Genomic DNA, 57,671 nt, shown 5'->3' on the forward strand with positions numbered 1-57,671 from the left:
CGATCAGAGTGGCCTTTTTTATAAAAATATGTTTGATAATGATTTTTACATTTCACTGGTGATCCGTTCCAGCACCAGGTCTATCAGGCTATTGATAGATTGATGATAATCTTTTGAATAAGTGCTGTTGGCGCGGTTGGCGATGATAGCACAAACTGTTAACGCCTGATGGCCGAGAAGTTTGCTCAGACCATAGAGTGCTGAAGTTTCCATTTCGAAATTGATAATCCGGTGGCCTTTATAACGCAGTGCTGCCATTTTATCCATGAGCTGCGGATGTTGCAGCGGGATACGGATGACGCGTCCCTGCGGACCATAAAATCCCGGTGCTGTAGCTGTGATGCCGCTATTCATGCCACCGGCGAGTTTTGCAAAAAGTGAAGGCGAACATTCGACGGCATAGGGATAAGGCAAATCTTTATGCCAGCCTGTTTGCTCAATAAAAGCATCCGAAAGATCCTGATCAGTCACATGGCTGCTGTCGTAAAACTTGAGCAGGCCGTCGAGGCCGATGCCATGCGTGGAAGCAGCAAACGAATCCACGGGAATATCGGGTTGCACAGCGCCACTGGTTCCCAGCCGCACGATGTTGAGCGAGGTATGCTTTGGTTTGATGGTGCGCGTGGCAAAATCAACATTTACTAAAGCATCCAGCTCGTTGATGACGATGTCGATGTTGTCGGTGCCCATGCCGGTAGAAAGCACCGTGAGGAATTTATTATTAAAAAAACCAGTATGACAAACCATCTCACGGTTACGGCTTCGGTTGACAATCTTATCGAAACGCGCCGATATCTTTTCTACCCGGTCGGGGTCGCCAACGAGAATTATATTTTCGGCTACATCTTCCGGATGGATATTCAAATGATAAACTGTTCCCGAAGGATTTATAATCAATTCGGATTCGGCAATGCGAGGATTAGGTTTTGTCATGATCAATAAAATTCTGAAAGCGTTTAGTTTCCTACTTTTGCGAAAAAAAAGCACAAAGTTAATTAAATCAAAATATGAAAGCAGAGATCATTACTATAGGCGACGAGCTGCTCATCGGGCAGGTTGTCGATACCAATTCGGCCTGGATGGCTGAGCATTTCAATCTTGTTGGTTTGGAAATACATCAGATCACCAGCATCAGCGACGAGCGCAACCACATACTCTCAGCGCTCGCGCTGGCAGCGCAAAGAGCCACAGTAATTCTTATTACCGGTGGCCTGGGTCCTACCAACGATGATCTTACAAAACCTACGCTATGCGAATATTTCAACACACCATTGGTTTTTCATCAGCCTACTTACGATCATATCGAGCGACTTTTCCGGCAGCGTGGCTATCCCATGACGGAAGTTAACCGCCACCAGGCCGATGTTCCACAGTCGTGCACCGTCATCCCAAATGCTAACGGAACTGCGCCGGGGATGTGGTTTGAGCACGAGGGGATTATATACATTTCGATGCCAGGCGTTCCTTTTGAGATGAAGCCAATGATGCTGAACGAGATTTTACCCCGGCTGCTCAAACGATTCGAAGGCTCATTTATACTTCACCGAACGATATTGACACAGGGCATCGGTGAATCGGCTCTGGCGGAAACCATCGAAACCTGGGAAAATGCGCTTCCCGCGAATATCAAACTGGCTTATCTGCCTCAGCCTGGCATTGTGCGACTTCGTCTCACAGCTACCGGCGAGAATAAACAGGAGCTTACCGCGATAATTCAAGACCAGATCGAACAGTTATTACAAATCATTCCTGATCTGGTTTTTGGTTTTAATGACGATTCTTTAGAAGCTGTGGTAGGCAATCTGCTGCATAAAAAACACCGCACTGTTTCCACAGCCGAAAGCTGTACGGGAGGATATTTGGCGCACCTGATCACCTCAGTGGCGGGAAGTTCAAACTGGTATCAGGGTTCCGTAGTGGCCTATCAAAATCGTATAAAAACACAGACACTGGCGGTTTCCGAAAAAATATTGAAAGAACATGGCGCTGTGAGCCAACAAGTAGCGGAGGCAATGGCCGATGGCATGCGCAAATCGTTCGGCACCGACTATGCATTGGCTGTTTCAGGAATTGCAGGTCCAGACGGCGGCAGCGACGAAAAGCCCGTTGGCACCACCTGGATCGCCCTATCTACAGCGCAAGGTGTTACTTCTAAAAAGTTTCTCTTTGGCGAGCATCGTCAACGCAACATTCGGAAGGCAGCATTGACCGCACTCAATATGCTGCGCATGGAGCTGCTCAGAGAATAAGGTGTTGGTTTTTTAATCTTTAAAAAAGAAGTATACAACCGGAAAATAATGTCACTCCTTCGGAGTTTCTGATGGGATCGTTTGCCAACCATTCGGGCTATAACCCTGTCACTCCTTCGGAGTTAAGGTAAGGTCATTTGTCAACCAGTCATAGTATTATCCTGTAAATACTTCCAGGTCTCATTTTTATTTACAGACCCGTTTTTATTCAAATCCATCATATGCAACTATTCTGATGCAACCCCAAAGGGGTGATATTTTTATAGCAATGATGAATTTAACGCCAATTAGAACCCCGAAGGGGTGATAGGTTAATTCATGACGAATTTATTACTCCAATCCATCGGAATTTAAAAAACCTCTCTTTTAATATGACAATAAGGCGTTCCACCTCTTTTGTCGTAATAACCCTGGTGATACTTCTCAGCGGGGAAAAACTCCTGCACTTTCTCCAGCTTAGTGGCTACCTTATAACCTTTGGCAGTGAGCTGATCAATCAGTTTTTGGGCAGTTTTCTTTTGCTGGTCGTCGGTATAAAAAATTACTGAGCGATACTGGTCGCCAATATCAGGACCCTGCCCGCCAATCTGCGTAAAGTCGTGCGTCTCGAAGTAGAGTTTCGTCAACTCCTCATAAGAAATTTTTGAAGGATCAAATTCAACTTTTACCGTTTCGGCGTGCCCCGTGCGGCCTGTGCATACCTGCTCATAGGATGGGTTTTTTACGTGACCACCTGTGTAACCTGAGGTGGCCGACTTCACCCCCTTGGCTTTGGCCAGATAATATTCGGTGCCCCAGAAGCATCCGGAGGCAAAATAGGCCACGCCTTTCTCGATAGCTTTTTGTGCCGGAATAAATTCCATGGAAATAGAGTTGACGCAATGACGCGTGTCTTTGGGAGTGTAGTCTTCGCCCATAAAGACATGCCCCAGGTGTCCGCCGCAGTTGGCGCAAATGATTTCGGTACGGCGGCCGTCGGCATCGCGAACGTGTTTTACGGCACCGTCGATCTCATCGTCGAAACTCGGCCAGCCACAATTCGACTCAAACTTGTCCTGTGAGCGATAAAGCGCTGCACCGCATTGACGGCATACGTATTTACCTTCGGCGGTATTTTTATACAACTCGCCGGTGTAGGGCATTTCGGTTCCTTTGTTCAATATCACCCGCGCTTCTTCGGGCGTCAGTTGTTTGTATTTCATCGTTTCCTGTGCATTGGTTTGTAAAAATAATATGGATGTCAACAAAAATAATAATGTGCTTAAATGTAGTGGTTTCATTTTTGGTAGTTTTGATTAATAACTACCAAACCCGCCAAAATGTTCTGGATGTAAGATCAAGAAATGACGCAGGGTTGCAATCATTTACTCCTCGTTATTCAAAGGGAGAACTCTTTTTATAATTAATACCTGCTATGCCCGTCAATAGGACGCAAAGTAGTAAATAGGAGAGTTTTGATATAGCTCGATGAACACACTGCCAGCAAGAAAATGCAGACACTATTTACTCACGCAGATTATTTTAGACCAAAAAAAGAATGAAATGACGATCTGAAATCCTACTTTTCATCATACAACTTATCCTTGCTAACTACCTGCACGTCCTGCCCGTTTTCGAGCGTTCGCGAAACGGCACGATAAGGACCCGTAATCACCTCCTGATCTTCTTCGAGGCCTTCCACTATCTGGATGTTGGTGTTATCCTGAACACCGGATTTCACAGCAGCTATGCGTGCTTTTCCATCTTCAATCAAAAAAACGTATTCAGTTATCTTCTCTTCGGAGGATTTTTGACTGACGCTTTTTATTTCGCCATCACCGCCCTGGGTTTGTGCCTGCCGACTGCCCGACAGCGTTTTACCGGTAGTGTCGGCGCGGGTAGTAACCGCCTGAATGGGAACGGTGAGCACATTGCCCTCACGCTTGGTTTGTATATCGACAGTAGTAGACATGCCTGGCCGGAAAGGCGAGTAAAATGGATTATTGTCGGGAATGAGGTCGTCGTACGATTCCTTTAGCAACCTGATCTTTACCTGAAAATTAGTTACCTGATCGGCACTTACTCCCGTTACATCAGCCGAAGTAGCTATTTCGGTAACGAGACCTTTAAATTTTCGGTTGAGATAAGCGTCAACTTCTATCAAAGCAGTATCGTTGAGATGCACACGAACAATGTCGTTTTCGTTCACCTGCACCACGGCCTCCATGCTGTTGAGGTTGGCAATGCGCATCAACTCGGTACCGGCCGAAAACTGGGAGGCTCCCGAAACACGTTCGCCTTTTTCTACAATTAATTTACTAATGGTGCCATCGGAAGGTGCATAGATAGCTGTTTTGGTGAGATTTTCGCGCGACTCGCGCAAGGAGGCTTCTGCGCTGGCCACCTGAAATTCGGCAGATTTTACATTTTCTTTAGCGGCCTGTACTTCGGCTTTTGCCACTTCGTATTGCGAAAGTGCCGTTTCGTATTCGGCATTGGAGATCACTTTTTCTTCCCATAGCTTCTTGTTGCGATCGAAGGAGAGCTGTGCTGAAGTGAACTGCGCTTCGCTTTGCACCAGCCGCGCCCGGGAGTTGGCCACAGCAGCACGCTGCGACTGTAATCCGGCCTCGCTGCGCTCGTAATTGCTGCGGTAAATCTCCGGGTCGATTTTGGCCAACAGATCACCTTCGCTCACTTCGTCGCCTTCGCGCACTTTCAGTTCTACCACCTCGCCCGAGATGTAAGGCGTTATTTTCACCTCTTTCTCCGGCTGTATTTTGCCGTTGGCCGAAACCGTTTCTACGATGGTGCGTCGTGTCACCTTTTCGGTGGTCACCTTAACGCCACTTTTTGCTCCAATGGCGCCTTTATTTTTTAATACAGCAAGAACAATCAGTACTGCAACTACTGCTATCGCAATGATGATCCATGTCTTTTTTTTCATTTGATCGAATATGGGTGTAAATTTTGAAGTCCAAAAATAAAAAAATTCATTTGTTAAAGACTGGTTGCCCTCACTTCCGAAAGTTATCGCGGCATCGTGAGGGGCAGCCCCATGTAAAAATCGAGGATTATTTCTTTAAAAACATAATCATATCGGGCACGTATCAGCTCCGACTCGGCTGATGCCAATTGTGTTTTGGCAATATTATAATCCAACGAATTCGATAATCCTACATTAAACTTCTGCTCGGTGTACCGGAACGATTCCTGAAATGAAGTGACCGATTTCCTGGTGGCAATGAAGCTTTTGTAAGCTGCCTTTGCATCGCTGTAGGCCTGTTCGATGCTTTTGCGAAGCGTATTGAGCGTAAGCTCGTAATTATACTCAGCATTGGTGGCGTTTATCTTGGCCAGGCTAACATTAGAAGACGCCTGGTACCCGTTAAAAATCGGAATATTGAGGCTGAGTCCCAGGTAGCGTGATTGGTTGTTGCGCAACTGATCGCCAAAAGTCATCACACCACCAAAGTTAGCAGAAGTAGTATCAAAGTCAGGGAAGTTGCTCGAGTAGTTGGTTCCCCATCCTGTCGCGAGGCTCAGGGTAGGACTCAACCGTCCTTTGGCAATAGCCACATCTTTGTAGGCGCTTTCCACGTCGAGCTCTGCTTTTTTAATCTGCGGCAGCCGTTCCGAAGCCAGCGTATAAATGGTGCCCAGAGTTGGCAATTCGCCTGTAATCTCGAATTCTATCACCGGAACATCTATCTCAAAATCGGTGTCAGCAGGCAAATCGAGGATTTGGAGCAAATCGAGGTAGGCCAGATCCAGGGAGTTTTCGTAGTTGATAACCGAGAGCTCCTCACCAGCGTTTTGCGCCTGAATCTCCAGCAGGCTTCCGCGTGCCAAAGTTCCGGCTGCCACCAGTTTTTCGGTGCGTGCTATTTGCGCATCAGAAATAACCACCTGTTCGCGTGCTACTTTCAGCAGCTCACGGTTGAAAAGTATCGAAAGATAAGCCTGCGTAAGCATCAGCGAGATGTCATCCTTCATCTTATCGGTGGCATATTTGCTCGACTGAAATTCAATCTTTTGTTTCTTGATGGTGTTTTGCTTCTGCAATCCGGCAAAGAGCACCAGATTGGCGTTGAGCCCAAGGTTTCCCTGGCGCGTCTCACGATCGACATATAAGTTGAGCGCCTGGTCGAGGTAACGCCCCCAGTTGTAGCTAAAACCAGCACTCGAATTGAGGCTGGGCAACAGGCTTAGCTTGCTCTCGAGCAGCGTTACCCCGCTCGCCTCAATATTGAGCTCGCTCTGCTTTATCTGAATGTTGTTTTGAATCGCATACTCAATGCAGCTTTCAAGCGTCCAGATGCGGTTTTGCCCATGCAGAGAGCTGTGCATCCAAAAAGCAATAAATAAAAATAGCAATGGGAGAAAGTGTTTTTTCATCGTCTCGGTATTCTTATGGTAATGACGTTTATCAAAATTTTTATCTATAATGTGATTTGACAGCGACATCCTAAACTAAAAACATGCCATGCCACCAAGTGCTTTGTAATGAGCAAATAAGCTATTTTTGTAGTTTTTAACTGTAAACTTTTTATTCGCTGGTTTACAAATCAGGTTCACCTTCATACAACTTGTTAAACCGCGAAAGTAGTTTTTTTGATTTGGATGATCATTTTTCAGCACGAAATTATAATTTTACCGATCAATACAAAAACAAAATCATGAGACATCTCACCTTCCTAATCTTTACTGCAGTGATCTTTTTTTCGGGTATGACGCCACAAACCATTGTAGCACAGACAAACTCTCCCCGCAAAGGACTGCCTGCAACCTCACAACTCAGCGACACCCTCGATGCGCTTCATTACACTATTTTTCTTGATGAAGTAAACACTCAGGCCAAAACAATTACCGCACGCTGCAAGGTGCAATTGCAAAGCAAAGTAAATAACCTTCAGACGATTACGCTGCAGCTGCGCAGCCTCACCGTAGATCAGGTGCTAGTAAACAATGCAGCTGTAACAAATTATTCTCATACCACCGACTTGCTCCGTATTCCGCTGACGCAGCCCATGCAAAGCGGCCAACAGGCAGAGGTGGAAGTACATTATCACGGTGCGCCATTCTACAGCAACTGGGGCGGCTACCATTTCAACGGCACTTACTCTTTTAATCTTGGTGTGGGCATTTCCACCGACCCGCACAACCTGGGCAAAACCTGGTTTCCGTGCATCGACGATTTTCACGACCGCGCCACCTACGAAATTTTCGCAACGGTTCCTAACGATGAAATGGCTGTAGCCGGTGGGCTGCTGCTCGAAGTTACCGACAACGGAAACGGAACTCATACGTATCATTGGAGCCTCAGCAACACCATTCCCACCTACCTGGCCTCGGTAGCTACCGGTAATTACAGCAAAGTAACGTACACTTTTAACTCAATAAGTGGCGATGAAATTCCCGTAGAGATTTATGTAAAGCCTGCTGACACGGCAAAGGTAGCGGGCACTTTTTCGACACTGCTGCAGGTGCTTGATGCTTACGAATATTATTTTGGCCCCTACCGCTGGGAACGCGTGGGCTATGTAGGAACAGCCATAGGAGCTATGGAACACACCACCAACATCGCCCTTCCGCATTTTTGTATTAATGGCAATCTCAACTACGAATCGCTGATCGCGCACGAGCTTTCGCATCATTGGTTTGGCGATCTGGTAACGTGCGCCTCTGCCGAAGATATGTGGATCAACGAGGGCTGGGCAGTGTTTTGTGAGTCGATGTACCGCGAAGCACTTTATGGTGTAGCAGCTTACCGTTCCGATATGTTTGCACGCCACAAAGATGTGTTGCACACCGCACACATTGACGATGGCGGCTTTCTGGCACTTTACGGAATCCCAACGGAACAAACTTATGGCACAACTGTCTATCAAAAAGGCGCGCTGGTGATACACACGCTGCGCAACTACATGGGCGACAGCTTGTTTTTTCCGGCAGTTCAGGATTATCTCGAAACGTATGCCTATGATTATATCGACTCGTGGGAAATACGCGATTTCCTTTCTGCAAGCAGTGGGATGAATTTAACCGACTTTTTCGACACCTGGATTTTTAGTCCCGGTTTCCCGGAATATTCTATCGACTCATTTCAGGTGGTGCCTTTTGGCAATGAGCATGAGGTAACGGTTTTTGCAAAGCAGAAATACAGAGGTCCCGGCACTATTGGTAATTCCGTTCGGGTAGAAGTCACTTTCTTGGATGCTCAGCGTAGAATGGAAACACGCCTGATGGAATTTTCAGGCGAAACCGGTGAGCAAACTTTTGTGGTGCCACTGCTGCCAGTAACGGTGCTGGCCGACTTTTACGATAAAATAGGCGATGCCACCACCGACAAGTCGCTCACCGCCAGTGCACCTTTCTCGCAAAGTTATTCCGATTTGATGTGTAAAATAGGAATCACCGAAATAGCTCCCGGCGACACTGCTTTTATTCGTATGACCCATCGTTGGGTGGCGCCCGATGAACCCAAAAATCCCGTCAACGGCATCACCCTTTCCAATGCACATCACTGGCGCATCGATGCCGTGACCGCCGAAAGCACCGAGCTGAAAGGTAGTTTTATGTACAGCAAATTCAACCATCTGGATCATGAACTGATGAGCGACCCCAACGATTCTATCGGCGTAATGTACCGCGCCGACCGAGCTGCCGACTGGGAGCCAGTATTTGCCGAAAAAACCGGCTCGAATAATATTGGCTATTTCGATCTGCCCGTGCTACTGCCCGGAGAATATACGCTGGCAGCCTGGGACGATCTTTACGTTGGCATGGAAGATAGTCCTGCCGAAGGTCCCGACACAGAAATCTCCATCTTCCCCAATCCCGCCGATGATATTGTTTTTATCACCCTCGGAAAACGCAATGCTACTACTGTTGAGATTTTTAATACCAAAGGCCAGCTTACCGACACCATTAATAACTTCCAGCGGCTCAAAAACCTGCAGTACGATTCGCGCAGGCTACGCCCGGGAAGCTATATCCTGAAGTTTCTGGATCACAATGGACGTGAGATTGAAAACCACAAACTTATTGTCAAGGAAAGATAAATGATCATTAATCAAAAGGTTACACTATTTTAAATCCAGTAATACCCAATGTCGAATTGCTGAGGACTAAGCTGGACATGAGGACAGATCAAAATAAGTTGCCAATGCATCACTATCTTGGCGAAAAGTACGAAGCGATTAATTTGTTTAATAATTAATTAAAACCATTAAACAATTATTTATGCCACTTGTTATTCGGCTGATTTAATTGAAAACGTTTGCAACGACATGCCCATAAATTGACATTTTACAAAAAACTATTTTTGCAGAAAATTCTTGAAAATGTACTCAAAACAGATTATAAGCGGTTTCTCAAAATACAACAAGCAGGCAAAGCTGGAGCTGATCGCCAGTCGTTTCGACAACCCCGATCTGATCATCGACGAACTGAAGAGTTACTGGCATGAAGATGCTGCGCTGCAAAAGCTTTTTGATGAGTTTAGTGAGAACACCATCACCAACTTTTTCTTTCCGATGGGCGTAGTTCCCAACGTCAACATCAACGGGCATCATCATGTCGTTCCGATGGTCATCGAAGAAAGTTCGGTGGTGGCAGCAGCGTCCAACAGCGCCAAATTCTGGGCTGACAAAGGTGGCTTCCATGCGCAGGTGCTTTCGACGACTAAAATCGGGCAGGTACATTTTATCTGGCAGGGCGATACAGAAAAGCTGCAGGCATTGTTTCCACAACTAAAACAGGAACTACTGCTGGGCACCCAACATCTCACCGAAAGCATGGAACAACGCGGCGGCGGCATCAGCAACATCGAGCTGATCGACAAAACTGCGGAGCTCGAAAACTATTACCAACTAAAAGCATCTTTTGAAACTGTGGATGCGATGGGCGCCAATTTTATCAATTCGGTGCTTGAGGAATTTGCCTCCATCCTTGAAATTCATTTTGATGAAAACGAACACTATCAAGGCCGTGAGAAAGAATGCCGCGTAATCATGTCGATATTGAGCAACTACACGCCTGAATGTCTTGTGAAAGTGGAAGTTGCTTGTGACATAGCCAGCCTGCGCAACGCCGACATTGACGACCCGGAAAATTTTGCCTGGAAATTTGAAAAAGCGGTGCAGATTGCGCACATCGATGTTCATCGGGCTGTAACCCACAACAAAGGGATTTACAACGGAATAGACTCCGTGGCGCTGGCCACCGGCAACGACTTCAGAGCCATCGAAGCGGCTGGCCACGCTTTTGCGGCACGCTCAGGGCACTATCGCTCACTCACCGAAATAGATGTCTCCAACGGCAAATTTCATTATAGCCTCACCGTGCCGCTGTCGCTTGGTACCGTAGGCGGCCTCACCGCCCTACATCCCATGGCCAACTTTTCGCTGCGGCTGCTACACAACCCTACTGCTCCACAACTCATGATGATAGCAGCCTCGATGGGTTTGGCTAATAATTTCGGCGCCATCAAATCGCTGGTGACCAAAGGCATCCAGGTTGGCCACATGAAGATGCATCTGATGAATATTCTAAACAGCATAGAAATGTCGGAACATGAGAAAAAGCTCGCCACCGCTCATTTTGCCATTCACAAAGTATCATTTACCGCTGTCAGGAAATTCATCATTGGATTGCGAAAAGAAGAGAAAATCGAAAAATTCTAATGTCGGAAACAAAAACTTTTTCTGCTCACGGCAAATTTTTGCTCACCGCCGAATACCTGGTCCTCAACGGAGCAACAGCGCTTGCCATTCCGCTGCGAATGGGACAGGATTTACAGGTGATCATCAGTCAGGAGCCGTCTGCAGGTAAAATTTACTGGACAGCCCGCGATCAGGAAAAAATCTGGTTTGAGGCAGTTTTTGATATTAATAAACATAAAGTAATACAAAGCAGTGACGCTGACAAGGCGGCCTATCTCGAAAAGCTGTTGAATGCAGCAGCCCATCTGAATCCAAAGGCTTTAGATATTAATAATAATTATAAAGTTGAAACCCGCCTTGGATTTCGCCCCCAATGGGGATTGGGAAGCAGCAGTACGTTGATCAGCAATGTTGCCCGTTGGTTCGATGTGGATTCCTATGCACTTCATTTTGCGATAAGCAATGGCTCCGGATATGATATTGCCTGCGCCACTGCCGCCACACCTATATTTTATACGCTTGCGCAAAAAAATATTCCACAGGTTGAAAAGGTGAATTTTTATCCACATTTTTCCGACCAGATATTCTTTGTTTATTCCGGTCGCAAGCAACAATCGGAAGGAAGCGTGCGGCAACATCAGCCAAATATCGCTATGTCGGGCGATAAAATTATTCAGGCCAGCCGTTTGTCAATAGCAATGGCACAGGCAGCCACGCTCGAAGAATTTGAAGACATCATACACGAACACAACCAAATGATGTCGCGCGTGTTGCAGAACCCTTCGGCGGCAGAAACACTTCTTCCCGGCTTTCCGGGAGCTGTAAAATGGCTGGGCGCCTGGGGCGGCGACTTTGTGATGGTTACCTGGCAACATGGCCTGGAGGAATTGAAAAGCTATTTAAAAAATAAAGGATTTGATACCCTGTTTGCTTTTCAGCAAATGGTGGCCTTCGATAATATTTTTACAAAAAGCTGAACTGAAAAAAATGAATTATTTTAAAGAGAGAAAAATCGAACCCAAATCGGGCGAAGTCTCCTGGCAAAGCCCCAGCAACATTGCGCTGATAAAATATTGGGGGAAAAAAGGATTTCAACTGCCGGCCAACCCATCACTTAGTTTTACGCTTAGCGAGTCGGTAACGCGAACTTTCATGTCCTACAAACCCGCCGCCGACCCGGAGCATTTTAAAGTAGAGCTGATGTTCGAAGGAAAGATCAATCGACAGTTTAGCAATAAGGTAAAGGCCTATTTTAATCTTTTGCAGGAGCAGATTCCATTTTTAAAATTTTTTGATTACGAAATCAATACCACCAACACCTTTCCTCATTCTGCGGGCATTGCTTCGTCGGCCTCAGCCATGAGTTCGCTGGCTTTGTGCCTGTGCGACATGGAACAAATTATAGGGAATGTTCCCGATTCAGAAAAAATGAAGTTTTACGAAAAGGCCTCTTTTTGTGCACGCATCGGCTCGGGCAGTGCTGCGCGAAGTGTGTATGGCGGTGTGGTGAGCTGGGGCGAGATTAAAACGGCTCCCGGCACATCCGACCTCTTCGCTACCCCGGTTACACAAAACATTCATCCGGTTTTTGAAAACTATCACGATTCCATACTTATCGTTAATCGTGGTGAGAAAAAAGTATCGAGCACCCAGGGACACCAATTGATGAACAATCACCCGTTTGCTTCGGCGCGTTACACACAGGCCGCCAACAATCTGGAGAAACTGCTGGAGGTGCTTTCAGCCGGCGATCTCGAAACATTTATCAGCATCACCGAGCAGGAGGCACTTACGCTGCACGGCATGATGATGTCGTCGATGCCCGGATACATTTTGATGGAACCCAACACACTGAATGTCATCAATGCCATCCGCAGCTATCGCGCTGAAAGTGGCGTGCCGGTAAGTTTTACGCTCGACGCCGGTCCCAATGTACATGTGCTTTATCCGCAACAATATGCATCGCAGGTACAGGATTTTATCAAACAGGAACTTTTACAATGGTGTGTTGACGGCGCAATAATCAACGACCACATGGGCACCGGCCCGGAAAGGATATCCCGCAAATGATTATTAAAGAAGGCGTTTTCTACGCAAAAATTCTCCTTTTTGGCGAGTACAGCATCATGTGCGACTCGATGGCGCTTACGGTGCCATACACACATTTCAAGGGAGAGCTGAGTTTTATTAATGAAGATAAATACACCAATCTGACTTTCGCTGAAGAGTCGAATAGTTCGTTGCGCGAGTTTTTGACCTGGTTGCAAAGCATGCACGACAAAGGCGAACTATTGGTAAATCTCGATCTGGAAACTCTGGCTGCGGATGTGGATGCTGGCATGTATTTCGAGTCGTCGATACCGCAAGGTTATGGTGTGGGGAGTTCGGGAGCTTTGGTGGCTGCTATTTATGAACGTTACGCGCTGCAACGCATCAGGCCCTCCGACCAAATCAGCACAGAAGAGTTTGCGCAACTCAAGAAAATCTTCGCCAGAATGGAATCGTTTTTTCATGGTGTGAGCTCCGGCATGGACCCACTCAACTCTTACGTGCGCAATCCTTTGCTCATCAAACCCAATCACCACATTGAGCCGGTGGGCATCCCCCGCGACTTCTCCACAAATGGAGGCATCTTTCTTATCAATACCGGCATATCGGGCAAGACAGGTCCGTTGGTAAGTTTGTTTTTTGATAATTGCAAACAGGCTGCTTTTATGAAGTTGGTGAAGGAAGAGATGATACCGTTGACCAATAAAAGTATCGAAGCAATCCTCAGTGGCGACATCCGTGAGTTTTTCAAAAACCTGAAGTCGCTGTCGCATTTCCTCCTTTCGCACCTCAAACCCATGATTCCGTCGGCTTTCATCGACGTATGGAAAAGAGGCATGGACACTGGAACCTATTATCTCAAATTGTGTGGCTCGGGCGGCGGTGGCTTTTTGTTAGGTTTTGCCGAAGACCTCGACAAGGCGCAGAAGATGTTGCTTTCGCAAAATGTGGAGATCATACCCGTTTCGAGGTTTCAATAAGAAAAAAAACTCTTCGAATTTGCCGGTTAAGATCAAAACTTCAACCCAAAACTTGCCAGCAGCATGGCTTGTTCTTTTGCAGAATAATACCTGCCATTCACGGCAATCGTAAAATGCTGCAGCGGTTCATACTGGATTCCTCCCAACAAATAATCGATGTTGTTTGTAGCTGCAGAATGATACCGATCCCACCGAGCTAAAAGCGTGAATTTTGGCGCAAACAGCACCGATCCAAACACAGAAAAGGCATCTACATCTTTGGTGTTTTCAAAATCTAAATTGTTGATGTGGCTATATTCAGCGCCAAGCATAAATTGTTTTTGGCGAAAGCCTGAAAAAAAGCTGATCACCGATTTGTCGTCTTTTGTTGCCGTTGGTGCCGGAGCATAATCGGCATATAGTTTCAAAATCAATCCTTCCACCGGCGTGGCCTGCACATTGGCAGCATACAGCATTTTGCCCTGCTGATCCTGATATCTGAAAGGCCCTTCGCCATTGGTTACCGATAGTTGCACGAGCACATTTTCGTGCGGCTGCACGTCGAGCTGCGCGCCAAAGTCAGCCGGCGCACCCATCCTAAACTTTTCCTGCAACGTAACCTCCACATACCTGAAACCCCAAAAAACATCCTGCACCGTGAGGTATTGCGTGTTGAGCAACTGACCGAAACGAAGCGTAAAATGCGGACTCATCTGCCATTTTATCTCAGCCATCTTCAGATAAGCCGTGTATTTGCTGCCTTCAAAATATTCCACGCCAAGTGCATCGGGCAAATGTGTGAAATGGGTGGTGCGCGTTACATCGAGCATTATCTTGCCGCTAACGTGTTGGTTGAGATCGTGCTTGTAGCCGAGGATCCCCTGATTGAAACGAAAAGCAGCGCGAGGCTCTTCTTCGATCGCCTTTAGATTGTATTTAAAATCGGCAAATATTTGTCCGAATACGGTGCCGCGCGAAACAGGCGGAACCAAAGTGTCGGCAGCAGTTTGCGCACTTACTCTCTGAAAGCTGGAGCAAAACAGATAGATAAAAATAACAAAAATGATTTTTTTCATATGCTCATCATCGCAAAGCAAAAAAGCAGTGAGTTGCTTCTTCCTTGCGTACCGGCAAAAATAGTGAATTGTTGGGTTTGTAAAGAAGTCGGGTTTGGACAAGGCTACGGTGGCTGAGCCTGTCGAAGCCAGAGTCCGCTGTTGAACATCGATTGGTGAGCATAGTCGAACCAAGTCGAAGCCCTCGTCCACTTTATTTATACAGGCTCTTCCTGTTCTTATCCCAAAACGGTGTCATAAAAAGCAGGCTTAGCCTGCAAGAATAAATACAGCTTAGGTTGAGGTGGTTGAGCGTTGGTGGCTGAGCCTGTCGAAGCCAGCGAACCAGCTTTAAACATTTTAATTTAGATAAACAGAACCATCGCCACTGGTGCTTGTTAACTTTAAAATAAGAAACAAAATGATGCTTTTTGAAAAATATAATCTGGCCGGAACCACTCTGGCCAATCGTATTGTGATGGCGCCACTCACCCGTCGTCGTGCTGAAGAACCTGAGCTGGCGGCCAATGAATTGATTGCTGAATATTACCGACAGCGCGCCACTGCCGGATTGATCATAAGCGAGGGCAGCCAGGTTTCGCCGCAAGGTTATGGCTACAGCGGTTCGCCGGGATGCTATAGCCAGCCTCAAATTGAAGGTTGGAAAATAGTAACCAAAACCGTCCATGAGGCTGGTGGCAAGATTTTTCTTCAGCTCTGGCATGTGGGACCTTTTTCGCATCGGCTGCTGCAACCTAATGGTGATTTACCGTTGTCGGCATCAGCTGTTCAGCCTCCCGGCGAAGTACTCACACCACAGGGTCGGCTGCCTTACGAATTACCAAAACCAATGACGACCTCGGAGATTTACCAGTCCATTCGTGATTTTGGCCAGGCCGCACAAAATGCCATGACTGCTGGTTTCGACGGAGTGGAAATCCATGGAGCACATGCCTACATCATCGATCAGTTTATTATGGACAGCACCAACCACCGCACCGACGAGTTTGGAGGCATTGTTGCGAACCGCTCCAAATTTCTCTTTTTAGTAATCGAAGAAATCTTAAAATATCTGCCACCCGAAAAGGTGGGCTTGCGACTTTCGCCCGAAGGTTACCGCCCCGGTTTGTTCGATTCTGATGCACGAAAAACGTTTGGCTATATCATCGAAAAGCTAAACGAATATCGTCTGACCTACCTGCATCTTAGCGAACAGATGACGCCGGAAGAGCGCATCGAAAATGCTGAAAAGAGCTTTGTGCCGTATTATCGCAGTCTCTATCGCGGAACCTTGCTTTCGTGCGGCGGCCACAGCGGCGAGAGTGCGCGCCGGATGCTTGACGAAGGTCATGCCGATCTTATCGTTTTTGGCAAGCCTTTTATCTCCAATCCTGACCTGGTGGAAAGACTGCGAATAAATGCACCGCTGACTGCACCTGAAAAAGCTACCTTTTATCATGGCGGCGCCACGGGCTACACCGACTATCCGGCGATGAATCAAACAGCAAATAGGCTGGACTAAATGGTTTAGGAACTAAAGCTTTTATGTTTTTTGTATTGAAATAAAAATCAGCTTGCAAAGGTTATGATAGGAAAAATAGAACAATGACATTTCAACTAAACGGACAGGAATACATCGAGCTGATGAAGCTGCTAAAATTTATGGGACTGACGGATACCGGCGGTGATACCAAGCAAGCCATCGATGATGGGCTGGTGGAAGTGAATGGCCAGCAGGAATTCAGGCGACGATGCAAGCTGCGCTCAGGCGACGAGGTGGTATTTGAGGATACCACAATTACCATCGAGCCTTAAAAAAATCAAATTCCTTTCAAATCATAGCGCTACGCGTTATGCTAATGGTGTCGCCTCTTTGGGGCTGAAATACAAGATTCCCTTTGACAAGCTGGCTTCGATTAGCTGGCTTCGACTGGTTCGACTACGCTCACCAACCGAAGCTCAGCCACCACAGCCACCGCAGCCACCACAGCCACCGCAACCGCTTCAATTACCTCAAGCTAAATCGTTGCGATTTTCTTTTCCTCAATCCACTTCCGTGCATTTACAAAAGCTTCAATCCAGGGCGTAACCTCGTCATTGGTTCTATCGGATGGGTAATGTCCCCACTGCCAGGGTAGCAAGCTGCGCTCCAGGTGCGGCATCACGGCCAAATGGCGCCCGTCGTCGGAGGCAATGGCGGCGGCGGCATAAGGTGATCCGTTGGGGTGGGCAGGATATTCATCGTACGAATAGCGCATCGGGATGTTGTATTTGGCTTCGGATTCCGGAAAGGAAAACCTCCCCTCACCATGTGCCACCCATATCCCAAGCCGCGACCCTGCCAGCGACCGGAGCATAACCGTGTCGTTGTTTTCTATTTCTACATTTACAAATCCCGATTCAAATTTCCCGGAGGCATTGTGTAGCATTTTAGGATGCTGTGTATGATTTGGATAAATAAAGCCCAACTCGGTCATTACCTGGCAACCGTTGCAAACGCCAAGGCTTAGCGTATCGGGGCGATCGTAGAAATCCTGCAGTGCCTGGCGTGCTTTTTCGTTGTAAAGTAGCGCAGCAGCCCACCCTTTGCCGGCGCCAAGTACGTCGCTATTAGAAAACCCTCCCACAAAAACGATGAGATGAATGTCGCGAAGTGTTTCGCGTCCCTCGATCAGATCGGTGGTATGAACATCCTTCACGTCCATCCCGGCCAGATACATCGACCAGGCCATTTCGCGGTCGCCGTTCACGCCTTTCTCGCGGATGATGGCTGCCCGTATTCCCGATGGTTTTCGGCGATTCGCATCCAGTCCAAATTGTTGCAGCGTTCCTTCAAAGCCAGCCATAAACCGGTATTTCAGCGGCTGGCGTTTGTAATTTCCGAAACGCTCAAGCGCCAAGGCCGGCGTGGACTGATGACGGTCGAGCAGATAGGAACTCTTGTACCAGACATCGCGCAGCGAATCAATATCAAAATTATAGGAATGCATCAGATGATCGATGATGAGCTGCCTTTCGGCAATGGGGCGACCAATCGGGATGGCCTCCACTCCCACCGCAGCCAGTTGTTCAGCTACTTCATCGTCAAGGCGGGTCTGAATTATTACACCGGGCTTTTCGCTGAAAAGCACCTGAATGAGATCGTCCACATCCAACTTATTGAGATTTACCGACAAGCCGCCTGAAGTATTGGCAAAGTTCATTTCGAGCAAGGTAGTAATGAGTCCGCCAGCAGAAACATCGTGTCCAGCCAAAATCATTTGCTGATTGATGAGCTGTTGGATAGCATCAAAAGCGGTAGCAAAATAGGAAGGATCAGCCACCAAAGGCGTTTGTGTGCCCGGCTGATTTAATATTTGCGCAAAGCTGCTCCCACCCAATGCAAAAGCCGATTTGGAAAAACTTACCCAAATGATCTCGGTAGCTTCTTCCCGAATCAAAACCGGCTTAACTACTTTTCGGAAATCGCTCACTTCGGCTGCAGCCGAAATAATGACAGTGCCAGGCGAAAGTACTTTTTGTCCGTCGGGATAACGCTGGGTCATGCTGAGCGAATCCTTTCCGGTGGGGATATTGATGCCGAGTTTTATGGCGAAATTACTAACGGCTTCCACCGCCTGATAAAGCCGTGCATTCTCTCCGGGGTTGCGCGTCGGCCACATCCAGTTGGCCGAAAGCGAAACGCCTTTGAGGCCTCCTTCGATGGGTGCCCACACAATATTGGTGAGCGCTTCGGCTATGGCAAGCACGGCACCCTGCACGGGATTGATGAGCGAAGCCACCGGAGCATGGCCAATGGAGGTGGCCACTCCGCGAAAATCGTTGTAACTCAAAGCTGCCACTCCGCAGTTATTAAGCGGCAATTGCAGCTCTCCGGCACATTGCTGTAGCGCTACCTTTCCGGTAACGGAACGATCCACTTTGTTGGTGAGCCAGTCTTTGCAAGCCACCGACTCTAACTGAAGTACCGCTTCGAGGTATTCATCAATTTTATCAATGGTATAGGAAAGCGCTTCAAATTGCAATGGTTGCAGGGTATCTTCGAGAACGGTACGCGGAGGCTTGCCAAAAAAGTCGGTAAGATGAAGATCAATGGGATGAAGAGGCTGTGAGGATCGTGCAAACACGAGCCGATGGTCGCCGGTAACTTCGCCCACCTGATAAATGGGAGCGCGTTCACGCCGTGCTACTTCCTGCAAAAGCTTCAAGTCGGAGTTGCGGATCACCAGCCCCATGCGCTCCTGCGACTCGTTGCCAATAATCTCTTTGTCGGAAAGGGTGGAATCGCCAACAGGCAATTTCTCCACGTGAATGATGGCTCCTGATTCTTCGACCAGCTCCGAGAGACAGTTCAGATGGCCACCTGCACCGTGATCGTGCAAGGTTACGATGGGATTGTCCTCCTTTTCAGCCATAGCCCGCAAAGCGTTATAAACGCGCTTTTGCATCTCAGGATTGGAGCGCTGCACGGCGTTAAGCTCTATCTGATTGGCAAACTCGCCGGTAGCCACCGACGAAACGGCACCACCGCCCATCCCGATGCGGTAGTTGTCGCCACCGAGCACCACCACGGCATCGCCCGGTTCAGGAACATTTTTCAAGGCATCTTTCTCATATCCGTAGCCAATACCACCGGCCAGCATAATCATCTTATCATAACCATATTTTTGCTTCTCGCCGATGTGTTCAAAAGTAAGCACGCTTCCGCAGATAAGGGGCTGGCCAAACTTGTTGCCGAAGTCGCTGGCGCCATTAGAAGCTTTTATCAGCAAATCGATGGGTGGATGATAAAGCCAGGATCGCTCCGGGTTTTGTTGCTCCCACTGGCGGGCAGCTTCCAAACGCGGATAGCTAGTCATGTACACAGCAGTGCCGGCCAAAGGCATGCTGCCGATGCCGCCGGCCATGCGGTCGCGGATCTCGCCGCCCGTTCCGGTGGCAGCGCCGTTGAAAGGCTCTACTGTAGTAGGAAAGTTGTGCGTCTCGGCTTTAAGTGAAATCACTGATTGTCGATCGCTGAGCTCAAAAAAGGCAGCGGTATCCTGATGCGCAGGCGCAAACTGAACGATGGCAGGGCCACGCACAAAAGCAACGTTGTCTTTGTAGGCCGATACAATCTTGTTGGGATTTGCGGCAGAGGTTTTTCGTATCAACGAAAATAGCGAGTCGGGCATCTCCTTTCCATCGATGATAAAAGTGCCATTAAAAATCTTGTGCCGACAGTGCTCGGAATTGACTTGCGCAAAGCCATAAACCTCGCTGTCGGTGAGCGTGCGTCCCAGGCGTCGGCTAAGCTCGTTGAGATATTCCACTTCTTCATCGCTAAGCGCCAGACCTTCTTTTGTATTAAAGGTGGCAATATCGTGGATAGCTTTTATGGAATCCGGAGCGCGGTTGATGCTGAAGAGCTGCTGGTCGAGCTGCCGGTAGTGCGCCGAAAGCATCGGATCGTAGGCTGGCTGATTAGACGTAGCAACTGTAAACACCTCCATCCGCTGCAGGCTCGCGATGCCCATGTTGCGGGCTATCTCCACCGCGTTGGTACTCCAGGGCGTGATCATCTCTTTGCGTGGCCCTGTGAAACTTCCCTTCACAACATCCTCCTCAACGAGCAATGCGCCGCCAAGCAGCCAGGTTAATTTTTTAATATCATCAGAAGTGAGCGCTGCCGAAGATTCGAGCGCATACACTTTATCGTCCTGCCTAAAAAAGCTGATCATAGTTTTTGTATTAAAATGAAAATATCAAAAAGAAATCAGGTGCAAAAATAGGTGAATGTTTAGAAGGAAGCGGGTAGCGGTTAGAAGTTGGGAAGAAGAAAGAAGTCAGAGATGAGAGGGGAGATGTGAGAGATGAGAGGGGAGAAGTGAGAGATGAGAGGTGAGAAAAGGGAAGTAGTAAGGAGTAGATAGAAATTGGAAGGCACTTGTAGAAAAGACCATTAAAACCCATCCCTTGTTCCTTTTACGCGTCGGTGGCGTTTATTGTGGTTATTAAAAATTAGCGGAAATTCGCTCCATTGGCGGTAATTCGCGGACGGTGGTTTTATCAAAGTATTCATTTAATTGGCGGGAATTCGCGGACTATTCATTTATCCTTTTATAAAATCCTACATTTTTGAGTGGGCAAAAGGAAAAGTTCTATTTTCGCGGCTTGAAATCATTTTGCCACCTTAGCTCAGTTGGTAGAGCAGCGCATTCGTAATGCGCGGGTCGAGGGTTCGAGTCCCTTGGGTGGCTCTATAAGAGGAGGCTTTCGGGTCTCCGTTTTTTTTTGCAAAAATAATTTTCACTATTTGCTTGGCAGAAATTAGAAAAGAAATATCTTTGCACTCCGTTTACGGGGAACAGTTCAGAAAAATTATGGGAGTTTAGCTCAGTCGGTTCAGAGCATCTGCCTTACAAGCAGAGGGCCACTGGTTCGAATCCAGTAACTCCCACACAAAAGCCACCTCTTCAGGGGTGGCTTTTTGTTTTGGTAACATTTTGGTTTTTAACGTTCACTCGCCTCAAACAATAGAATGCTTTAGCTGCCGATTGACTTATTATTACACAATTTCTCAATTCTTCCATGAGTCACCCGGTGAATGCTGTCTGAGCGTGGAACAAAATCCCAAACCTCCATCGGCTCGCCTGGCGATATTCACGGCGTGACTTTTCATTTCCGGCGGCAGTCACACCGTGAATGCTGTCCGAGCATAGAACAAAATTCCAAACCTTTATCCGCTCGCCTGGCGTTAATCACCGGGTGACTTATCCTCCAGGCGTTAGTCACTTCGTGAATGCTGTCCGAGCATAGAACAATATTCCAAACCTTTATCCGCTCGCCTGGCGTTATTCACGGTGTGACTTTTCAGTTTCCGGCGGCAGTCATACCGTGAATGCTGCCTGAGCATGGAACATTATTCCAAACCTTTTTCCGCTCGCCTGGCGTTATTCACGGCGTGACTTTTCAAATTCCAAACGGTAGTCACCCCGTGAATCATGTCTGAACCTGAAACAGCTACTTTTATCTGCATACCAACCGCCCGGAGTTATTCACGGGGTGACTTTCCGTCGATAATAAAAAAGCCCGCTTTGCCTTGGCGGCAGAGCGGGCTAAGTTTGTTACTGGTAGTCAAAAGATATCATTGAGCTGAAGCCTTTACAGGCCAAAACTTATTACAAGCTATTCGAGCCTTTTTCATTATTCAAATTCTTTGGCTAAAAATAGCATGATTTCCTTCAAAGTTAGTCTTCCTGCTCAGTTTTTCCACTTTTCCATTTGCGTACTCCGTAAGCTGCGGCCAGCGTGGCGAGCACCAGCAGGCCTTCGCCTATGGGTGCCCCACCGCCGGGAACGTTGGTATTACCGCCATGTCCTCCCGGAGGAGGAGGAGGGTTACCGTTTTGTCCGAACAGAGGTACTGCGAAACTGATGACCAGTGCCACCAGTGAAATCCTGAATATGTTGATGAAATTTTTCATATCTAATGTCTTTTTATGGGTTATTAGTTAGCCTGAATAAAAACTTTCTGTGTGGCAATGCCTTCCTGGGTGCTCACTTTCACGATGTACCAGCCGATGGTGAGGTTGGCGTTGACTTGTGTCAGACCATCCATCAAAACGTTTTTAGCAAAAACTTTCTGTCCGGTGACGTTGTACATTTCCACCTGGGCGTCTAGTGCCTTTTCGCTGCTGAGGTAGAGGCTGCTGCCATTTGCATAAATGTTCATTCCCTCACTAGAGCCATCGATGATGCCAGTGGTAGTAACTGCATGAAGCTTAAAGCGCATCGGATCGTCGGAAGGATCGGCAATGAAGCTGTAGGTTTCACCAGCTGACAACTCCGTAAACTTATTGGCAAAAGCATCTTCGAGCGTCAGGCTTGTGATGCCAGCCTCTTTAACAAAACCATCGACAGCAAAAGTGATGTTTTGTGATTCCTGAACGGTGAAACGCACCGGTATAATGGTGGTTTGGCCATTAGGACTGAAAACATATTTGGAAACCCACACCTCATCGTCGGTGGTGGCACAGAGGTAAGGAATGGTAGTGACGGGATAGAAATAGCGGGCATCGTGTTGCCATTCATAATTGGTGGATGCTTCCTGATTTGTTTGCAGCAGCAGCTTCACGGCCAGGTTGTCGGCAAAGCGGGCTTCTACTGTAAGCTGTGCTACGGCTGACTTCAGACCATTGCTGCCGTGTGTTTGATCGGCTGTTTTGAAGGTAAGAGAAGATGTCCCATCCTCAGCATATACAAAAATACCTTGTGCTACGTCGAGTTCTGACCCCATGTCTTCCCATGCTCCGTTGGTGGGGTTCATCACCTTGGGCGACGAAACTGTTGTATTGGTTACATCAGCCCAGGTAACTTTGGATGGGTATGGGTTGCCTATCAGGTTCCAGCCGGTGTTGGAATTGGAAAGCGTTGGGCTATAGGAAGCGGCTGCATTGAGCGTGCCCTTGGCATTTTTAATTCCGGCATTGGCAATGGCGTAAGCAACAAGATATCCTGTGCCCGGATCGAAATTATCGAAAAGTTCTGGTGGGTTAGACGTATCGTGGTAGTTAAGCCAGTAATTTGTAGTCTGATCGTAAACGTAGAAGTCATCTTCGTCTGCAATGGGAGCAAAGTTGGATGAAGCGATGGGACCAGCAACAGGAGGTGCAATGGCATACCAGCCATCGGGAGCACCGATAGCACTGTAGCCGGTAATTGCTTTCTTGAAGAATGTTGACCCGCTGATGGTGAGGTTTTCGCCTCCAAGAAGTGTAGCACCATTTTCTATAATCAAACTATTGCATGTTTCTGCAGCAGCAATGGTTGGATAATATGTAGCTGATTCATTTATCAATGCATTAACAGTTGCTGAGGGAATTTGAACATCCCAATTTCCTGCAGCATTCCAGTCATTACTTTCTGCTCCTGACCATCCCGCTCCGAAAACACCAAGATTATAAAAATGATCTATGTCAAAGACAATCCACTCCGAATTATTTGCATCGGTTCCGGAAGAGCTTGCCCAATCAGTGTTCCCGCTGGTGACAGATAATTTTCTTACAAGTGTATAATCTAAAGTAGCATTAGTAGTGCCTGCAACATCCCATGCAGGTACAGGCCTCTCTCCAATAATTCCAATCACATCAATTGAGATTCCGTCATACACAAGCTCGATTGCATCATCACCGTTAAAGTAGGTTACTGTATTAGAAACATCACCTTTTGCAATTATGGCTGGATCTGCACCAGCATTGTAGATTATAAAAGTCTGGCCGCTGGCAAGAGTTGTTGTTCCTGTCCATGTGTATTTTGGTATTAATCCCCCATTAGAGTAAAGATTAACGGTAAAATCAGATAAATCGATGCTTGTAGCTTCTCCGTTATAGATCTCAAGGGCTTTGTTGTTACTACTTCCTTCAAGGTATTCAGAGAAAAATACTTTGGGTGCAGGCGGAGCGTCGTCTGTTGTTGCTTCAGCCTGCGGCACATTCCCATCGGTTTTATAATTGATTTCCGCGCCTGATCCATTGTAAGGATAAATTTTAAAGAAATACTGCGTTGAAGCAGACAACCCGGTAAACTCATGTATTTCATCGCCTGTGGGAATGTTTTGCACCAGCAGGGCATCGTTTTCGGGCGTGCCATCAGCTGGGTCAACAATGTCCTCATAACTCGTGGCGCTACCTTTAATAAGATATCCGGCTGCCGCAGGAACAGCATCTTTCCAAATAACTATAATTGTCCTGCTTGAGCTGGCTTCAGCTTCAAAACCGGAGGGATGATTTGTTGGCTCAATCACGGGATCGGTTACGGTATAACTTTGTTCAGGTGAAGTTGCATCGTCAGCATCATTATCAAGAGCATAAACCACATAATACACAGTCACTCCATTCGATTGGGCTGGAATATCGGTAACTGTCTTGAAAGTATCACCACTAGTATTTGTCATTGAAATAGTTGTGCCCAAACTTCCTGAAGTTGTTCCCCAATGTAATTCAACACCTTCAACTGTTCCATCACTATCAGTAACATCAGCCGATACGCTGACCGTTGTTGATGAGGTAATGCCGGTAGCTGGTGTCTGAACAATGTTTGTGATTACCGGATTTTGATTTCCACCGGTGGTTGTTACCATTATCTCGTTGGAATTTGCGCTGGTGCCATTTGCATTGGTGGCACGTACAACATAATAATAGGTAGTAGCAGCGTCAAGATCAGTAACTGCGTATGATGTTACGTTGCCAACATCCAGATTTTCATAACCAGAAACAAATGAAACCGCACCACCGTAAGAAATCGAGACATCATCAAAAGCTAAGTTTCCTGCGGATTTAGTGTAAGTAAACCTGAACTGAATTAAATCAGAAGGTAATGCAGGTGTTGAGGAACTATTGTATGTTATAGTAGTTCCGGTTGTAGGTAGGGGTACAATATTTTCCATCATTACCCAATCTGTTCCATCGAAACCTTCTACCAATAGTGCACTAATAGCATCTGTTGTCTGGCCTTTGATCCAAAAACTTAATGAAGTAGCAGCGCTGGCTAAAATTGGAGTTAGTACGTTATCACCACTACTATCAAATTTCAAAGAAGGTATAGCAATTCCAGAACTTGCTGCAGTAGTATAAGTACCAACTCCAGTAAAAGTCCAACCTTCAGGTTCTGTTGTCCCACCATCAAATCCTTCTTCTAAGGTTAAAGCACCACCTGTTGATGAATAAACATCAAGATTGTATCCTGTTGCACCTGAAACTGCATTCCAGTTTGCTGTAAAGCCGTTTACGCCAACAGATGTTGCATCTGTTGCAAGGGGAGCATCCGGTGCAGGTGGGGCAGTAACGTCTCCGCTGCACGTTACAGTTTGCGCAGTAGCTCCGGCAGATGAAGCAGTAATTACTTCATCGTTATAATCTCCGGCAGATAATCCAGCTTTTAGGCGGACATAAATAGTTGTTGAGGAAACCACTCCACTAGCTTGTGTGAGTGTAATCGGGCTGGTGTAGCCACTACCTGATGTTTCAGAAATTTCATAGTCAGCGGGTGCTGCAATTGAAATATCCACATCAAGATTACTACCTGCCACCGTGAAAGTTTGCTCTGCTGATGGGCCTGAGCCTATAACATAGGTGAAGCCGGAGAGCGAGATTGGATTAACTGTTATGGTTGGAGGTGGCGGGCCTACGCTATAAGTGACTTCCAATTTCTTTAAATAAAGCGCTTTGGGGGTTGTGGGAGTCCAAGTTATCAATACTTCGCCCGACCCCGATCCCGTAAACGAATATTCTACGTTTGCATCCGTCAAAGAGTAACTTGCAGGTGAAAAAGCACTTCCTCCAACAGAAACAGATACTGTACTAACAATGCTGGCAGCACCGGAAGTGGAGACCTTTACTGAAGTTATGGTGCCAGGAAAACTAGATGTCGACAAAGAAAGCGCAGTTGCAGGAGAATTCTTAGATCCAAATTGTTGTCCTTTTGCAGCCAAATAGCCCCAATACGCACCACCAGTGGCAGCAGCAGTCCAATCAATACCGCTTAGGATTTCTGTATCATACGCTGTCCAGGTTTGGCTGGTTATCTCATGTGTGTAAGTCGTCTGCCCCCAGGCACTCCCGCCCAAAAAGAGCAGCACGATGAGTGTTGTTGTTAATCGTAGTATTTGTTTCATAAATTTAAAATTTTAGAAGTTTGTGTTTATGAGATTTGTTTTGTTGTTGTTATTTCAAAAGATGAAACCAGGCGCTCTAAGAAATCTGTTTTTAGATCATAGCCTACAAAACTAACTATTATGTTGTTCCAAAACCATGATTGTTAACAAGCTTTGTGATTATATTTCCCTGGGCTGGTTTGGTTTGGTTTCGGCTTGGTTCGACTTGGTTCGACTTGGTTCGACTTGGTTCGACTTGGTTCGACTTGGTTCGACTTGGTTCGACTTGGTTCGACTTGGTTCGACTACGCTCACCAACCGACGCTCACCAACCGACGCTCACCAACCGACGCTCACCAACCGACGCTCACCAACCGACGCTCGCCAGCCGACGCTCACCAGCCGACGCTGGCTTCGACAGGCTGACTTCGACAAGCTCAGCCACCGCAGCCACCAGATCCACAACAGTCACCGGACTTCAACTACGCTGGTTTCGACTACGCTCAACCACCGCAGTCACCGGAGCCCTAAGACGTAATGTTGTTTCTATTCAAACTCCTTCAAGAACTGTTTCAAGTTCGCTGAGCGAAAACTGAAATTGTTTTGAGATTTCGGTTTCATTTAACAATGAACACTGAATTATTTATTCGTCAAGTTTAAAGAGTTTTATCAGGTTATTATTAATCTGTTTCAAAACCTTACTATCTGTTTTTCCCAATAAGCCAATGGCAAGTAGCTTATCAATGGTTGCAATTTTTGAAAGCCTGATGAGCGATTCTTTTTTAAGCCCGTTTCTGACAGAAGGTTTTAAAACGATGTCGGTTTCGTCCTTCCACTTTAGCTGTGTGGAGATAAAAGCTAAAGTTAAGTCCATTTCGCCGTCTACAAGCACCAGGGCTGGTCGGTTGGTTTTACCTGATAAATCGGTAAAAGGAAACGGAATAAGAACAATGTCTCCTTTCTGCATCAGTATTTTTCTTTTAAATCTTCGACAGAATAGAGGTTTTCTTCATTCTTTAAAAAATCGTAGGTTTTTGATTGGCTCACCAGTTTTTCGATTCCCTTTTGCAAAACTTCTTCCTCGTATTTTTTATGAATGAAGTCGGCAAAATCAGCTACTTCGCGCACTTTATCATGAGGAAGCCGGGCTAAAGTTTTTAGCGTCTTGTGTATTAATGATTCATTGAGCATAAGTAGCAGGGTTTTGCATGTTTTTGCCCAGCGCAAAAGCGCAAGGTGTATTAAATTTATTTTGCCGTGTGGTTTGTTTTGGGTTCAAAAATACAATTTCCTTTTGAATTGCCGCAGGCTTTAGCTTGAGAAAATATAATTGCATGAATTTTCACAGGCTTAGCCTGCTTTTTTTATAAATCTTTGTGTAAGGAAAACAGGCTAAGCCTGTAGAAATAAAACAGACGAGGTACAACCACGTCCAAACACCCATTCCGAACACCCATTCCGAACACCCTTCCAAACGGGCTGGCTTGGTTCGACTTGGTTCGACTTGGTTCGACTTGGTTCGACTACGCTCACCAACCGACGCTCACCAACCGACGCTCACCAACCGACGCTCAACCACCACAACAACGGGCTTCGACGGTTTCGACAGGCTGGCTTCGACAGGCTCAGCCACCTGGTTTTCCTGTTTATGAACAGGAATTTATCTGGCTTTTATGCTCACCTGCTGCACGCCTTCATCGGTTTTGTAGTCGATGGTAGTGCCACTGCCGGTGTAGCCGAATATTTTGAAATAATAAGTGGCGTCGGGCGTAAGTGAGCCAAAGGTGCAGGTACCCACGCCATAATCGACGTTGATGTTGTCAGAGTCATCGGTTACAGAAATGCCATCCACAGGTATGTCGATATTTTCAAAACCCGTGCTGCTCATGCGTACCAGGTAGCCGTCGGGCTTGGTGATTCCGGTAGCATCCGTCCAACTGAGGGTAATGCAATGCGCCGAGAAGTTGCTCGCATGCTGCTCAGGTTCTGGCGCCAGACCTAATCCTACGCCCCATATTTCATACACAAACTCCGGATGGTCGATAAATGGGTTGCGATTGTGTTGAATAGCATAGATGGCATTGTTGCGAGCGATTTCTTTATCGGAAACCGGATCGTTTTCGTGCCATTCGCCCAGCATATTCAAAAACCATTCTTCGTAAACCGGGAAACTATTATGCAATAGCACATCACTACTCCAAGTAGCAATTACATTTTCGTATCGGGTAGCCATGTAAAAATAGTTGCGGGCAAAGTCACCTTTGTATTCATCGATGGGCTCAAACACAGTTTTTCCAACATATTCAGGCACGCTACATGGCCCGAGTTTGCTACCGTTGCCGGAAATCCAGGTAGCCGACATTACTTCGCCAAAAGGATAATTACCGCGCATGCCATTTGCTTTGCCATCGGTGGGTACCAGATGAAACAAGTCGGTGTTCATAGGCGAAGTATTACCGAACCAGCTTTTGGGAAACGAGTGTTCACGGTTGTAGCAATCGCATTCGTTAGAGTAATTACCACACTGGTTGGTGACAAAAGTAAAGGAGCAATTGGAATACATGTCCCATACTTTTCCGTCGATTCCTTTATCAGTGGTTTGGAAAGCTGTCCACAAATAGTCATAAGATTTCATCGTGTGACCTTTGATGACATTATAGAGGGCAGTTTTTAATTCAGCGCCCGCTTTTCCGTTAGCTGTATTATAATAGCCCGCTGGTGGCTGTGCATGTAGCAATGGCTGCACGCAAAATATTGCCAGAAAAACGAGAAAGTGTAGCGCTGTTTTTTTCATGCTAATGAATATTTACACCGCCCGCCGACGGCTGTTTTTTGTAAAACTTATTTGAAATTTTCTCTTTTGGAACTTATTTGTGATTTGTCCTTTTGGGATTTATTTGCCTTTTGTCCTTTTGGAACTTATTTGCCTTTTGACCTTTGTAATTTGGAATTTTATTGCGCCACCTTATCCACATGCAGCACGCCAGAGCCAGTTTTGTAGCGGATGTCGGCGCCACTTCCGGTGTAGCCAAAGATTTTGAAATAATAACGCTGTCCGGAATTAAGCTCACCAAAGATGCACTTTCCTATGCCATAGGCTACATTTTTGTCAAAAAAATTGTTGGCGAAAGCGACTCCGTTTTGCGGATTCACGATGTCGTCGAAACCGAGGTCGCTCATGCGCACCAGATATCCGGCAGGCAGCACGTCGCCGCCAGCATCTTTCCACTGCAAAGTGATGGTTTGCGTTGAAAATCCGGTAGCATAATTTGCGGGTTCAGGCACCACGCCGTCGCCCCAGATGGCATCGACAAATTCGGGATGATCGACAAACGGGTTGCGGTTGTACTGATAGAGGCTGTAGATAGTTTCGTTGCGTTCCGCCTCGGCAGCATCCACGGGATCGGCGGTATTCCATTCGACGAGGGTAGATAAAACGCCCAGATATCCAAAGCCGTTGGATGAAGTGCCCGTTATGTTGTCCATAATTACGAGGTCAGGTTCGCCGGGCGCGCCGCCTTCGTAGCGCGTGCTCATATAAAAAATGGCGCGGGCTATGTCGCCTTTCACGGCGTCGCGCGGTTCCCATGTGTGGGTGGTGGCGTAGCAGCCGATGGCTTCATGGTGCGGCGTACCGCCATTGTCGAAGTCTTTGTTGCCTCGGCTGGTGTTGACGGTGACATCAGCAGGTCGCAAGGCATGCAGATCGGTGCCGGGACCGTTGGAGGTGCCGAAACCACCATGCGACTGTGGCCACAGATGCTCACGGTTCCAGCCATCGACACCACTGTTGAAATCAGTTTTGGGAATGGAGATACCTTTGTAGATAAGCATGATCAACGATTGATCCTGTGGATCTTCGTCGAGATTCTTCAAGGCAGTTTTCACAGTTTCGTAATTGATTTCGTGGTGCGCATTAATTATGTTGTGCAATGCCGATTTGAGTGCTTCGCCGTGCAGATTAGCAGCATCGTTGTAATATCCGGACGGGATTTGCCCTGCTGCACTCATCCACACCAGGCATAGCGCAACCAGCCAGGAGGTAGTTTTCATAAAGTAAGAATGTTATTCAGAAATATCCGCGGCGAAAGTAATGATTCCGGTGGGCTTTTTTTGTTTTTTTAATGAAAGGTCTCAGATGAAACGCTGAAGTTCAGCTTAGGCTTGGCCTAAGCTGCATCTATTCCTGCAGGCTGTGCCTGCATATCGTGGTGGAAGAGAACAGGCTAAGCCTGTAAGAATAGAACGGACGAGGTACAACCTCGTCCAAACACCCATCTTGCCAAAACGTCCGTCCAAACCCGATGTTCAGCTTAGGCTTGGCCTAAGCTGCATCTATTCTTGCAGGCTGTGCCTGCTTTTTTATAAAATCATTGTGTGATGAAAACAGGCTAAGCCTGTAAAAATAATACGGACGAGGTACAACCTCGTCTAAACACCAATCCTATACAACCGTACAAACACCCGTCACGCTCAAGCCACCACCAGAACTTCTATTAACCATCAGTAGGTTTTCCAGATAAAGTCCACTTTAATTACATCAATCACCGATTCTAAATCGGCATAATTCCTTGCACTTGAATAAAGATAGTCTTCGGGCTTTACGACAATCCCACTCTTAACCGGATTGTTATGGATATAGTTAACCTTCTGTTCGATGAACTTTTGACTATAAATCAGCTCAGCGTGGTTTTCGTGTGTCCATATTTGATTTTCCTGATTGCTCTTTAGCATGCCGTGATATGCAAAAACTACCCTCAACCAATCTCTTCGGCTTTCGCTACCATTTTCAATAAAATCAATGAACTGCCTACTCGTGAATCTTTTAAAATCTCTGATAATACCACTCAGGTCATCATTTTCACTTTGCGCTAAAAGATGCATATGATTCGACATGATCACATAAGCAAAAAGGTTAAGTCCTTTTTTCTCTTGACAAAATTTCAGGCTATCAATTACAATGTCACGATAGACTTTACGTGTAAAAAGATCAACCCAACCGACAATTTGAAATGTAAGAAAGTAGGTTTTATTCTGGTCTGATATCCTGTAACCTGAAGACATATAGATTTGATTTTAAAATGTTAATGGCAAATTTATCAGAATTTACCAATTAATAAAATCAGGCATTAAATAAAAAACTTCAGATGGCTAAAAGTCTGCTTTTTTAATTAATAGTTTAAAAGCCGTTCAGCTTAGGCTGAGCCTAAGCTGCATATATTCTTGCAGGCTGTGCCTGCCTTTTCATGAAATCGTTGTACGATGAAAACAGGCTAAGCCTGTAAAAATAGAACAAACGAGGTACAACCTCGTCCAAACAACCGTCTCGCCAAAACGCCCGTCTTGTCAAAACAGTTATTCCAAACCCCGATTACTTCAAATGAAACGCAGAAGTGCAGCTTAGGCTTGGCCTAAGCTGCATCTATTCTAGCAGACTGTGCCTGCTCCTTTTTATGAATCCAATGTGCAATAAATACAGGCTAAGCCTGTAAGAATAGAACGGACGAGGTACAACCTCGTCCAAACACCCGTCTTGCCAAAACACCCGTCTTGTCCAAACAACTGTTCCGAGCCCCGATTACTTCAGATGAAACGCTGAAGTGCAGCTTAGGCTTGGCCTAAGCTGCATCTATTCTAGCAGACTGTGCCTGCTTTTTTATGAAATCGTTGTGGAAGGAAAACAGGCCAAGCCTGTAAGAATAGAACGGACGAGGTACAACCTCCTCCAAACATCCGTCCTGAAAACCCATTCCCTAAATAAAAATCACTTCAGATTAAACACACGTTTTACCCAATTGGGGAGGACAATGGCGCCGATGAAGATATAGGGATAATAGCTCACGACACGCCAAAGTAAAGCCAGCACTACTGTGAGGCCGATGGGAATAAAGTCGCCCAGGAAGTCGGAGAAGAGGTATTCGGCCACGCCACTGCTGCCGGGTGTAGGACTGATGAGCAGAATTACCCACATCACCAGCTGACGTGCATAGATGAGCAGATGCTGGCTCACCGGCGTAACGCTCATGATAAGGAAATTTACTACCCAGAAGCGCGCTGTCCAGGAGATGAACGTCGACAGGTAGGCTCTGAACCAGAAAAGAATGGGTTTGCCGCGCATCTCGTGTGAGGTAGTGATGATGTCGTCGCCGGCTTCACCAGCCTTGGGACGCCACTTGCGCAAAAACGGCAATTTAAAGACCCTGAGCAAAATCCATTTGAAGCCACGCGGACGGATAAACACACCGTAAGAGATGATGGCAGTAAGCGCCACAATGAAAATGTATCCCAACAAAAAGATGCCCTCCACACCCAGTTGCGTATTCATAAAAAGGTAACTCTTGGCGCTGGTGAAAAGAGTACGAGCCCCAACCAAAAGAAAGATCACCGGAACCATGGTGATATAAAACAGTTCGTCGAGCAGCGCAGTGATCATTACTATGGCCGTAGAGCGCCCCGGGCTGATGCCTTCCTTGCTGACGATAAACAGCGCCGCCGCCGATCCTCCCACCACGCTCGGCGTTACCGAAGAGGCAAACTCCCAAAGCATAATTACATCAAATGCACGCCGCCACGACAGTTGCTTGTCGGTGAGCAGCCTTATGCGATACATGTAGGCAACGTCGCGCGTTACCATCATCAGTATGGCTATAAATATCCACAGCGATGAATAGTAGGTCCAGCGGATTTTGTAGAATGGCTCCGGGTCGAAGTCGCGAAACACCAGAAAAGCCACCACACCCAGCCCTAATAGTACCGGAATGATAACCCGGCGGAATTTGAAAATGCGCAGAATCTTATGCTCCTGATGCGTCATGGTGTTGATGATTGCCTTTTGGTAACAGCTTTATTTAGAGTTTGCAAAAGTCTTAAAAATATCTGTGTTTCAACTGCCGAAAGCTCAAATTTTATAAAATATCCAACCAGCAATATTCTGGTTTTTAAAACACAGACAATTTTAACGCTGACTTGCCGGAAGCATTGTCATAATCCTTGATCATATTATTACCAATAAAAAAAGATTTGCAATGATGGTTTTCACCAGAAAAGAAAGCAAATGGTAACGATCCGAACCATCCCACCAAGCCATTATGTCGCGCTGAAAAAAGCTCACACTGCCACATTGACGGCTAAAACAATGTCAAAACCAGTGAATTTTGATTGGTACAGATATTGAAAAAACCACTTCAGAAATCAATAAAACAATTATAATAACAACAATTAGAAAGGAGTAACCCTATGACAATGATGAGATTTAATCCACATTCAGAACTTGCCGATTTGTTTGACGACTTGTTTGGCAATCAGAAAAGAGAAAAAATGGAGCGCCGTCAGTACGACTGCTCACCGTCGACTAACATCCTGGAGACCAACGATGATTTTAAACTTCAGGTGGCCATTCCAGGCGTGAAAAAAGAGGATGTAAAAATTGATCTTGAAAAGAACATCCTGAACATCTCTTCCGAAAAGAAAGCTGAAGAAACCACCAAAGAAAACGAGAAATACACCCGCCAGGAGTTTGCTTTTGGCACTTTCTGCCGCTCGTTTACGCTGCCCGAAACCATCGACACCGACAAGATAAAAGCCGAAGTGAAAGATGGAATCCTCACAGTAACACTTCCCAAGAAAGAGGAAACACGCATCAGCAAACAAATCAACATCAAATAATTCCGATCTCATCGGATAGAAAAACGGCCACCTCGCAAGAGATGGCCGTTTTTTTGTTTTATTAAAAAGATGAAATGAATAAATCCCAAAAACCAAAAGCCAAGCTCCAAATAAATTCCAAAATCCAAAAAATCAATACTCAAAGCCTCTACGAAAATTTGAAATTTCTTTGTTGATATTTATTTATGATTTGACAGTTGTATTTTGGAGCTTTGCCCCCTTACACCTTGCTCATATCGATATCAAATTTTATCTCTTTCTCCGACGATGAGCAATGCAAAACGCATTGTTCGCAGATGGAAAGCTCGCCGCGCAGACGTTTTTTTATCATGTCGTCGATGCGTATCTTCAGCGGCTCTATGCGTATGGTGTTTATCACCTCGGCGGCAAAAGCATACATCAGCAGCATGCGGGCGTTATCTTCACCAATGCCACGCGACTTGAGATAAAACATGGCTTGCTCATCAAGCTGGCCGATGGTGGCGCCATGGCTACATTTCACGTCGTCGGCATAAATCTCCAAAAAAGGTTTGGTGTTCACCACAGCTTTGTCGGTAAGCATGATGTTCTTGTTGTTCTGGTAGGCATTTGTTTTCTGCGCATCGCGACGCACCAAGATATGACCATTAAAAACAGCGTGAGCCATGTCGTCGACAATACCTTTGAAAAGTTCATTGCTATAGCAGTTTGGAAACGCATGATCGATAAAAACGTGGTTATCCACATGCTGCTCTTTATCTACCAAATACACGCCCAGCACGTTGGCCTCACAACCGGTGCCGCTCAGCGTCACGTGGTTTTCGTTGCGAATCAGTCCACCGTTGAGGGTAATGGCATTGGTCGAAAGACGGGCATCGCGTTGCAAATCGAAAAACATGGTGTTGATGAGCGTGGAGACGTCGTTTTTGTTTTGCAATTTATAGTGATCGAGCGAGGCATTGGCACCAATAAATACTTCCGTCACCGTATTGATGAGACTTCGCTGTTGATCTACCGAGTCGTCGCACTGAACCAACTGAAGGCTGCTGTTTTTGCCCAGAATTACCAGGTTATGATTCATCACAAATATATTTTCGTTGTGATGAATAATGTTGACCACCTGCAACGGCATCTCTACCTGCACATTGTCGGGAACATAGATAAACACACCGTCGCTGGCAAAAGCGTTGTTGAGCGCCACAAAACCATTTTTCTTATCAAAAGCAATTTTACCATAGTGCTCCCCTACGAGTTCAGGATATTTCTGAAAAGCATCGGCCAGACTACCTATGACAACGCCATCGCTACGCTGGTGCAATGAGGAGCCGTTGCCGGAGATATACCAGCCGTTGAGCTGCGAAATCATCTCCGTTTTCAGATGCGGGATGTTACATTCGAAAATGTGATCCAAATCCACCTTTTCATTTAAGGCAGGCTCGAGGTAGTAATTATAATCATGCTCGAGCACCTTGCTAACGTCAGTGTTGCGCCAGTTTTCGATACGTGCATTCGGAAAACCGATCTCATCGAAAACCCCGAACGCCTCCTGACGCCGCCGTGTAATTGCGGGTGTATCGTGGCGGGTAATCAGCTGCTGATGCTGCTCAAAAAGCTGCGTCATCTGTTGACGCAATGTCATTTTATCTGTGTTAATTTCCATTGGATTCTTTAGTCTTTCAACCAGTCGTAGCCTTTGGCCTCGAGTTCCAGAGCCAGTTCTTTACCACCGGATTTTACAATTTTACCATCAAAAAGTACATGCACAAAGTCGGGCACGATATAGTCGAGCAGGCGCTGGTAGTGCGTAATAACAACCGTTGCATTCTCGTCGGTTTTCAGCGCGTTCACGCCGTTGGCCACAACTTTTAGGGCGTCGATATCGAGCCCCGAATCGGTTTCGTCGAGTATGGCAAGCTGGGGGCGCAGCATGGCCATCTGAAAAATTTCATTTTTTTTCTTCTCACCACCCGAAAACCCTTCGTTTACCGAGCGAGTGGTAAGCTTGGTCTGAATGCCCACCAACTTCTTGGCGCTGTCCATCAGCTTGAGAAATTCGCCGGCAGAAATCTGCTCCAGGCCTTTGTATTGTCGTATCTCATTGATAGCTGTCCGCATAAAGTTGGTGATGCTCACTCCCGGAATTTCCACCGGATATTGAAACCCAAGAAAGATGCCTTCGCGCGCGCGCTCTTCGATATTCAGTTCGTTGATGTTTCTGCCTTTGTAGTATATCTCTCCTTCGGTGACGTCGTAAATTCCTTCGCGGCCTGCAATCACCGCAGCAAGAGTTGATTTGCCGGATCCGTTGGGTCCCATGATGGCGTGCACCTCACCAGCTTTAACTTCCAAATCGAGACCTTTGATGATTTCGCGTCCGGCAATGGATATATGCAAATTTTTGATTGATAACATCGTATGTTTTTCTTTTTTAAATTTCTAAATAATAAAATCTTTTGTCTTTGGCGAAAGCCCCTCTCCTACCCTACACTGCCTTCCAGGCTAATGGCCAGAAGTTTTTGAGCTTCCACGGCAAATTCCATGGGCAGCTTTCGCAGCACCTCTTTGGCGTAGCCATTCACGATAAGTCCGATTGCGCCCTCCTCGCTTACACCGCGCTGTTTGCAATAAAAAAGCTGGTCTTCCGAAATTTTGGAAGTGGTAGCTTCGTGCTCCACAATAGAGGATTTGTTTTCGTTATGAATGTACGGAAAAGTATGTGCACCGCATTTGTCGCCCAGCAGCAGTGAGTCGCATTGCGAAAAATTACGGGCATTGTCGGCACGACGGCTCATACGAACCAATCCGCGGTAGCTGTTGTTGCTGTGGCCGGCCGAGATGCCTTTGGAAATAATGGTGCTGCGGGTATTCTTACCCAGGTGTATCATCTTGCTGCCGGTGTCGGCCTGCTGGTAATTGTTGGTAACGGCCACCGAATAAAACTCGCCCACCGAATTGTCGCCCAAGAGGATGCAACTGGGATATTTCCATGTAATGGCCGAACCGGTTTCTACCTGCGTCCATGATATCTTGCTGTTGGCGCCACGGCAGATGCCCCGCTTAGTAACGAAATTATAAATGCCGCCTTCGCCTTTGGAGTTGCCGGGATACCAGTTTTGCACTGTCGAGTATTTCACCTCAGCATCTTTGAGCGCCACAATCTCTACAATGGCCGCATGCAACTGATTTTCGTCGCGCATCGGTGCAGTACATCCTTCCAGATAGCTAACGTAGCTGCCTTCGTCGCCGATGATGAGCGTGCGCTCAAACTGGCCGGTGTTGGCTGCATTAATACGGAAATAAGTAGAAAGCTCCACCGGACAGCGCACATCTTTGGGGATGTAACAAAAAGAGCCATCTGAGAAAACCGCCGAGTTGAGAGCGGCAAAATAATTATCAGTGTACGGCACCACGCTGGCCATGTATTGGCGCACCAGCTCCGGATGGTTTTGTACTGCGTCGCTGAAACTGCAAAAGATAATACCCAGCTTTGAAAGTGTTTTTGTAAAAGTGGTCTTCACCGAAACACTGTCAATCACAGCATCCACAGCTACGCCGGAGAGTCGCTTTTGCTCTTCAAGCGAAATACCAAGCTTGTTGAAAGTATCGATCAGCTCAGGATCTACTTCGTCCAGGCTGGCAAGTTCATTCTTTTTGGGAGCAGCGTAGTAAATAATGTCCTGGTAGTCGATGGGCGGATGATGGATGTGCGCCCAGTCCGGCTCCTCCAGTGTAAGCCAGTGACGAAAAGCCTTCAGCCTGAATTCAAGCAACCATTCCGGCTCAAGCTTTTTGGCAGAGATAAAACGAACGGTATTTTCGTTGAGCCCGGGAGGGGCCATCTCCATTTCGATGTCGGTGTAAAAACCGTATTTGTATTCACTTTTCGTGAAATCGTCGATCAGTTTATTTTCGTCATTCGCCATAGTGGGAAGATCAAAATTTATTGTGAAACCCTTGTTAAATCAACGGTACAAAAGTATAGATTTTTAAGCACTCAAATACCTATTTAGCCGGGTTGTAATAATTTGCAATACTACAATTTTGGCTGTTGATGCGCATTTTAGCCACTACCAAACAGCATGTGTAACTAAGTGTGTTAAACATTGGTATTTCAAAATGGTTCAGGCAAAAAAACAGTGGTGAGCGATGAGAGGTGAGAAAGAAACAGGCAATAGTTAGCAAATAGTCAGTCTTCAGTCGGCAGTCAGCAGTCAGCAGTCGGCAGTCTTCAGTCAGCAGTCGGCAGTCAGCAGTCAGCAGTCAGCAGTCACCAGTCAGCAGTCAGCAGTCGGCAGTCACCAGTCAGCAGTCAGCAGTCGGCAGTCAACTATCTAAGATGCCGCACATAGATTCTGCTTTGATCCTAATTTGCATCTATTTTTTTGCAAGCTTAGCCTGCTTATTCAACCTCGTCCTAACCCCGACTGCCTTGCAGCTTGCTCTTTGCGCCACGCCCCACGCCCCACGCGCCATGCGCCCTGCTATCTTCATCTTCTTCCCGCCTTCCAATGTTAAATCGTAATTTTGCCAATTCATAAAAATAAGAGCATACCATGTTTAGAGATAAAAACGAGAAGAAAACGGATATCGCCAGTCTGGGCGAGTTTGGATTGATAGACCACCTCACGGAAGGAATTGTGCACCGGCAACCTACTACCATCAAAGGAGTAGGCGACGATGCTGCCGTGATTGATGCCGGCGAGAAATACCTGCTGGTGACCAAAGACTTGTTGCTGGAGGGAATTCATTTTGATCTGACCTATTATCCGCTAAGTCATTTGGGCTACAAAGCCATCAGCGTGAACCTTTCGGATATCTGTGCGATGAACGGCACGCCACATCAAGTGGTGGTAGGCATTGGCTTGTCGAGCCGCTTTCCGCTCGAAGCCGTCGAAGAACTTTACAAGGGCATGTATGCTGCCTGCGAAAAATATGGTGTGGACATGGTTGGCGGCGACACTACCAGCAGCGTGCAGGGGCTTGTACTTTCGGTGACGGCGCTTGGGATGGTAGATAAGGATAAAGTAGTTTATCGCGGCGGCGCCAGTGAAAACGATCTGCTTTGCGTTTCAGGCGACCTGGGTGGAGCCTATGCCGGACTGCTGGTACTCGAGCGCGAAAAAGCCGTCTTCAAAGCCAATCCCGAAATGCAACCCGACCTCGAAGGCCACGACTATATCCTCGAACGGCAACTAAAACCCGAGGCGCGGCTCGACATCGTTCGCATGCTGGCCGACATCGGCATAAAACCCACCTCGATGATTGATATTTCTGACGGATTGGCTTCGGAAACAAAACATCTCTGCAAACATTCCGACACCGGCTGCGCAGTGTATGAAGAGAAAATCCCGATAGATCAATCCACTTACGATACCGCCCGCAGCTTTAAGATGGATCCGACAACCTATACCATGAATGGCGGCGAAGACTACGAGCTACTTTTCACCATCAGTCCCGACGCTTACGAAAAAGTAAAAAACCTGGCAGAGATAACCGTAATCGGCCACATGACTGAAAAAGGCGAAGGCATCCGGCTCATCACCCGCTCCGGCCCCGTAGTGCCCATCGAAGCGCAGGGATGGGATCATTTGAAAAAGGAATCGAAATAGTGTCGGTGCTTTTCTGATTAAAAAATCAAAACACAAAAAATAAATTCCAATTTTGGATCCTTCCATCTAACAAAAAGAAAGCAAGACATAACTAAAAAAATACGTTGATTAAACAAGAATAAAACTTCATCTGCCGTGAGTATCATTAATCCCCACATAGAAAAGCTGGACCCCATCATCCGGACACTTCCGGATAAACCGGGCGTGTATCAGTATTTCGATGACAAGGGAAAGATCATCTACATCGGCAAAGCCAAGTCGTTGCGCAAGCGTGTTTCATCCTATTTTAATAAAGACAGCGGAAAAAGCGGCAAAACTTCGGTGATGGTACGCAAGATTTTCGAAATCCGCCACATCGTCGTCGACACTGAACTGGATGCGCTATTGCTCGAAAATAATTTGATAAAAAAATACCAGCCACGCTACAACGTCAACCTCAAAGACGACAAGTCGTTCCCGTGGATTTGCATCAAAAACGAACGCTTCCCGCGCGTATTTTCAACGCGCAATATAATACAGGATGGCTCAGAATATTATGGCCCTTACGCCAGCGTAAAAATCATGAACACGCTGCTGGGACTTATCCGCCAGCTCTACCCATTACGTACCTGCAAGCACAATCTCTCCGAAAAAAATATTGCTGCCGGCAAATTTAAAATCTGTCTGGAATATCATCTGGGCAACTGCCTGGGGCCCTGCGAGGGTTTACAAACCGACGAGGATTACCAAAAAAACCTTAACTGCATCCGCGAACTCATCAAGGGAAACATCAGCTCGGTACTAACGCAGCTTCGCCGCCTCATGCTCGAATACGCCGAAGCCATGGAGTTTGAAAAGGCGCAAGCCATAAAAGAAAAGATAGAGCTGCTCGAGAAATATCAAAGCAAGTCGCTGGTAGTAAATCCTAAAATTCACGATGTGGATGTATTTTCTATCATCACCGACAACGACACCGGTGTTGTAAACTACCTGAAGATAATCGATGGCGCCATCGTGCAGGCACACACCGTGGAGATGAAAAAGAAACTCGACGAAGATGCACAGGAGCTGCTCTCGCTGGCGGTAGCCGATTTCAGGCAACGCTTTAAAAGCTCATCCACCGAGGTGTTGCTACCTTTTGCCCTCGGCCTGGAGCTACCCGGCATCACGCTTACCATTCCTAAAATTGGCGACAAAAGGCATCTGGTGGAGCTTTCGGAACGCAATGCCAAATACTATATGCTCGAAAAACGCAAACAAAGTGAGCTGGTAGACCCGGAACGGCACAGCAAACGCATTCTGGCCACCATGAAGAAAGACCTGCGCATGCGTGAACTACCCTCACACATCGAGTGCTTCGACAACTCTAACATACAGGGCGATTACGGAGTGGCTGCTATGGTGTGTTTTAAAAATGCCAAACCCAGCAAGAAAGATTACCGCCATTACATCATCAAAACGGTGGAAGGCCCCAACGATTTTGCCTCAATGGAGGAGGTAATCCATCGACGCTACCGCCGCTTGCTCGACGAGGAACAAAGTCTGCCGCAGCTCATCGTGGTAGATGGTGGCAAAGGGCAGCTCTCGGCAGCCGTGAAGAGTCTGGAGGAACTTGGGTTACGTGGCGTCATCACCATTATCGGCATTGCCGAACGCCTCGAAGAGTTATATTATCCCGACGATCCTGTGCCACTGCATCTCGACAAGAAATCTGAAACGCTGCGCGTAATACAGCACCTACGCGACGAAGCCCATCGATTTGGCATAACGCACTATCGAAAACGCCATGAGAAAGGTGTGATAAAAACTGAGCTTGTGCAGATAAAAGGGATTGGCGAAAGCTACGCCCGCAAACTGCTGACACATTTTAAATCAGTAAAAAAAATAAAAGAAGCACCGCTTGAGGAAGTGCAGCAGGTAATTGGCAAAGCAAAAGGCGCAGTGGTGTACAACCATTTTGCAAAACAATAAAACTGCCTTTACACCAATAAAAAAACCCGGAAATGCTAAGCATCGCCGGGTTTTCTTGTTTATTTTATTAAAGTTTTATCCCTGTAAAGTAAACTTAATGGGCATGGTAAACTGGACACGTACAGGTTTTCCGCGCTGCATGCCGGCATTCCATTTGGGCATGTTCTTGATTACGCGAATGGCTTCTTCGTCGCAGCCGCCACCGATGCCACGCATGATGCGCACATCAGAAACAGAGCCGTTGGGTTCGACAACAAAGGTAGCATACACAATACCCTGAATACCTGATTCACGGGCCATTTGCGGGTAGGTAATATTATCCTGCAGGAATTTCATCCTAGCAGCATCGCCACCCGGAAACGAGGGCATGGTTTCGACCACCTGGAAAATCTCCATCTCAACTATTTCTTCTTCCTCCTGAACCATAGGGACAAAGTCCTGCATAATGGTTTCCTGATCGGCTTCCACGTCAATTTCGATATCGTCTTCTACTTCCACATCGTCCTCTACAATTCGGATAACCGTAACCTGTGTTGGTGGTGGAGGTGGCGGTGGCTTTAACTCCTGCTGCGTGATGGGAACGATCTCCTCGGGGGTATCATCCACCTGCAAAGTCAAGTTGAGTGAGGTGGTGCGCTCATAAGTCCTGTAGCTGAAAGCCACTAGCACAAGGGCAAGGGCTATGATAAAACCTATCTCAAGAAAAACAGATTTTTTACGCTCCAGATCGGCTTTTTTTGATTTTTTAATTTCCATGTGTTTTGCTCCCTTTTGGTGTGATTAATTGTAGAAAACCTTGTTGTACAAACGAATCTATTTTTCAATTTATTGCAACAACTATTCCAATAAACAACTATCCCATCTTGTATCCCGAAGGATTAGATAAGGCTTTTGTATGCCTCGGCGTCGAGCAAATCTTTAAGCTCGGCTTTGTCGGCAATTTTAACTTTTATTATCCAGCCATCTCCATAAGGATCGCTGTTGACAGTTTCGGGGGTTTGTTCCAAAGCGCTGTTGAATTCCAAAATCTCCCCACCTACCGGCATAAAAAGATCGGATACGGTTTTTACGGCTTCTATCGAGCCAAAAGTTTCTTCCCGGTCAAGGGTCTCGCCTTCGGTTTCAATTTCAACAAAGACGATGTCGCCAAGTTCGTTTTGAGCGTAGTCGGTAATACCAATGATGGCAATGTCGCCATCTACTTTAATCCACTCGTGTTCTTTAGTGTACTTTAAGTTATCAGGAATATTCATTTTTTAATGATTTAGAATGATTTTGATTATGGCCGCAAATGTAGAACATTTTTGAGATTACCTTTTAAGGAAATCCTACAAATTTTATCAAAATGATAATTATAACTAATCCTGACGGCTGTGTTTCAGATACAAATTGTGGATGAGTCCGTCGGCCAGTCCTATTTTGGGCGCCAATATCTCACTGGCTTTGATGGTGTTCATGATGAAAAGGAAAACGCGTGCAGCAGGCACAATAACGTCGGCACGGTCGGGGCGCAGACCCAGATGGTTGATACGTTCTTTTAGTGTAAAACTTCGCAAGTGGTTGTATGCCTGTTCCAAGTTTCCCTTCCTGAGGGTGTTGAGGCTGTGGTTTCCGTAGAGCTTCGTCAGCTTGTTGATGTTGCCCCCCGAACCAATTACACCGATATTCCCAAAATCGCTGCTGAAAGTTTGGAGCCATTCCTTCATCAGCTCCCATTCGCGTTCGTCCACTTTTTTGCTGAGCATGCGCAATGTCCCAATTTTAAAACTATTGGCATCGATAAGATTGCCATTGTCGAGCATCGAAATCTCGCAGCTACCACCGCCCAGGTCGATGTACATGGTTTTGGTAAGATTCGGCGGCAGACTAAAACCGCCGGTGGCACGGATAATTTCGGCTTCCTCCAAACCCGTAATGACATTGATTTTAATTCCGGTTTCTTTTTTAATTTGTTTGATGATCTGCTGGCCGTTGTCGGCTTCGCGCATGGCGGCAGTGGCACAAGCCACGTAATCCACCGGCTTGTAAACGTCGATGAGCAGCCGGAAAGCTTTCAGGGTTTTGATGAGATTGCCGGCGCGCTTTGCAGAAATGGTATGATTGCGGTAAACGTCTTTCCCAAGCCTGATGGGAATACGGATCAGGGTAGCCTTCTCCACCAGCACCCGCTGCTCTTTTTCGTGCGCATTGGCAAACATCAGCCGCACAGCGTTACTACCTATGTCGATGGCACCAAAAATCATTGTCGGGAGGTTTAGTTTTCAATAGCTGTGGCAAAGTAAAGGTTTTTAGCCTGGTTTATTCACAAACAATTATAGAACACGGATAACACGGATGTTACAGATTTTCACAGATAAAGACAAAAATCCGTGCAAATCCGTTGTATCTGCGTCATCAGTGTTCTATTGAAGCAAGTAATGAATTATTCAGGTTAGAAAATAAGGAAGGATTAAAAGCGATGATTTAAAAATCACTTCATGGTTGTTGGCCACTGGATTCTAAAAATTCTAAAAACATTTCCTGCATCAGTCACACCGTGAATGCTGTCTGAGCCTGAAACAGTATTTTGAATATCGGTGCACCGGCCTGGTATGATTCACGGTGTGACTTTTCGGGTTGATCGCTAATAAGTTGCCAATGGAGTTGAAGGAGAAACCAATATTCCACAACAACTTGATTTTACGATAAAGCGCCAATAACTGTCGTAAAATTAAGGCGATCAGGCCTGATGCTCCAAATATTAATGCTCCCTATTTGAAGCAATCAATTTCGGAATTAATAAGAGAATTTGTAAAACCCCCTTTCGCCAAACCGGTGTTTTCATCATCGTCATGATACCACTTATAACCCAGGTATTTACTCCAGGTGTTCGGCGCAAAGTTACCCAAGACAATCCCCAACGATTGACCATAAACTTGTCGGGGTTGTCCGCCTGCAGTTATTTTGTAGTAATATTTGTCCTTGCTAAACACCCACTCCATGGCTGCAAAATATCCTTCTTTTGGTGCCATAATATTGTATTCGGATACATCCACCATAAACCAACCCGCGCCTTTGGCTTTCACCACAAGTTCCTCGGACAGCAAATCCTCACCTGGCCCGCCGGTCAGGCTATCGACAGCAAATATGCGCACACGAAAGGGAGTTCGGGGATAAGATTTTGTAAATCTGTCTCGCCTATTAATAGCAAAGCTTACAGATTTAATAGTCCCTTCACAACCATCGCTGTTATCCATAAATACGGCAGTTATCATTCCCGCTACCGTTACAGTTGAGGAGGTAAGGTAATCTTCCTGAAAATTCCCGAGTTGAGCCTTTCCCTTACTATTTGCCCGAATGGTAAACTCCGGCAACGTGTAGCTCTTCTTTTCTAATTCAACTTTAAACGGCTGCTTTTCGAGAAGTTCTTTTACCGCAACCTGGCGGCTGTGATAAGCAAGCGCCGAAAATGTAACCGTTTCATCCATCATGCTTTTGCTTATCGCAAATTGCAGACTACCCTCCGCATTGGCGGCAGCACCCAGATGCTTGCTAATGATTTCTGCGGCGGCATACGATACAGGTTCTCTTGTTTCGGCATCAATAACTTGTCCTGTGAGCATCGTCGTTTCCTGCGCGCCTGCTTGCGGTGCATATTGGAAAAGCAGGATTAAAAGCAGAATCAAATTTCGTTTTGTGTTTTTCACAATTTTGATTTTTAAATAACGAGAATCATATCAAACGAAGGATTTTCTGCAACAGCAATTGAATTTATTATTCTCCCACCCCCTGACTAAGTAACCTTTTTACGAAAATAATTATAAATCTCTATTTGTGAACGCACAGGTTTTCCGCTGCCGGTGGTTCGGTATTGATTGATGGCGTCCCGGTTGAGCAGGCGCGCCTTGGTGCTATCAGCCATTTGTATCTGCAGCATCGTCCACAGCTCGTCTTTTATATCCGCATCATAAATAGGAACGGTGACTTCGATGCGATAGTCGAAGTTGCGCTGCATCCAGTCGGCAGAAGAGATGTAGAACTCTTTTTTGCCGTCATTGGCAAACACATAAATCCGGGAGTGTTCCAGGTATTTATCCACAATTGAAAATGCTTCGATGTTGTCGCTGACGCCGGGGATACCGGGAATAAGAATGCTGATGCCACGTGCGATGATGATAATTTTAACACCGGCCTGACTGGCTTCGTAAAGTTTTCGCGTAATCTTACGGTCCACCAGGCTGTTGAGCTTTATCACTGCCCAGGCTTCTTTGCCGGCTTTCGCATTTCGTATCTCACGATTTATTTTGGTAATAAAAAAATCACGATTGTTGAATGGTGATACCACCAGCGCTTTAAATTTCGGTATTGCGTAACGCGCCTCGAAAAGTTGAAAAACTTTATAAACGTCGGAGGCAATGTCCTGGTTGGCGGTGAGCAGGCTTTCGTCGGCATACACGCGTGCGGTGGACTCGTTGAAGTTGCCGGTGCTTATGTTGGCATAATAGACGTTTTTCTGATCTTCTTTACGCCGTATCAGCACCAGCTTGCTGTGCACCTTGAGGCCGGGGATGGTGGGCAATATCTTTACGCCTGTTTTTTGCAACTGCTCTGACCAATAGATGTTAGCTTCCTCGTCGAAGCGTGCCTGCAGCTCCAGAAAAACCGTGACAGCCTTGCCGTTGCGGGCGGCATTCATCAGGGCGTTCATCACATTGCTTTGGCTGGCGGCACGGTAAAAAGTCATCTTTATTGAGCGCACATCCGGATCGATGGAGGCTTCGCGCAAAAGATCAACAACATATTGGAAGGACTGATAGGGATAATGCAGCATCACATCTTTTCGGCGGATAACCTCGAAGATGCTGGTTTTGGGCGGCAGGTCAGGATGTGGCAGTGGCGGCATCGGTGGGTAGTAAAGATGCGGGAAGTTCAGGTGTGGGAAATTCATGAAATCTTTAAAGTTATGATAACGCCCGCCGCCACGTTGCTTGTCGTCGTCGGAGAGCTGCAACTTTTGCCTGATTTTGTGCAGAAACTCCGGCGGGATGGTTGCATCAAAAACAAACCGAACCGGCGACCCCCATTCTCGCTGCTTTAAGCTTTCCGACATGATCTCCAAAAAACTCTTGTGCACATCGTTGTCGATGTCAAGCTCGGCGTCGCGGGTAATTTTTATGGTGTAAGCATTAAAAGTATCGTAGCCAAAAATGGAGAAGATATGATGGAGATCGTGGCGAATTACATCGTCGAGCAACATGATGTAAATTTTGCCTTCTTCCCCGGGAAGCATCAAAAACCGCGAAAGCGGCGGAGCAGGTACTTCTACGATTGCATATTCGTGCTTGCTGCTGTCGGTGGACGAGAGCAATTCGACAGCCAGATAAATCGACTTATCGCGCAGGCTGGTAGGGTCGGCAAGGTTGTCGAGGATGATTGGGAAAAGCAGCGCCCGCACATGGTTGTCGAAATATGCAGAGACAAATGCATCCTGGCTTTCACTGAGTTGCTGTTCGTTAATGATGAAAATATTTTCACCGTCCAACGCTTCTACAATCTCCTGATAGGTTTCGTTAAAGAGTTTCTCCTGCACGGTTACCACTTCGCGAACTTGTGCCAATATTTCGACAGGTGATTCTTTGATGTTAAAATCGAGCGCCTCGATATTTTTCATCCGGTTGAGCGTTGCCACCCTGACGCGAAAAAACTCATCACGATTGTTAGAGAAAATACCCAGAAATTTTAGCCGCTCAAGTAATGGAGTTGCAGGGTCTCTGGCTTCCTGCAGCACACGCTCGTTAAATTCGAGCCAGCTCAACTCGCGGTTGATGATGTGATTCTTCAGCTTTGGCATAGCAGGGATTGCATGTTAGTTTTTCAACATCGAAGGGGTGACAACAAAAACGGTTTCCACTTTGGCTTGGTCGATCTTTTCCCAGGCGTCGGTTTCGAAGCGCAGCGCCACCACCGCGGAGGTAGGCAGCCAGTCGATGTGTTGGTCGGCATATTCGTTGGCAAAGTCGCTCACTACCGGGTTGTGGCCAACAATCATCACCGAACTTACATCGTTGGGCAAACCGTAGATAAGGTTTGATAAAGCGTTGGTGCCACCGTGATAAATTTCGGGCTCTGTAATTATCTGATCCACTTCCACACCTAAAGCAGGTCCAAGCATGCGTGCGGTTTCTGCCGCTCTTACGGCATGGCTGGCATAAAGCAAATCAACCTTTACGCCGCTTTCCTGCAAAAACTTAATAATCCGCTCTGTGCGCTTGAAGCCCTTGGGAATGACGGGGCGCTCGTAATCTTCGAGTTGTGGAGAGTCCCACGACGACTTGGCGTGGCGTACGATGTAAACTGTTTTCATATTTTAAAGTTTTAGTCGGCTTATTTTTTTAATTAAAAATTTATTTACCGTTTTTATCTCCTTGCGCAACGCATCAATTTGTGCATCGGTAAGGCCGGTCAATGTTTTGATTCAACCATTCTGCAAATTACAACTCTGCATAGGTTTTGCGAAAGCTCTCCAGCGGAATCATCAGGTTGGCCTGCCGCCCGTCGGAATACATAAAAAAGATGATGATGGTGTCGAATTCGTTGAATCTGGCAAAGACATCCGTTTTGTTGCCGGAATAACCTTCCTGAAAATTGACATAACACATTTGATTGTCGCAATGGCTGTAAGGCGCCATCAATGGCTCACCGATAAGTTCAGAGCTATAGCCGTACTCCATTTTTACATTTTCCCCAAAGTTGATCATCACACCCATATTGCGTTCTGCATCAGCCGGAATCTGCAAACGCATCCTGGCCGGCCGCTGCTTTTGGTTATTTTTTTCGACAACCAGCAATATTGTATCATAGCTCCCGCTTTGGTTGTCGAACGGCACATCCATTTGCATTGTTGCCATCGAATCGTTGCGCGTAACATCCCATTGATACTCCGTTACCAAAAACCCGGAAGGATTGCTATCGTTTTGAGCAAAACCCGAAATCGCCGATACAAGCATTAAAACAGTGAAAAATAGATTTTTCATTTAATTTTTCTCCTTGTTAATAATAGAATTACAACTTCATTAAAATACGAATTGTCCACAAAAATAGACAAAAGCACTACTTTTACCCGCTAATTTTTAAATGATGAAATCAATAGCTGTTTTTTGTGGATCGAGTGTGGGCATGCGCCCGGAATACATAACCGGAGCGCGGCGGCTGGGACAAAGGCTGGCAGCCGAGAATCTGCGTCTGGTGTATGGCGGTGGCAACATCGGGCTGATGCGTGAGGTGGCCGATGCTGCCCTGGAGGCCGGTGGCGAAGTGGTGGGTGTAATGCCGCGCCTCATTGTGGATAAAGAAATTGCACACACAGGCGTTACAGAACTGATTATTGTAAATAGCATGCACGAGCGCAAAGCTAAAATGGCAGAACTTGCGGATGCTTTTGTGGCGCTGCCTGGCGGATTCGGCACCATCGACGAACTTTTTGAGATCATGACCTGGAACCAACTGGAGATCATCAACAAACCCGTCGGGCTGCTCAACATTAGTGGCTTTTTTGATAAACTGCTCGATTATATTCATCACGCCGTTGCCGAGCGATTTGTTCGCAGCGAGCACGCCCGCAACCTGATAGTGGAAGCTGATGAGGCATTATTACTTCATAAAATCAGAACCTTCCAGCCCACCCACGCCGAAAAATGGATAGACCGCCTGAAGATGGATATGATTTAAAATTTGATTATTAATAAAATTTAAAAAATGATCATCATTGGTATCACCGGAACGATTGGGGCAGGCAAAGGCACGCTGGTAGAATATTTAAAACAAAAAGCGCATTTCCGGCATTTCTCAGTGCGCGAATTTCTAACGGAGGAAATTCTGCGGCGGCAGTTGCCCGTGAATCGCGATTCGATGACGCACATCGCCAACGAGCTGCGCGCCACATACTCGCCTTCCTACATCATCGACCAGCTTTATAATCGGGCGGTACAGCAGGGCGACAACGCAATAATAGAAAGTATCCGCACACCCGGCGAAGTTTTGAGCTTACGCAAAAAAGATAACTTTTTCCTCTTTGCAATCGATGCCGATCCGGCCATCCGCTACCAACGCATCGTGGCAAGAGCCAGCGAAACTGATCACATAGATTACCAAACATTTCTTGCCAACGAAGCGCGTGAAATGCAAACCACCGACCCCAATAAGCAAAACCTGCGACAGTGTATCGCCATGGCCGACTTTTATTTTGACAACAACGGAACACGCGAGTCACTGGAGAAGCAGTTGCAAAAGACTTTGCAGGGCATCCTGCCATCAGAAAACAAAAAGTAAAACTTACACAATGGAAAACACTAATAACCCCACCAACCCAACCGGCAAGTACCAGCGTCCGAGCTGGGACGAATATTTCCTGGAACTGGCCAACACGGCAGCCAAGCGAGCCACCTGCGACCGCGGCCGCAGCGGCTGTGTAATTGTTCGCAACAAACATGTGCTGGTAACGGGCTATGTGGGCTCGCCGCTGGGGCTGCCCCACTGCGACGATGTAGGGCATCTGTTCAAAAGCGTGACCCATGCCGATGGCCATGTCAGCCAACATTGTATGCGCACGGTGCACGCCGAGCAAAACGCCATTTGTCAGGCTGCAAGGCTGGGCATTGGCCTCGAAAACGGAACACTCTATTGCCGCATGACACCCTGCCGAACCTGCGCCATGCTTATCATCAACTGCGGCATTGCGCGCGTGGTGTGTGAAAAAAAATACCACGCCGGCGCTGAATCCGAAGAGATGTTCGAGCTGGCAGGCGTGGTACTCGATTTTATAAACGATGAAATTGTGACCTACGATAATCAATAAACCGACAGCTATCCGCAGACTTTAGTATTGCGGAGTAGCTCCTCAAAGATTGGTATTCTCGTCAGCATCGTCACCGTAGCCCCGAACAGTACTTTCGCCAATAACATAAGTAGCTCTTTGGCCGGCTACCTGCGAAAACAACACCTCATACTCCTCTCCCGCTTCCAGCATCATCACTCGTGTGTAAGCTCGCTCGTTGTGCTCCACAATAAGGTTGGTGTGGCAAATGGGACAGTAAAAATCGACGTGTTCACCTTCGGCGACTTTAAACTCCGGATGACGGATGGCGCGGTAATCGCCCAGGTCGGAGGTGAGCAGCACCAATCCCTGATGGCCAGAGGCGGTGCGTGCTGAGAGCACGATGCGCTCGTTGATGTAAAGCTGCCCATGACAAAACGGACAATAAAAACTTGTTTCCATAATTTATGTGTTTATCATTTTCAATCAGGCACAAATTTAAAACGAATCCTGATAAAAGACGCTTTCATTGGTGTTTTTTGTGATTATTTAAAATAGGAAGCTTTCGCAAAAGATGAATTTCTCATTCACGAAGTTACACCAGAAGATATCTTGACCTGTCTATTTTATGCAGCAGACAGGGAAAGAAAAATTCGTGCTAAATCATGAAGCTCCTTTTCGAGCAACACTTTAAAATTCATTTTCCATTTCTATTTCAGCACCATTGCCATTATCGGTGCCATTGCGATCAACACGTTTTTCGTAGTTGTTGATTTTCCAGCTTAAGCTAATGCTAAAGATTGGAGCTTTGCGATTGAAATAGTTGTAGGAAGAAAAACCGGTGCCTGAAGAGGTAAACTCATGTTTGCCGGTTTTGAAGATGTCGCGGATAGAAAGTGTTGCCGAAAGGTTTTTGTTGAAAAAATCTTTGCGAACAGCAGCACTGGTCATAAAGAAACCTGTGGTCTCTCCCTGTGCGGTGATGGAAGGCCCGTAATACATGCCGTTTAACTGCAAGCGCAGATCGTAAGGCAATTTTACGACAGCATTCAGGCGGCTGTTCCAGTTGAGGCTTTCAGCATCCACCGATTGATTTTCTACATCGCCTTCCAGCCGGTATTGATAGAGATTTGCCGTAACGTTGAGGTTGAGCCACTTTACCGGATCGAAACGCACCATCAGCTCACCGCCCAGCGAGTAGTCGTTGTTGAGGTTTTCGAAAGTGTGCATAAAGGTATTGTCGGCTTGCAGGGTACGGATGCGGGTAATTTTATTGGTGGTAACACGGTAATATCCTTCGAGCGAAAACATAGCGCCCCATGCCCACATCTGGTAGCCAAGTTCGTAGGAGTCGGTATATTCGGGCTGCAGGGCAGGGTTCCCTTTACGGTAATTAAACTGATCAGTATAGTTGATGAATGGATCGAGGTACCATCCGCCCGGTCGATCGATACGGCGGGTATAACTTGCCAGCAGCTGGTTTTTGTTTGTAAATGACTTGCTCAGGTGCACCGTAGGGAACAAATCCCACCGATCTATCAAAGTACCTTCCGTGCTGCGGGCATTCTTTATCTCGCGATAGGTGTATTCGCCGCGCAAGCCAAGCTGATAGCCGAAACTTTTCCACTTGTCGGAATAAATACCGTATACCGCATGAATGTCGCGGCGGAAGTCCATGCTGTTTGAAAACATTGTATCCTCCACCCATTCGCTTGTGATGTAGTGATAGTCATCAAGAATGTAGATATCGTTTTTGTCTTCGATGCGCATCTGATAGCCTGCTTCTATTTTCCCATTTTCACTTACCGGAAGCACATAATCCACATTAAAACGATAATTATTGCTGGTATTTTTCTCGATGGTGCGGATGAAGCTGGGTTCTTCTTCGATAGGCTGAAAAAAAGCATCCGTATTTGCTTCTTTCTGTTCGTCGCTGTTGTCGCCCTCGCGTTGCGCGTAGTAGAGCATCATGTCGATCTTGTGGCCTTTCATATCGAATTTGTGCTGCAGGCTAAGTTTTCCGTTGTAATAATTACCATTTCTCGACATTTCGCTGATGTTGGAGCTGAAGATGTCGATAGTTTCAGGAAAAGAAAACTGATGCAGATGGCTTTTCCCGCCGCCGTTAAAGTCGTAATAGCCATATCGGCCTTCGGCGGAGATCACGGTGCGGTTGGTGATAAAATATTCGATGCCGCCACGCACGCCATAGCCTTCCCGTCCGCGGTTGCGGCTGCCAATATCATTGCGGAAGAATGTGGTGTCGTTGCGATAGGTCTCGTCCCTGGACTCTCGCTCGCCTTCATGCCGGCGATTGTTGTAATCTGCGCCGATGAAAAAGTTAAATTTTTGGTAGTGATAATTCAGCAGGAAGTCGATGCTGGTGGAGTTTTTACTGCCAATGGAAGCGTTGACCACGCCACTAAAACCTTTGTCGATTTTTTCTTTTAAAACCACATTGATGATACCGGCCACACCGTCGGGATCATATTTTGCCGAGGGGTTTGTAATGATTTCGATGGTCTCGATATTGCTGGCGGGGATTTGCTGCAAAGCATCTGAACCTTGCAGAATGCTGGGACGCCCGTCGATGAGAACGGTAAACGAGGAACTCCCGCGCAGGCTTACGTTGCCGTCGATGTCGACCTGAACGGAAGGCGTATTTTCCAAAGCCGTTACTGCTGAGCCACCCTGCGCCATGATGTCCTGACTTACGTTCACTACCTTCTTGTCGATCTGGTATTCGACGAGCTGTTTTTGTGCGGTGATTTCGACAGCCTGGAGCGCTTCGGTTGACGAATGCAATTCTATCACACCCAGGTCGACAGCAGTTTTTTGAGGTGTGATCCTAATGTCTTGAATGGTTTTTTTGGTGAAGCCGATAAAGTTGGCCACCAGATAATGACGACCAAAGGGTACTTTTTCCAAAATAAATTTCCCATCCATGGTGCTGATAGCTCCGGTGACCATTGCCGAATCGCGCACGCTGAACAGAACCACATTGGCGTATTCCATCAGGTTGCCGGTGCCAAATTCCTCAATGGTGCCCGTTACCACTCCAATGGGTGGGCCACTCTGACCCTGGCCACCGCCTCCATGCTGCTGGGCTGAAACGGTGAAAGTTAAAGAGAGGAAAATTATTGTTATTGCTTTTGCTACTATTATCTTCATTTTATCTTGAGTTAACAAGGCATAACAACTACATGCGCCGCCTGTTTAGTATTTTTGATTTTTTAGACATTCGGCAGCAGTCGATTATTCCATGGAGAGTAATAAAAAAAGGGGGGTATTTTGAAATGCAAATATTTTGGGCTAAAACCCCATCAGATTTTGCATCATTTCTACCCGACCTGAACGCCGGGGTTAGTGATTGCTGCAGCCTTATTCCTCATTTAAACAATTCCTCTTTTACTAAATAAATGGCCTGAGGCAAATTATATTACCGGCACATCCTGCGGAATGGTTTGCAAGGTTTGTATGTATTTGAGGAAAATCGGGTGCATCGCCTTTCTGAGCATTTGTAAATTTTCCCGAGGTTATTCAAGGTTTAACTTTCGGGGGACCCCCGTTTGCCTAAAACTTGAATGAATCTTTATCTTTGCACCGTAAAAATAAAACTACAGGAATACGTTTATTTCTAAAACTAAAACCACAGAAAGTAATGTACACATGGAAACCCACTATATCGGCTGCTCTGGCAGTTGCGCTTATTATCAGCTTGTTTACCTCATGCAGCATGTTTCGTCCGCGCGAAACTGCCAAAGTGCCGCAAAAGAGCACCAAAAAGGTAGTGAATGTCCACCATCGTGATATCCAATACGACTTTCAATCAGAAGATGAGATGGGCGATCTGTTGATGTTTCCCGACACAGCACTCAGCTACGACACCGTATCGTCAGTCGAAAGCATCCACTTTCGTGATTCGCTGCTGAACTACAGCAACGAGATGCTCAACGACGATGAACGCGCCATGATGCTTGTAGAAGATTCACCGGCGATGCGTGTGCTCGACAGTCTGGTGAATATCCGCTTTTTTAATGACGACCATTTTATTACCGATCGCGACAAGCTCAACGTTTATCATTGGAAGGTAAACGAAGTGCCCACCTATCCCGATTCCATCATCGAAAAACGCATTGCGATGCTCAACCGCCACTCGCCGTTTGAACTCACCTACAACAAAACGGTAGGTAATTTTATTGATCTTTACGCCAATCGGAAGCGTGAATTATCAGCACGATTGCTGGGGCTTTCGGAGGTTTACTTTCCTATGTTCGAAGAAATTCTCGACAGCTATAATCTTCCATTGGAGCTTAAATACCTGGCGGTGGTAGAGTCGGCGCTGATACCCAATGCCGGGTCGCATGCCGGAGCTAAGGGCTTGTGGCAATTTATGTATGGCACCGGCAAAATGTATGGCCTTCAGGTTACCTCGATGGTCGACGACCGTTACGATCCCTACAAATCGACTATTGCTGCTGCTGAGCATCTGCGCGATCTTTACGCAATTTATCACGACTGGTCGCTGGTGCTTGCCGCCTACAACTCTGGTGCAGGCAATGTAAATAAAGCTATTCGCCGCTCAGGCGGAGTAAAAAATTACTGGGCTATCTGGCCTTATCTTCCCCGCGAAACACGTGGCTATGTGCCGGCTTTTATCGCCGTCAACTATCTGATGAGTTTTGCCCCTGAGCACAATCTATTCCCGGTCGATCCCGGAATTCTTTACAATGGCATCGACACGGTGATGGTGAACAGAACCCTCAGCTTCGACCAGATTTCCGAATATCTCAATATGCCTATCGGCGACATCCAATTCCTTAATCCATCCTTCAAGCTGGGAATTATCCCCGCTGATTCTACTAGCATTTACGTCCTGCGCCTGCCGCGTGATGTGATAGCTGAATTTGTTTCGAATGAGGATGCTATTTATAATTATAAAAGCACCAAAGGATTGGCCCACGATCAGATGCTGAAGCAGATAGAAGCAGCCAAACAACGCCAGGTACACGTGGTGCGCAGTGGCGAAAATTTGAGCACCATTGCCAACCGTTACCGCTGCTCGGTGTCGAGCCTGCGTTCGTGGAACAACCTACGCGGCAACACCATTCACCCCGGACAAAAACTGATTGTTCATGCCGGCGCCGACGCTCCATCAGCCGCATCTGCTGCTGCACCTGCTGCTCAAAGAGAAGTCACAGCTAAGGCTGAAAATAAAACGTATCACACGGTGAAAAGTGGTGAAAACCTCGGTCTTATCGCCAAAAAATACAAATGCTCCACCACTGACCTGCGCAAGTGGAATAACCTTAAAAGCAACACCATTCAGCCCCGCCAGAAACTTTTGGTTTCTCAGCCGGTTGCTGCCAACAGCGGTAGCAAGAGCACAACTTCTGATTCCAATTCCGACTACATCATCTACACCGTAAAACAAGGCGACACTTTATGGGACATCGCTAAACAATACGAAGGCGTTACCGTTGAACAGATCAAACAACTCAACAATATCACCAATACCAAATCGCTACGACCCGGACAAAAATTAAAGGTGTTGGTAAAAGGATAATCCAGGAACTATACAATTTCTAAAATGATGCTCATGAAAAATATGCAAATGATTCTCGGCAGGATGGCAATAGCCGGTTTTCTTGTTTTGGCAATAGCTGGTTGCGATTTCGACAGATCTTCCCTGCAGCCCTCCACCGGAAAAACCAACGAGATGGTGGTGGTGACGCCCGGCGACGCTTATTGGAACGGAAAAATGGGGCAGGTCATCCAGCAGTTTTTTGGACAGGAAGTACCCGGGCTGCCGCAAAGCGAAGAGATGTTCGACATGGCGCACGTGCCCGAAGCCAATTTCTCGAAGCTCTTCAAAACGCACCACAACATCTTTATCGTCGAAATTAATCCTGATTTTAAAAAGCCATTGCTCGAAACCAAACCCGACCTGTGGGCCAAGCCGCAGCGTGTGGTAAAAATGGTAGTGCCCACCGAAGAAGCCTTTTATGACGCTTTCGCTAAAAACAAGGAGGCCATAGTCGAGCTTTTCAACGCAAACGAACGCCACAGAGCCAACACTGCTTTTGCTACCATTCAGGATTTCGACATCACCGGCATGCTGCGCGACAAATATCAGGTGACTATGGTCATTCCCAAAAGTTTTTATGCGGCAACAAAGGCCGACAATTTTGTGTGGCTGCGTCGTGAGGCTGAGCAGTTTTCGCAGGCCGTGCTCATCTGGCACCATCCTTACTCCGACACTTCGGCATTCGACTACAACAGACTGATGGCGGTTCGCGACTCGATAACGCGCAAATACATCCCCGGCCCTTCCGATGGTTCCTACATGAAAATTGGCATGGAAGAGCCTCCCGTTGCCCGTCGCATCGACTTCAAAAATCATTTTGCAGTGGAGATGCGTGGATTGTGGGATGTGCAAGGCGACTTTATGGGCGGCCCATTTTTGAGTTACACTTTCGTGGATGAACCCAACAGCCGGCTGGTTACCATCGACAGTTACGCATACAACCCCAGCCATAACAAACGCGATCTGGTGCGGCAGCTTGAAGCGATATTATATACCTATCAGTTCAATAGCGATAAAACAAAAGAACAGGAAGCTGAGTAGAAAGATAGAAGTTGGGATAGAAATTAGAAAAACATATTTAAACTGTTGTTAGGACGAGGCTGAGACTCGTCCTTTCTATTTTTAAAGGCTTTGCCTGTTTTGATAAAGAAGTTTAAGATTGACTGTTCTCTAATTAATATAGATTTTGTAACCCTAAATTTTTACTTAGAATTGCCATTCTTGATCCTTCTCTGCTTTCCTGTTAAAAAAAGCAACAATTGTAATAAGTTGTCAGCAACGAAAAAGTGATGGCTGACGCTGCTGGTGTATTTTTGTGCCACTTGAGGTAATTAGGATAAATAGATCATTCACATAAAAATACTCGATACAAAATGGTAAAAAATCTTCAGGAATTGGTTGAGATAGCCAAAGGCAAAAAAACACGCAAGCTGGTATTGGCCGCTGCTGGTGACGAAGACGCAATGTTGGCCGTACAAAACGCTACCACCAACGGCATCAT

At 46.6% G+C, this 57,671-nt stretch carries 44 protein-coding genes and 2 tRNA genes (1 of these 46 running past the window's edge); 20 read left to right on the forward strand and 26 right to left on the reverse strand.

What is annotated here, in order from left to right; translation table 11 throughout:
• Window positions 1-45: 45 nt before the first annotated feature.
• Window positions 46-933, reverse strand: a complete 888-nt coding sequence (locus tag VFC92_11605; protein HZK08833.1) for a nucleoside phosphorylase — start codon at window positions 931-933, stop codon at window positions 46-48.
• A gap of 74 nt (window positions 934-1,007) precedes the next feature.
• Between VFC92_11605 and VFC92_11610 the strand changes: the two genes are divergently transcribed.
• The gene (locus VFC92_11610; GenBank protein HZK08834.1) at window positions 1,008-2,249 is read left to right on the forward strand and encodes a competence/damage-inducible protein A; all 1,242 of its coding nucleotides are present in this window, start codon (window positions 1,008-1,010) and stop codon (window positions 2,247-2,249) included.
• A gap of 350 nt (window positions 2,250-2,599) precedes the next feature.
• On the opposite strand, the gene VFC92_11615 is transcribed toward VFC92_11610, so the two are convergent.
• The 3 genes from VFC92_11615 to VFC92_11625 all read right to left on the reverse strand — a co-directional run bounded on the left by VFC92_11615 (window position 2,600) and on the right by VFC92_11625 (window position 6,626).
• Window positions 2,600-3,451: a bifunctional methionine sulfoxide reductase B/A protein gene (locus VFC92_11615; protein ID HZK08835.1), complete on the reverse strand. Its 852-nt coding sequence runs from the start codon at window positions 3,449-3,451 to the stop codon at window positions 2,600-2,602.
• Window positions 3,452-3,807: 356 nt separating this feature from the next.
• Window positions 3,808-5,175 (reverse strand): efflux RND transporter periplasmic adaptor subunit, encoded by a 1,368-nt coding sequence (locus VFC92_11620; protein HZK08836.1) that lies wholly within the window; start codon window positions 5,173-5,175, stop codon window positions 3,808-3,810.
• Between the two features lie 83 nt (window positions 5,176-5,258).
• Entirely contained in the window at window positions 5,259-6,626 is a 1,368-nt protein-coding gene (locus VFC92_11625; GenBank protein HZK08837.1) for a TolC family protein, read from the reverse strand.
• 281 nt (window positions 6,627-6,907) lie between these two features.
• Here VFC92_11625 and VFC92_11630 point away from each other — a divergent pair, with 281 nt between their 5' ends.
• The 5 genes from VFC92_11630 (at window position 6,908) to VFC92_11650 (ending at window position 13,923) form a co-directional block, all read left to right on the forward strand.
• Window positions 6,908-9,292 (forward strand): M1 family aminopeptidase, encoded by a 2,385-nt coding sequence (locus VFC92_11630; GenBank protein ID HZK08838.1) that lies wholly within the window; start codon window positions 6,908-6,910, stop codon window positions 9,290-9,292.
• Window positions 9,293-9,574: 282 nt separating this feature from the next.
• Entirely contained in the window at window positions 9,575-10,915 is a 1,341-nt protein-coding gene (locus VFC92_11635; protein ID HZK08839.1) for a hydroxymethylglutaryl-CoA reductase, read from the forward strand.
• Complete coding sequence (locus VFC92_11640; protein HZK08840.1) at window positions 10,915-11,871, forward strand: GYDIA family GHMP kinase; 957 nt, start codon at window positions 10,915-10,917, stop codon at window positions 11,869-11,871. Before VFC92_11635 ends, VFC92_11640 begins: the two co-directional genes overlap by 1 nt.
• Before the next feature lie 10 nt (window positions 11,872-11,881).
• Window positions 11,882-12,964, forward strand: a complete 1,083-nt coding sequence (locus VFC92_11645) for a hypothetical protein (GenBank protein ID HZK08841.1) — start codon at window positions 11,882-11,884, stop codon at window positions 12,962-12,964.
• On the forward strand, window positions 12,961-13,923 hold the full coding sequence (locus tag VFC92_11650) for a hypothetical protein (protein HZK08842.1): 963 nt from the start codon (window positions 12,961-12,963) through the stop codon (window positions 13,921-13,923). The genes VFC92_11645 and VFC92_11650 overlap by 4 nt, the downstream gene beginning before the upstream one ends.
• 32 nt (window positions 13,924-13,955) lie before the next feature.
• Here the strand turns inward: VFC92_11650 and VFC92_11655 are convergent, their stop codons facing one another.
• Complete coding sequence (locus VFC92_11655) at window positions 13,956-14,978, reverse strand: hypothetical protein (GenBank protein ID HZK08843.1); 1,023 nt, start codon at window positions 14,976-14,978, stop codon at window positions 13,956-13,958.
• 400 nt (window positions 14,979-15,378) lie between these two features.
• Between VFC92_11655 and VFC92_11660 the strand changes: the two genes are divergently transcribed.
• Window positions 15,379-16,479 (forward strand): alkene reductase, encoded by a 1,101-nt coding sequence (locus tag VFC92_11660; protein HZK08844.1) that lies wholly within the window; start codon window positions 15,379-15,381, stop codon window positions 16,477-16,479.
• Window positions 16,480-16,562: 83 nt separating this feature from the next.
• Window positions 16,563-16,772 carry an RNA-binding S4 domain-containing protein gene (locus tag VFC92_11665; protein HZK08845.1) on the forward strand — a complete coding sequence of 70 codons (210 nt, stop codon included), beginning with the start codon at window positions 16,563-16,565 and terminating at the stop codon, window positions 16,770-16,772.
• A 203-nt stretch (window positions 16,773-16,975) separates the two neighbouring features.
• Here VFC92_11665 and purL read toward each other — a convergent pair whose 3' ends face one another.
• Entirely contained in the window at window positions 16,976-20,677 is a 3,702-nt protein-coding gene (purL, locus tag VFC92_11670) for a phosphoribosylformylglycinamidine synthase (GenBank protein HZK08846.1), read from the reverse strand.
• Window positions 20,678-21,123: 446 nt separating this feature from the next.
• Between purL and VFC92_11675 the strand changes: the two genes are divergently transcribed.
• A tRNA-Thr gene (locus tag VFC92_11675) sits at window positions 21,124-21,196 on the forward strand.
• Between the two features lie 125 nt (window positions 21,197-21,321).
• Window positions 21,322-21,396, forward strand: a tRNA-Val gene (locus tag VFC92_11680).
• Window positions 21,397-22,186: 790 nt separating this feature from the next.
• On the opposite strand, the gene VFC92_11685 is transcribed toward VFC92_11680, so the two are convergent.
• Complete coding sequence (locus VFC92_11685) at window positions 22,187-22,423, reverse strand: hypothetical protein (GenBank protein HZK08847.1); 237 nt, start codon at window positions 22,421-22,423, stop codon at window positions 22,187-22,189.
• Between the two features lie 23 nt (window positions 22,424-22,446).
• Window positions 22,447-26,610, reverse strand: a complete 4,164-nt coding sequence (locus VFC92_11690) for a lamin tail domain-containing protein (GenBank protein ID HZK08848.1) — start codon at window positions 26,608-26,610, stop codon at window positions 22,447-22,449.
• Window positions 26,611-26,865: 255 nt separating this feature from the next.
• On the opposite strand from VFC92_11690, the gene VFC92_11695 reads away from it, so the two are divergent.
• On the forward strand, window positions 26,866-27,015 hold the full coding sequence (locus tag VFC92_11695) for a hypothetical protein (protein HZK08849.1): 150 nt from the start codon (window positions 26,866-26,868) through the stop codon (window positions 27,013-27,015).
• A 217-nt stretch (window positions 27,016-27,232) separates the two neighbouring features.
• Here VFC92_11695 and VFC92_11700 read toward each other — a convergent pair whose 3' ends face one another.
• The 6 genes from VFC92_11700 to VFC92_11725 all read right to left on the reverse strand — a co-directional run bounded on the left by VFC92_11700 (window position 27,233) and on the right by VFC92_11725 (window position 33,403).
• The gene (locus VFC92_11700) at window positions 27,233-27,556 is read right to left on the reverse strand and encodes a type II toxin-antitoxin system PemK/MazF family toxin (GenBank protein ID HZK08850.1); all 324 of its coding nucleotides are present in this window, start codon (window positions 27,554-27,556) and stop codon (window positions 27,233-27,235) included.
• Window positions 27,556-27,780, reverse strand: a complete 225-nt coding sequence (locus VFC92_11705; protein ID HZK08851.1) for a hypothetical protein — start codon at window positions 27,778-27,780, stop codon at window positions 27,556-27,558. Before VFC92_11705 ends, VFC92_11700 begins: the two co-directional genes overlap by 1 nt.
• 469 nt (window positions 27,781-28,249) lie before the next feature.
• On the reverse strand, window positions 28,250-29,383 hold the full coding sequence (locus VFC92_11710; protein ID HZK08852.1) for an endonuclease: 1,134 nt from the start codon (window positions 29,381-29,383) through the stop codon (window positions 28,250-28,252).
• A 158-nt stretch (window positions 29,384-29,541) separates the two neighbouring features.
• On the reverse strand, window positions 29,542-30,642 hold the full coding sequence (locus tag VFC92_11715) for an endonuclease (GenBank protein HZK08853.1): 1,101 nt from the start codon (window positions 30,640-30,642) through the stop codon (window positions 29,542-29,544).
• A 450-nt stretch (window positions 30,643-31,092) separates the two neighbouring features.
• A complete protein-coding gene (locus VFC92_11720) occupies window positions 31,093-31,653 on the reverse strand; it encodes a transposase (GenBank protein HZK08854.1) in 561 nt (186 codons plus the stop codon).
• Window positions 31,654-32,353: 700 nt separating this feature from the next.
• A complete protein-coding gene (locus VFC92_11725) occupies window positions 32,354-33,403 on the reverse strand; it encodes a lysylphosphatidylglycerol synthase transmembrane domain-containing protein (GenBank protein HZK08855.1) in 1,050 nt (349 codons plus the stop codon).
• Window positions 33,404-33,825: 422 nt separating this feature from the next.
• Between VFC92_11725 and VFC92_11730 the strand changes: the two genes are divergently transcribed.
• Window positions 33,826-34,254 (forward strand): Hsp20/alpha crystallin family protein, encoded by a 429-nt coding sequence (locus tag VFC92_11730; GenBank protein HZK08856.1) that lies wholly within the window; start codon window positions 33,826-33,828, stop codon window positions 34,252-34,254.
• Between the two features lie 220 nt (window positions 34,255-34,474).
• Here the strand turns inward: VFC92_11730 and sufD are convergent, their stop codons facing one another.
• The 3 genes from sufD to sufB form a co-directional block, all read right to left on the reverse strand.
• Window positions 34,475-35,893, reverse strand: a complete 1,419-nt coding sequence (gene sufD / locus VFC92_11735; protein HZK08857.1) for a Fe-S cluster assembly protein SufD — start codon at window positions 35,891-35,893, stop codon at window positions 34,475-34,477.
• Between the two features lie 8 nt (window positions 35,894-35,901).
• Window positions 35,902-36,645 (reverse strand): Fe-S cluster assembly ATPase SufC, encoded by a 744-nt coding sequence (sufC, locus tag VFC92_11740; GenBank protein HZK08858.1) that lies wholly within the window; start codon window positions 36,643-36,645, stop codon window positions 35,902-35,904.
• 65 nt (window positions 36,646-36,710) lie between these two features.
• Window positions 36,711-38,156, reverse strand: coding sequence for a Fe-S cluster assembly protein SufB (gene sufB, locus VFC92_11745; protein ID HZK08859.1), 1,446 nt, complete (start codon window positions 38,154-38,156; stop codon window positions 36,711-36,713).
• Window positions 38,157-38,786: 630 nt separating this feature from the next.
• On the opposite strand from sufB, the gene thiL reads away from it, so the two are divergent.
• Together thiL and uvrC are read left to right on the forward strand one after the other, a co-directional pair.
• Complete coding sequence (thiL, locus tag VFC92_11750; GenBank protein HZK08860.1) at window positions 38,787-39,842, forward strand: thiamine-phosphate kinase; 1,056 nt, start codon at window positions 38,787-38,789, stop codon at window positions 39,840-39,842.
• A gap of 141 nt (window positions 39,843-39,983) precedes the next feature.
• Window positions 39,984-41,792 (forward strand): excinuclease ABC subunit UvrC, encoded by a 1,809-nt coding sequence (gene uvrC, locus VFC92_11755; protein ID HZK08861.1) that lies wholly within the window; start codon window positions 39,984-39,986, stop codon window positions 41,790-41,792.
• 75 nt (window positions 41,793-41,867) lie between these two features.
• On the opposite strand, the gene VFC92_11760 is transcribed toward uvrC, so the two are convergent.
• The 7 genes from VFC92_11760 to VFC92_11790 form a co-directional block, all read right to left on the reverse strand.
• Window positions 41,868-42,548 carry an energy transducer TonB gene (locus tag VFC92_11760; GenBank protein HZK08862.1) on the reverse strand — a complete coding sequence of 227 codons (681 nt, stop codon included), beginning with the start codon at window positions 42,546-42,548 and terminating at the stop codon, window positions 41,868-41,870.
• 122 nt (window positions 42,549-42,670) lie between these two features.
• The gene (gcvH, locus tag VFC92_11765) at window positions 42,671-43,045 is read right to left on the reverse strand and encodes a glycine cleavage system protein GcvH (GenBank protein HZK08863.1); all 375 of its coding nucleotides are present in this window, start codon (window positions 43,043-43,045) and stop codon (window positions 42,671-42,673) included.
• A gap of 105 nt (window positions 43,046-43,150) precedes the next feature.
• Window positions 43,151-44,035, reverse strand: a complete 885-nt coding sequence (locus VFC92_11770) for a Ppx/GppA family phosphatase (GenBank protein ID HZK08864.1) — start codon at window positions 44,033-44,035, stop codon at window positions 43,151-43,153.
• Between the two features lie 507 nt (window positions 44,036-44,542).
• Window positions 44,543-45,478: a hypothetical protein gene (locus VFC92_11775; protein ID HZK08865.1), complete on the reverse strand. Its 936-nt coding sequence runs from the start codon at window positions 45,476-45,478 to the stop codon at window positions 44,543-44,545.
• An 86-nt stretch (window positions 45,479-45,564) separates the two neighbouring features.
• Window positions 45,565-47,622 (reverse strand): polyphosphate kinase 1, encoded by a 2,058-nt coding sequence (gene ppk1 / locus VFC92_11780; protein HZK08866.1) that lies wholly within the window; start codon window positions 47,620-47,622, stop codon window positions 45,565-45,567.
• A gap of 15 nt (window positions 47,623-47,637) precedes the next feature.
• Window positions 47,638-48,135 (reverse strand): histidine phosphatase family protein, encoded by a 498-nt coding sequence (locus tag VFC92_11785; GenBank protein HZK08867.1) that lies wholly within the window; start codon window positions 48,133-48,135, stop codon window positions 47,638-47,640.
• Between the two features lie 127 nt (window positions 48,136-48,262).
• Window positions 48,263-48,805 (reverse strand): hypothetical protein, encoded by a 543-nt coding sequence (locus VFC92_11790; protein HZK08868.1) that lies wholly within the window; start codon window positions 48,803-48,805, stop codon window positions 48,263-48,265.
• Between the two features lie 100 nt (window positions 48,806-48,905).
• Between VFC92_11790 and VFC92_11795 the strand changes: the two genes are divergently transcribed.
• From VFC92_11795 to VFC92_11805, 3 genes are read left to right on the forward strand one after another with little or no spacing between them, the layout of a single operon-like run.
• Window positions 48,906-49,499, forward strand: coding sequence for a TIGR00730 family Rossman fold protein (locus tag VFC92_11795; protein ID HZK08869.1), 594 nt, complete (start codon window positions 48,906-48,908; stop codon window positions 49,497-49,499).
• A 27-nt stretch (window positions 49,500-49,526) separates the two neighbouring features.
• Complete coding sequence (locus VFC92_11800) at window positions 49,527-50,099, forward strand: AAA family ATPase (protein ID HZK08870.1); 573 nt, start codon at window positions 49,527-49,529, stop codon at window positions 50,097-50,099.
• A gap of 10 nt (window positions 50,100-50,109) precedes the next feature.
• A complete protein-coding gene (locus VFC92_11805) occupies window positions 50,110-50,625 on the forward strand; it encodes a cytidine/deoxycytidylate deaminase family protein (protein HZK08871.1) in 516 nt (171 codons plus the stop codon).
• A 42-nt stretch (window positions 50,626-50,667) separates the two neighbouring features.
• On the opposite strand, the gene VFC92_11810 is transcribed toward VFC92_11805, so the two are convergent.
• A complete protein-coding gene (locus VFC92_11810; GenBank protein HZK08872.1) occupies window positions 50,668-51,045 on the reverse strand; it encodes a hypothetical protein in 378 nt (125 codons plus the stop codon).
• A gap of 228 nt (window positions 51,046-51,273) precedes the next feature.
• Window positions 51,274-53,754 (reverse strand): outer membrane beta-barrel family protein, encoded by a 2,481-nt coding sequence (locus tag VFC92_11815; protein HZK08873.1) that lies wholly within the window; start codon window positions 53,752-53,754, stop codon window positions 51,274-51,276.
• A gap of 490 nt (window positions 53,755-54,244) precedes the next feature.
• On the opposite strand from VFC92_11815, the gene VFC92_11820 reads away from it, so the two are divergent.
• The 3 genes from VFC92_11820 to VFC92_11830 all read left to right on the forward strand — a co-directional run.
• Window positions 54,245-56,149: a LysM peptidoglycan-binding domain-containing protein gene (locus VFC92_11820; GenBank protein ID HZK08874.1), complete on the forward strand. Its 1,905-nt coding sequence runs from the start codon at window positions 54,245-54,247 to the stop codon at window positions 56,147-56,149.
• Between the two features lie 33 nt (window positions 56,150-56,182).
• Entirely contained in the window at window positions 56,183-57,211 is a 1,029-nt protein-coding gene (locus VFC92_11825; protein ID HZK08875.1) for a DUF4837 family protein, read from the forward strand.
• 332 nt (window positions 57,212-57,543) lie between these two features.
• Window positions 57,544-57,671, forward strand: the beginning of a protein-coding gene (locus VFC92_11830) for a bifunctional enoyl-CoA hydratase/phosphate acetyltransferase (GenBank protein ID HZK08876.1). 769 nt of this gene lie beyond the right edge of the window; the window shows 128 of its 897 coding nt (coding positions 1-128); its start codon is at window positions 57,544-57,546; the stop codon falls past the right edge of the window.

The organism is Bacteroidales bacterium, from assembly GCA_035647615.1.
Taxonomy (GTDB): Bacteria; Bacteroidota; Bacteroidia; order Bacteroidales; family 4484-276; genus SABY01.

Coding starts and splice junctions, on each gene's coding strand:
- sufD (HZK08857.1), bottom strand. CDS start 35,893: ATGGAAATTAACACAGATAAAATGACATTGCGTCAACAGATGACGCAG.
- VFC92_11655 (HZK08843.1), bottom strand. CDS start 14,978: ATGAAAAAAATCATTTTTGTTATTTTTATCTATCTGTTTTGCTCCAGC.
- VFC92_11825 (HZK08875.1), top strand. CDS start 56,183: ATGAAAAATATGCAAATGATTCTCGGCAGGATGGCAATAGCCGGTTTT.
- VFC92_11790 (HZK08868.1), bottom strand. CDS start 48,805: ATGAAAAATCTATTTTTCACTGTTTTAATGCTTGTATCGGCGATTTCG.
- VFC92_11820 (HZK08874.1), top strand. CDS start 54,245: ATGTACACATGGAAACCCACTATATCGGCTGCTCTGGCAGTTGCGCTT.
- VFC92_11715 (HZK08853.1), bottom strand. CDS start 30,642: ATGAAAACTACCTCCTGGCTGGTTGCGCTATGCCTGGTGTGGATGAGT.
- VFC92_11720 (HZK08854.1), bottom strand. CDS start 31,653: ATGTCTTCAGGTTACAGGATATCAGACCAGAATAAAACCTACTTTCTT.
- VFC92_11635 (HZK08839.1), top strand. CDS start 9,575: ATGTACTCAAAACAGATTATAAGCGGTTTCTCAAAATACAACAAGCAG.
- VFC92_11620 (HZK08836.1), bottom strand. CDS start 5,175: ATGAAAAAAAAGACATGGATCATCATTGCGATAGCAGTAGTTGCAGTA.
- VFC92_11605 (HZK08833.1), bottom strand. CDS start 933: ATGACAAAACCTAATCCTCGCATTGCCGAATCCGAATTGATTATAAAT.
- VFC92_11690 (HZK08848.1), bottom strand. CDS start 26,610: ATGAAACAAATACTACGATTAACAACAACACTCATCGTGCTGCTCTTT.
- ppk1 (HZK08866.1), bottom strand. CDS start 47,622: ATGCCAAAGCTGAAGAATCACATCATCAACCGCGAGTTGAGCTGGCTC.
- VFC92_11685 (HZK08847.1), bottom strand. CDS start 22,423: ATGAAAAATTTCATCAACATATTCAGGATTTCACTGGTGGCACTGGTC.
- VFC92_11625 (HZK08837.1), bottom strand. CDS start 6,626: ATGAAAAAACACTTTCTCCCATTGCTATTTTTATTTATTGCTTTTTGG.
- VFC92_11705 (HZK08851.1), bottom strand. CDS start 27,780: ATGCTCAATGAATCATTAATACACAAGACGCTAAAAACTTTAGCCCGG.
- VFC92_11770 (HZK08864.1), bottom strand. CDS start 44,035: ATGATTTTTGGTGCCATCGACATAGGTAGTAACGCTGTGCGGCTGATG.
- VFC92_11815 (HZK08873.1), bottom strand. CDS start 53,754: ATGAAGATAATAGTAGCAAAAGCAATAACAATAATTTTCCTCTCTTTA.
- thiL (HZK08860.1), top strand. CDS start 38,787: ATGTTTAGAGATAAAAACGAGAAGAAAACGGATATCGCCAGTCTGGGC.
- VFC92_11630 (HZK08838.1), top strand. CDS start 6,908: ATGAGACATCTCACCTTCCTAATCTTTACTGCAGTGATCTTTTTTTCG.
- VFC92_11810 (HZK08872.1), bottom strand. CDS start 51,045: ATGGAAACAAGTTTTTATTGTCCGTTTTGTCATGGGCAGCTTTACATC.
- VFC92_11650 (HZK08842.1), top strand. CDS start 12,961: ATGATTATTAAAGAAGGCGTTTTCTACGCAAAAATTCTCCTTTTTGGC.
- purL (HZK08846.1), bottom strand. CDS start 20,677: ATGATCAGCTTTTTTAGGCAGGACGATAAAGTGTATGCGCTCGAATCT.
- VFC92_11800 (HZK08870.1), top strand. CDS start 49,527: ATGATCATCATTGGTATCACCGGAACGATTGGGGCAGGCAAAGGCACG.
- VFC92_11665 (HZK08845.1), top strand. CDS start 16,563: ATGACATTTCAACTAAACGGACAGGAATACATCGAGCTGATGAAGCTG.
- gcvH (HZK08863.1), bottom strand. CDS start 43,045: ATGAATATTCCTGATAACTTAAAGTACACTAAAGAACACGAGTGGATT.
- VFC92_11645 (HZK08841.1), top strand. CDS start 11,882: ATGAATTATTTTAAAGAGAGAAAAATCGAACCCAAATCGGGCGAAGTC.
- VFC92_11730 (HZK08856.1), top strand. CDS start 33,826: ATGACAATGATGAGATTTAATCCACATTCAGAACTTGCCGATTTGTTT.
- VFC92_11700 (HZK08850.1), bottom strand. CDS start 27,556: ATGCAGAAAGGAGACATTGTTCTTATTCCGTTTCCTTTTACCGATTTA.
- VFC92_11710 (HZK08852.1), bottom strand. CDS start 29,383: ATGAAAAAAACAGCGCTACACTTTCTCGTTTTTCTGGCAATATTTTGC.
- sufC (HZK08858.1), bottom strand. CDS start 36,645: ATGTTATCAATCAAAAATTTGCATATATCCATTGCCGGACGCGAAATC.
- VFC92_11610 (HZK08834.1), top strand. CDS start 1,008: ATGAAAGCAGAGATCATTACTATAGGCGACGAGCTGCTCATCGGGCAG.
- VFC92_11725 (HZK08855.1), bottom strand. CDS start 33,403: ATGACGCATCAGGAGCATAAGATTCTGCGCATTTTCAAATTCCGCCGG.
- VFC92_11615 (HZK08835.1), bottom strand. CDS start 3,451: ATGAAATACAAACAACTGACGCCCGAAGAAGCGCGGGTGATATTGAAC.
- sufB (HZK08859.1), bottom strand. CDS start 38,156: ATGGCGAATGACGAAAATAAACTGATCGACGATTTCACGAAAAGTGAA.
- VFC92_11660 (HZK08844.1), top strand. CDS start 15,379: ATGATGCTTTTTGAAAAATATAATCTGGCCGGAACCACTCTGGCCAAT.
- VFC92_11785 (HZK08867.1), bottom strand. CDS start 48,135: ATGAAAACAGTTTACATCGTACGCCACGCCAAGTCGTCGTGGGACTCT.
- VFC92_11640 (HZK08840.1), top strand. CDS start 10,915: ATGTCGGAAACAAAAACTTTTTCTGCTCACGGCAAATTTTTGCTCACC.
- VFC92_11795 (HZK08869.1), top strand. CDS start 48,906: ATGATGAAATCAATAGCTGTTTTTTGTGGATCGAGTGTGGGCATGCGC.
- VFC92_11760 (HZK08862.1), bottom strand. CDS start 42,548: ATGGAAATTAAAAAATCAAAAAAAGCCGATCTGGAGCGTAAAAAATCT.
- VFC92_11805 (HZK08871.1), top strand. CDS start 50,110: ATGGAAAACACTAATAACCCCACCAACCCAACCGGCAAGTACCAGCGT.